The sequence below is a fragment of the Alteromonas halophila genome (genome assembly GCF_014651815.1).
GTDB classification, from domain to species: Bacteria; Pseudomonadota; Gammaproteobacteria; order Enterobacterales; family Alteromonadaceae; genus Alteromonas; species Alteromonas halophila.
In genome coordinates this window covers 56,924-105,856 of the sequence record NZ_BMXP01000011.1, presented here as the reverse complement: position 1 = coordinate 105,856, position 48,933 = coordinate 56,924, and the positions used below count along the sequence as shown (strand labels likewise).

Sequence of the window (48,933 nt, the reverse complement as noted above, 5' to 3'; positions counted from 1 at the left end):
ATAGCGGGCGCCGAAGGCCCCAAAAAAGAGAGGACAATTGCTCATGATGCCTCTACTTCAGTAGGGGGTTTCTAAACGCACTTTATTGGGATCATTATTAAGCAAAGAGAACCGCCATGAATACCCACTGGTGGAACACTACCTACCTGTTTTACCTTGCCCAAACAGCTGGTCACACTAGCTTGGAAACTAGCCACAAGCGTAACGACTTTACTCCAGCCTACTTTTAACTTACATTATCAGTGTCAAAACAGGCGCTTTAACCGGCTGCCTATTAAACGAAGTGAGGATGAAGACGGGCCTGGCACAGGTCAGTCTTCAACGAAATGTTTAATAGAACTTAGCAATTACGGTTGGAGGGCTCATGTCCACATTCATCACTACGAAGCAAGCCGCGGAGTACTTAAATTGTACACGGCAACATCTCTATAATTTACGAACCAAACGAAAATCCGCCATGCTGTTAGGCGATAAAAACCTAGCAAACAAGCTAGCGCCTGAAGCGATCAAAATTGGCGGGAGGATACTCTACGAAGAGTCGGCGCTGGAAACCTGGCTTCGCACCTATGGCGAAGTTGCTTAGCCTGAAAATACGGCAGGCATAAGCGACCAAACTCTCTGCCTGCCGTGTTGAACTTAAATTCAACATAGGTATTTTATGACATCTGAAATGATTCAGCCAGTTCTGGCTGCGCCTTCTTGTGCCCAAACCATTCTTACAGAGCGACTTAAACGTACGACGCCGCCTCAATCTTCTTCGGCTAGTGAAGAGAAGAAAAAGAGTCGACGTCGCTTTAGAGATACAGCGCTAACCTACCTTCATGTACAAGTTAATCCTCCAGGAAATGTCTGTTGGTTAATCTTTGATCTCGATGATGTTCATCCCCTTGAGTGGCAAGAAAAATTGCTCCCCCCTCCGAATATTATTGTCAGTAAGCCGGTACCAGAAATTTTAAAGAAAGATGAGAAAGAGTACTCAGCACATCTTTTCTACGCCATTCAAAATGTTCCAACTACCAGGGCAGCAAACCGTGCCCCTATCGGTTTTGTGAATGATGTAAGAAGAAAAATGAGAATCACATTGGGAGCAGATCGTGATTACACGGGCCCACTCTAAAAAAATCTCTTCACTCTTATTGGAGAACAAGTTTTTGGCATACACACGAGTATAGTTTAAATGAACTCAATGATGCATTCGACACACCTGAGATACGTGTCCGGGGTGACTTCGACTGGAATGAGGTCCCTGACTCTAGAAACTGCACTTTATTTCATGAATTACGTTTTGAGGCTTATCGCCGTGTTGCCTATGCAAGACAACATTGGAGCTACAATGAATGGCATAAACATATTTATCAGTTAGCAGACTACCTTAATGACTTTTCGAATAAAGATTTAAGTAAGTCTCATCCGTTAAAGCCAAATGAGCTCTCATCAATCACTAAGAGTGTATCGCGCTGGACCTGGGATAAATATTACCCAAATCATAATAGAGGGATAACAGGCCTTTGGAACTTACCGTTCTCCAACTTAACTATAAAGCTTGCGCAGCAAGAAGGAGCTCGTTACACCCACCGCACTCGCAATGAGAAAACCCGACTCAAAATAAAGACAGCAATTTCCGACCTTAGACAACTCGGTGATAGGCCCACTCAGGTCAACATAGCGAAACAATCAGGATTAGCACGCCAGACTGTGGCAAGGCACAAAGATCTACTCAAATGTTAAGTATGCTGATCTTCAGGGTATTAGGGTTAAGGGGGGGGTAATCAGTCTGGAAAATAAGCTAAGCAACGATGAGTAAACCAAGCTACATATATGCTACATGGCTTAAATTTTCAGAAATTTATTTGCTACATATATTGGGGATGATATTTGTAACTTTCTGAATACTCAGGATATAGAATGGTCGGTGTGAGAGGATTTGAACCTCCGACCCCTGACACCCCATGACAGTGCGCTACCAGGCTGCGCTACACACCGACCGAAAGAGCCGCTAAGTTTACTCAAATTTTGAGGCAATGCAATCCATTCTTCACCGACTGCGGCTCAACTGCTGGTTTGCTAACCAGCTTTAGGTTTCAAACAGATAATACGGCGTGATCGCAAACAGATTGTTTGCACCATGAATAAGCCATATCACGAAAAATGCACGGATGCTCCCCTGCCTGCGCCAGAGAAGATAGGAGGCTGAGAGTACAGCAAAGGAAAAAAAGGCCGGAAAAAACCACGCTGGTGCCTGCATGCTGTGAAGTGTCGCCGCAATGAAGGCACAGCAAAAACACAACCACCTGGCGGAGTGAATGACGTTTTTAAGCATTTTCATCACACCGACAAGCACTGCGTTCTCAAAAAGTGGCAACACCAGCACAAGCAGTGCAACATGCCAGGGTATGAAAGGATCGCCCTGCCAGGGATCATCCCCCTCAATGGCTTCAGGCACGATTAAATATATCAGTAACGCCAGCAGCCAGCCGGTCAGGCACGTCAGCGCCCCCGCCAGCACCGCATATATAACAGGGTGGCATAGCCTAATCATTATCCTTTCTCTGATAATACGTTAAAAAAGCGTGAATGCGCTGCTTGTTAAACACAAGCGGCACTCACACCTTCAATGTACTAAACAGAAAAAATAACGATACTGGCTATAAGGCGGGAACTATTAGCTTTCGGCGCCGTCCTGACTGTCCTGATTAATACGGCTGGCATCGGCTCCGGCCTGCCCCTTATATTTAGCATCGCTGCGCGCCATATAGGGCTTTTCAGCGGGGCTGGAGAGCACTTCAAAACTCAATGCGCCAATTTTCATCATGGGCTTTAGGGCCAGTGGCAGTTTGCCGCTGTTGTAAAACTCCAGCACGATGTTGCCGGACCAGCCCGGATCAATACGGTGTGCAGTAACGTGCACCATCAGCTCCAGGCGGGCCAGTGATGAGCGCCCGTCCAGCCAGCCGACAATATTGTCCGGCAGGGTGACGGATTCATGGGTAATGGCCAGTGCCAGCTCGCCGGGGTGTAAGAAGAAGGCTTTGTGCTCTGGCAGAATAATTTCATCGCTCATTACCGAGTTCAGGGCTTCTTCTACCTGCGCTTTCGGCCCGCTTAAGTCGATGTACGGGGCCTGATGATCTTCAAACACCCGGAATTTGTTGCCCAGCCGGATATCCACGGTCACACCGCTGATTTGTTTGTAATCTGGCATCGGCGTAATCGCAATTTTGCCGGTTTGCAGATATTCATAAATGTCGCGGTCACACAAACGCATGGTACGGCTTCCTTCTTCTCAGTGGCCCGCTATTATGCGGTTGCACACCAGTCCAATCAATAGCTCAGCGCTGCTGAATGCCAATTGGGTTGCCGCGAATGTGGCCCTGCCCATCGCGCACGCTGGCACTTAACGCCAGATTCAGCGACAGTGCCCGCGCTGCGCTGCGGTACGTCTCGCTCAAAGCATCTTCCGGCTCGGCAATAAGCAGCGGCGACCCGGCATCGGCATGCTCACGAATTTTCATATCCAGCGGAAAGGCCCCAAGCAGTGGCAGGCCGTGGCGCTCTGCCAGTGACTCGCCGCCGCCGTGAGAAAAGATATAACTCTTTTCGCCACAGGCATTGCACTGAAAGTAGCTCATGTTCTCAATCAGGCCCAGCACCGGCACATTGACCTTTTCAAACATACTGATGCCCTTTCTGGCATCGGCCAGCGCCAGATCCTGTGGCGTCGAGACCACTACTGCCCCGGTCAGCGGCACCTGCTGGGCCATGGTCAGCTGAATATCGCCGGTTCCCGGTGGCATATCCACAATCAGGTAATCCAGCACCGGCCACAGGGTTTCATCCAAAATCTGCTTTACCGCGCGGCTCGCCATTGGTCCTCGCCACACGGCGGCATCCTCTTCCGGCACCAGATAGCCTATGGAGTTGGCCACCATGCCCCAGGCGTCAAGGGGCTGCATGTGCTTGTTGTCAGAGCTTGACGGGTGCGCGTCTTTATTGCCCAGCATAATGGGAATAGACGGCCCGTAGATATCGGCATCCAGAATACCCACCGATGCCCCTTCCTGCTGCAGTGCAAAGGCCAGGTTAATCGCGGTAGAAGACTTGCCTACCCCGCCTTTGCCAGACGCCACCGCAATAATATTGCGCACATTGGTCACAGGCTCAGCCTGCGCTTCATAAGAGGGGATCTGGTGCTCTATGGTGATGGGAGGCACATCATCGCCCTCCCAGTTATCCCGAAGGTAGCTAAGTAACGCCGGATGCTGGGTCTGGCAGCAAAATGGCAAAAGCAGTGTCAGGCCGTCTTCGCGCTCGCCACACCATGGCTCGGTCACACTGTGCTTAAGGCTGAAATACTCGGCAGTCAGCCGGCTTAGCTGGGCGCGGAGTTTATTCGATTTGCGCGAAAAAAACATAGGGCTCCTTTTTGGGTGCAATAAGCAATTACGTAATGCAAACGGCGCGCATTTCGGCTAGTATTTGCAGCCATTTCTAAACGCTTAATTACCAATAACCTCATTATGTCAGAAAACAGTAGCAATCGGTCAGCCACTGCCCCAGACGGCGATCGCCGAATTCTGGTAACCAGTGCCCTGCCTTACGCCAATGGCTCTATTCACCTTGGTCATTTACTCGAGCATATCCAGACAGATATCTGGACACGTTTCCAGCGCCTGCGCGGCAACGAATGCTACAGCGTGTGTGCCGATGATGCACACGGTACGCCGGTGATGCTTAAAGCCCAGGAACTGAATATTACGCCTGAGGAAATGGTAGCCCGGACCCGTGCTGAACATCATCAGGATCTGCTGGATTTTCATGTTGAGTACGACAACTACTATGTGACTCATTCGCCTGAAAACAAGGCGTTGTGCGAAGAAATCTACCACCGTCTGGATAACGCTGGTTACATCAGCAAACACACCATTAATCAGTTGTTTGATCCGCAAAAAGAGATGTTTTTGCCAGACCGCTTTGTCAAAGGTACCTGCCCTAGCTGTGGCGCGGAAGATCAGAACGGCGACAGTTGTGACGTATGTGGTGCCACCTATGCGCCCACTGAAGTGGTTAACCCGCGTAGTGTGGTATCCGGCGCGACACCAGTGCTGAAAGAATCGGAGCATTTCTTTTTCGACCTGCCAAAATTTGAAGGCATGCTGAAAAGCTGGATCCGCTCTGGTGCTCTGCAGGAAGAAATGGCCAACAAACTGGAAGAGTGGTTTGAGGAAGGTCTGCAACAGTGGGACATCAGTCGTGACTCGCCATACTTTGGCTTTGAGATCCCAGGCACAACGAATAAGTTTTTCTACGTGTGGGTGGACGCGCCGGTTGGTTACATGGCCAGCTTTCAGCATTACTGCAACGAGCACAACATTGATTTCGACAGCTTCTGGAAAGAAGGTTCCGAGACCGAGCTTTACCACTTTATCGGCAAGGACATTACTTACTTCCACTGCCTGTTCTGGCCCGCCATGCTGGAAGGCGCCGGTTACCGCAAGCCCACTGGCGTGAATATCCACGGTTTTGTAACCGTGAATGGAGCCAAAATGTCCAAGTCGCGCGGTACCTTTATTAAAGGCCGCACTTACCTGGATTACCTAAACCCTGAGTACCTTCGCTACTACTTCGCTGCAAAGCTGGGCGACGGGGTGAGCGACATTGACTTAAACTTCACCGACTTTGCTCAGAAAGTGAATTCCGATCTGGTGGGTAAGGTGGTGAATATTGCCAGCCGCTGCGCAGGCTTTATCACTAAGCGCTTTGACGGCACCCTCTCAGACAATGTTCTGGAGCCTGAGCTGGTGCGCGACTTTCAGAATGCCGCGCCACGTATTGCCGGGTTGTATGAGAAGCGCAAATACCATCAGGCCATCCGTGAAATTATGGCGCTGGCTGACCGCGCGAATCAGTTTATTGATGCCAACGCGCCCTGGGTCACCATTAAAGAAGAAGGCAAAGAGGCCTTTACCCATGATGTCTGCTCGCTGGGCATTAACCTGTTCCGCTTACTGGTTGTATACTTAAAACCGGTACTGCCGGTGCTGGCAGGCAAAGCCGAAGCCTTTCTTAACGACGAACTGACCTGGGCCTCCCTGGATACGGTACTGACCGGCCATGCCATCAACAAATTCAAGCCCATGATGCAGCGGGTAGAAATGGAGAAAATCGACGCCATGATTGACGCATCCAAAGAAAGTCTGGCAGCCCCCGAGCCAGCGGTCGATCCCAACAGCCCGCTGGGTCAGGATCCCATCAGCGATACCATCAGCTTTGATGAGTTTGCCAAGGTCGATTTACGCATCGCCAAAATCGCCCATGCCGAACATGTGGAAAAAGCCGATAAACTGCTGCGACTGGAGCTGGATTTAGGTGGCGAAACCCGTCAGGTCTTTGCTGGCATTAAGTCGGCCTACTCACCGGAAGCGCTAATTGGCAAGCATACGGTGATGGTGGCGAATCTGGCCCCGCGCAAGATGCGCTTTGGTCTGTCGGAAGGTATGGTGCTTGCGGCCGGTCCCGGCGGCGATGAGCTGTATATTATGGAGCCACACGAAGGCGCCAAACCCGGTATGCGGGTTAAGTAATAATGTAAGAATGGCAACGTGTTGCATAACAAACCTTCCGCAGCAGGGAGCTGCGGCAGCCCCTCCAGGGATGGATTTACGGCCTGTTTGTGATGCAATGCGTTGCCATGCCACTGCGATGACAACAACGCACACCGCTCTATTTTTTTGTCCGTCCTTCAGCCTGCACCCGCATGCTGGCACCGAGTGGTGAAAACTGCGGCTTTAACTTCATACGCGGACGAATGGTGCTCATCGGTATAACGCGCTTACGCGCCAGAATCACATACACCGAGCCACTACGTGGCAGATAGCGCTGCATCAGGTTTTGCATTCGGCTGGCCTCCATGGGCGGCTTAAACTGCAACATGGAAAACAGCACATGCTGCTGCTCGATAATTTCAAAGCCCAGTAGTTGCAGCCAGTCTTTGATACGCCCGGCCGTAAAAAAGCGGGCTTCGTACAGCACTTTTTTGCGTTTTACAGGCAGCCAGCTTACCAGCCCGGTCACACTAAACGGGTTAAAGCCGCTGATGATCACATAGCCGTTTTGCGTAATTACCCTGTCTACTTCACGCAGTACCTGATGGGGATCCTGCGCAAAATCCAGCTCGTTAGCCAGCAGTACACCATCAATACTGTTTTCAGAATACGGCAGGCAGTGCGACTGAGACACCACCGAAGAGTGTTCATGTGGCTGCTGTGTCTGATTAAAGATATGGCGTATGGGCGAGCCGGGTAATGCCACCTCACTGCTCAGCTCACCCAGCCGTAAGAAGTGATAACCAAAAATGCGCGGGGCAAAGTCATTACACACCCCTTCGATGGCGAGGCGAATTCGCTCGCCCTCATCAAACTGTGACCAGGACACGGGATACTGGGGTGGCCGTTTCTGAAATGCGGATCTCATTTGCTAATCAGTTGATCCATTTGGTTGTTTAAAACATTACAAGTTTTTATAGTATCGAATTATCACTCTTATACAAGCGGGTGCAACATGACCATGGATGCCCTCCCCGACACAATCCGCATTATCGCCATACCGGCATTTACTGATAACTACATCTGGTGCATGCACAATGACAGCCATGCCATTGTCGTTGATCCCGGTGATGCTGAGCCGGTGCTGACGTTTCTGCGCAAGCAGGGCCTCAGTCTGGCCGCTGTTTTAATTACCCATCACCACCACGATCATACCGGTGGCATTACCCGTCTGGTGTCTGCCAATCCGTCGGTGCCAGTGATAGGGCCGCGCGGCAACCATATTCGTGGCATTACTAAAAGTGTTGCCCAGGGCGATACCCTGCGTCTGCCTATCTTTGATATGGCATTCAGTATTATAGAAACGCCCGGCCACACGCTGGATCATATCGCCTTTTACGGCCATGGTCTGGTGTTTTGTGGTGATACGCTGTTCTCCTGCGGCTGTGGTCGGTTATTTGAAGGCTCGCCAGAGCAAATGGCACACTCACTGAATAAGCTTAAACGCCTGCCCGACGACACCCTAGTGTACTGCACGCACGAGTACACTCAGGCCAATGTGACGTTTTCACTGGCGGTCGATCCCGAAAATGCAGATCTGAACAACTATGCTGACTGGGTCAGCGCGCAGCGTGAGGCTGATAAAATCACACTGCCGAGCACCATTGCCAAAGAAAAAGCGGTGAACCCGTTTTTGCGCTGTCACACCGACAATGTACAGGCAGCGGTAGCGCAGTACACGGGCGACAGCCCGGCAGATGACACCGCCACCTTTGCCGGGTTACGGCGCTGGAAAGATGAGTTTTGATGCAATTAGCCCTGATACGCCGTACAATGACCGCTTTGTGGTTTAGTTAAACGAGGTCTGTTTACCATGAAGTCGTCTCTTACGTCACTTGCTATGATAGTAGCGGCAGCCATGCTATCTGGCTGTCAGTCCACGGATGACACTGTGTCTACCGAGCCTGTTAAGGCCGATAAGCAGACCTGCGAAGTGGCCCACACCGAAGTTAACGACGGTGAGGACTGCGGCGTTGCCAAAGAAGGGGTAATTGAGGTCATGCACCCCATCGAAGAAGTGGCCGTTGACATCGAACTGGAGAAGCCTGAAAAAACCGAGACGCAGCCGGTATCAGAGCCGGTTGAAGTGACTGATGTCTGGCAGTATATCGCCAACGGATTCGAGTTTACGGTACCGGATAACAGACGGGTTAACGTACAGCGCGACTGGTACCTGAAACACCCTGAATACATGGCACGCGTGGTAAAGCGGGCTAAGCCGTTTTTACACTACATTGTGGGCGAGCTGGAGCATAATAATATGCCAATGGAGCTGGCCCTGTTACCCATCGTTGAAAGCGCCTTTGATCCCTTCGCTTATTCCCACGGCCGCGCAGCCGGCATGTGGCAATTTATTCCCGGTACCGCCAAACGCTTTGGTATTCAGCAAACCTGGTGGTACGACGGCCGTCGTGATGTGATTGCCTCAACGCAGGGTGCCGTAGACTACCTGACCTACTTAGTTGAAATGTTTGACGGCAACTGGCTGCATGCACTGGCAGCCTATAACAGTGGTGAAGGTCGTGTAGCAAGAGCAATTCGCGCCAATGAAAAAGCCGGCAAACCCACTGACTTCTGGTCGCTGGATCTGCCTCGCGAGACCCGCGCGTACGTGCCAAAACTGCTGGCGCTGGCCGATATTCTGAAAAACCGTGATGAGTACGCCTTCGCCTGGCCCTCTGTAGACAATAATGAAGTCATCGCCGTGGTGGACATTGGCTCTCAGGTCGATTTAGCGTTTGCTGCCGAACTGGCAGAGATGCCATTAGAGGCGCTGCATGCTTTAAATCCTGGCTTTAACCGCTGGGCAACAGACCCGGACGGCCCGCATCGTCTGGTGTTGCCGATTGATAAAGCAGAGACATTCAGCAAGGCGCTTGACGGGATTGATCGCAATGAGCGCCTAAACTGGATAAGGCATAAAGTAAAACCCGGTGACAGCCTGCTAAAGCTGGCTTATCAGTATCACACCACCGCCGATATTATTAAGCGGGTCAACGAACTTGACTCTAACGTGATCCGTATTGGCGATCATGTGATGGTGCCGGTGGCGCTTAAGGAACTGGATCAGTACTCGTTATCACAGGATCAGCGTCTGGCATCGATGCAAAATGTGAAGCGTGGCGAACATAAACTCACGCATGAGGTAAAGTCTGGCGATACCTTGTGGGAACTGGCCAGAAAATACAAGGTGAGTACCCGCGATCTGGCTAAATGGAATGGCATGGCCCCGACGGACATGTTGCGGCCGGGTCAGGAGCTGGCTATCTGGCTGAATAAACTCAGTGAAGGTCAGCGCCCTGACAGCATTATGAAAACCCTGACCTATACGGTGCGCCGCGGTGATTCTCTGTCACGCATCGCCAGTAAGTTTAATGTCAGGATCAGCGACATTGCCAAATGGAACGATATTTCGGCAAAGCGCTACCTGCAGCCGGGTCAGAAACTCAAACTCGTTGTAGATGTCACACGCTTAAAAAACGTAGGATAAAACGCGTATGCTAAGGATTAACCGGGAAAATCTTCGAAAGAGTCATGAAACCCCCTGGTTAATCCTTGATCTGGTGATGCTGGGCATACTGCTGCTGAACCTCGCCTGGCTTATCTTCGACAGCCTGTATGCCACTGAATTTATCTTCGCGCAGCTTGCCACCTACTTTCCCGGCTTTGTTAACGCGTACGATCCTATCCACCGTAATTTTCTGTTCGTTGATCTGGTGTTTATCGCCATATTCTTTGTCGAATTTTGTTTTCGCTGGATAGTCTCTGTGGTGCGCAAAGAGCATCTGCGCTGGTATTTTTTCCCGTTTCTGCACTGGTATGACATTGTTGGCCTGATCCCACTCGGTGCCACCCGAATTTTCCGCTTCCTGCGGATTTTTTCTATCCTGCATCGCCTGCATAAATTCAATATTATCGACTTGAATGACACTGGCGTGTTTCGCTTTTTCCGGTTTTATTATGATGTGTTTGTGGAAGAGCTCAGTGACCGGATTGTGGTTAAAGTGTTAAGTGATGCACAAAAAGACATTTCTGCCGGCTCACCACTGATTGATGATATCAGCCAGAATGTGCTGGCCCCGCGCCGCCCTATTCTCACCGAGTGGCTGGCGGGCGTACTCAACCACCTGGGTCAGTCTATCAGCGATGACAATTACGGCGAATCAATCCGTAAGCATGTGCGCCAGAGTGTCGGCAAGGCCGTACGTCAGAATCCGCAGATCTCAACGCTGAATTACTTTCCGGTAATTGGCAAAACCATTGAAAAGACCCTCGAGGATTCTGTCACTGACATTGTGACCACCTCGCTGATCAATCTGCTTTCTGATTTAGATGCTGACAGTATTGATAACTTTGTCACGGCCGGTCTGCATGAATATACCCCTACGGCGGACGAGCTGGATAAAGAAGTACTACTGGTGGTGAATGAGTGTCTGGAGCTGGTTAAATCCCACGTGGCACAGCAGCGCTGGAAGTCTGAGCTGATGGAAAAAGAACAAACCATTCCGGTGCCGGATGAGCCGTCTTACAGTCCGGCATCAGACAACCCCAGAGGGGACTAGCCGTTGTCACACACACCAATTTGCTGCCAGTCTGACACTGCACTATCAATTATCCCCAGCCGCGTATAAAGCGCTTCAATCAGCCCTTTTTCACGCAGCACCGCCAGCCCTGCGTTAATATCGCGACGCAATGCCTGAGCGCTGTCCGTTTTGGTACTGATGGCATAATGGGTTGTGTCATCAAAAGCCAGTTTAAACCCTGGTACCGGGAACAGTGGAATACCAAACTGGTTTCGCTCCATGTCTGGCTTGTTGCTGAAGGTCAGCGGGATCACGTCCCCCCGCTGGGCACTTAACATGCGAAACATGTTTTCATACTTATCGACATGAACAGGCTTTAACGAACTGCAGTTCAGCATAGCCCAGTCGTGATACCAGTTTGAATTTACCAGCACTACGCTACCATGCAGTGACGCACGACGGCTCAGTACCGACAACTGTTCTTTGGTCGTGTACAGGCCTTTAACAAACTCGTTGCGGCGTAACAACGGCGCTGATGCAACATAATCGTGACTGTGCAGCTCGTTTTGCCAGATACCGATTACCGATGCATCCAGAAAGCCCGATTCAATATCATCCAGTATACGGGCGTTCAGCGGGTAGGAATAAAGCTGAATGTCATAGTCGCCATCAGACTGCTTCAGTGCGTTACAGAAAATAAGGTACTCGGCCAAGATCTGGTTTTCACCCACGCTTGCGGTGGCCAGTGACTCACAACCATTCTGGCCGAGAAACGACTTAATTGCCTGAGTATGATCCTGATAGGTGCCAACCCGAATGAGCGTTGTGGCATTAACACACAATGCCGACAACCCCACGATCAATGCTGAAATAGCAACTGCAATTACACGCATAGCCTGACTACAATTCGACAATTAAGACATTGTAGAGTGATAAGTATCACGCTCTGGACAGGTTGTCGAGACCTGCCCCGATTGTGATACCGCGGAAAGCCTTAAGCTTTGCGCCAGGTCGTTCCCTGCGGTCCGTCTTCCAGCACCACGCCCATGTCAGTGAGCGCGTCACGCGCCGCATCGGCAGCCGCCCAGTCTTTTTCCGCCCTGGCATCATTACGCTTTTTAATCAGCGCCTCGATGGTACTGACCTCATCAGTGTCACCACCCTGCAGGTACTCATCAGGTTCAGACTGCAGCAGCCCCAGCACACCACCAAGGCGTTTCAGCACACTGGCCAGTTTCGCTGCCTGGTTGGTATCGGCTTTCGCCTTGTTCAGATCGCGGGCAAGATCGAACAGCACCGACAAGGCTTCAGGCACATTCAGATCGTCGTTCATTGCTGTTTCAAACCGGGCCTGATAGCCGCCGAAGTCCAGCGGCGTGTCTGTGTCAGGCTCTACGCCGCGCAATGCGGTATATAAGCGCTCAAGCGCTGACTTAGCCTGCAGGATATTGTCCTGCGTATAACTTAACTGGCTGCGGTAGTGGGCCGACATTAGGAAGAAACGCAGGGTCTGTGCGTCATACTCCTGAAGCACATCGCGCAGCGTGAAAAAATTGCCCAGCGATTTGGACATCTTCTCATCATCAACCTGGACCATGCCTGTATGCATCCACACATTTACATAGGGGGTATCAAAGGCGCAGCAGGATTGCGCCACTTCGTTTTCGTGATGCGGGAAAATAAGATCAGAGCCACCGCCGTGAATATCAAAATGGGCGCCAAGGTGTTTGTGGTTCATGGCTGAGCACTCTATGTGCCAGCCAGGACGCCCTTCTCCCCACGGGGATGACCAGCTTGGCTCATCGAGTTTCGCTGATTTCCACAGCACAAAATCCAGCGGATCTGTCTTACCATCTGCCACACTGACTCGGGCACCGGCATTCAGTTGCTCCAGGTCCTGACGACTCAGGTTGCCGTAATCTTCAAAGCGACTGACATCAAACAGCACATCGCCACTGGTCGACTGATAAGCATACTGTTTGTCAATCAGGGTCTGAATAATGTCGATGATTTCCGGCATGTGCCCGGTAACCCGCGGCTCAATATCCGGCTCGGTCAGGTTAATGGCCGCAAAATCTTCGTGCATCATTGCTATGGTCCGTGCCGTCAGTTGCTCAACACTTTCGCCATTCTGTTTGGCACGTTCGATGATTTTATCATCAACATCGGTAATGTTGCGCACATAGTTGACATCGTACCCTAAGTGCCGAAGATAGCGCACCAGCACATCGAAGCTCAGGTATGTGCGGGCATGGCCCATGTGGCTGACGTCATATACCGTAATACCACACACATACAATCCGACCTTTCCTTCCTGAAGCGGAACGAAACGCGCTTTTTCGCGGGTACGGGTATTGTAAAGATGTAGCATGGGTGTATTTCCTGTCAGTCTTATTAGGGGCGCAAAGTTTAGCATTCATCGTGCACCAGTCACAGTCCTAAACACTCCGCCATCTGTAGCCTATGGATCATTTCCCTGATCAGATTTTTGCGATACCATGATAAGGTTGTTTAAAGCACTATGACTTCAGGAAACATCCATGTTAGTAACATTAAAAACCAACCACGGTGATATCACACTTGAACTGCTTGCCGACAAAGCGCCTAAAACCGTAGAGAACTTTGTCTCTTATGTGAAAGAAGGCTTCTACGACGGCACAGTTTTTCACCGTATTATTGATGGCTTTATGGTTCAGGGCGGTGGCTTTACCGCTGAAATGGAGCAAAAAGACACCAAAGCACCGATTGAGAACGAAGCGAACAATAAGGTGAGTAATGAGAAAGGGTCGGTCGCCATGGCGCGTACCCAGGACCCACATTCCGCCACTGCGCAGTTCTTTATCAACGTTAATGACAATGACTTTCTTAACCACACCAGTGAAACGGTAAATGGCTGGGGCTATTGCGTATTCGCCAAAGTTGTAGAAGGCATGGACGTAGTTGAAAACATCAAGAACGTCAAAACCAGTTCACACGGCTTCCATCAGGATGTGCCTGTTGAGCCGGTCGTCATCGAAAAAGCTGAACTGAACGACTAGTTCTGACCGGGTGGTGAATACCACCCTTTCTTCCCTTTTATGGCCTTTACCTATTTTATCGCTGATTTGCACTTAAGTGCCGATCGCAGCGACATCACTGCCTGCTTATTTTCGTTTCTGGAAAACGAGGCAAGTCATGCAGATGCGCTGTATGTGCTGGGCGATCTCTTCGAGGTGTGGCTGGGTGACGACGATGTGACCCCCTTCAGTGAATCGATCGCGGCTGCATTTAAGGCCGTGAGCAACCACTGTCCTGTGTATTTTATGCACGGCAACCGCGATTTTGCGATCCGGCAGGGCTGGCTGCACAAAGCCGGTATGCAACTGCTTGACGCGCAGACCGTCATCGACCTGTATGGCGAGCCCACGCTGCTCACACATGGCGATGAGCTGTGCACCCGCGATGTGGCGTACCAGAAATTCAGAAAAAAATCGCGTAGCTGGTGGTGGCCGCGCCTGATGCTGGCACTGCCGCTGTGGTACCGTCGGCGCGTTGCGCGCAAAGGCCGCCAGACCAGTAAATCGAACCAGAAAAACCTGCGCCCTGAAATTATGGATGTCACGCCGTCGGAAGTGGTCCGGGTTATGGAAGCGCACAATGTTCGCCAGCTCATTCATGGCCACACACACCGGCCCAACATTCACATGCTTACCGTTCACCAGTCTTCGGCTAAACGCATCGTGCTGGGTGACTGGTATGATCAGGGCAGCGTGTTACGGGTAAGCCCGGATGAGGTGGACTTACAAACCCGCTCCTTCGCCAGTAACTGATTCAACAGGCTAGCTCAACCCGACACTTTCTGTTTAGTCACAATTCTGTCATCCCAGCTTCATTTTTATGCCACGAGGCATTCACAGATCTGTCAATGATTCGTCATCAACGCGTCCTACTCTTTTAACCGGTATCGGCGTCACAGGCAGGGACGAACGCTTTGACGGACTCGCGCCATTAATCTTCATGCCCCTGATACAAAACCAAGCCGAACGCTAATTTATCCGGGTTGCAGTTTTTACCCACACTCGCAATGCATACAAGTAGGAACATCAACATGAAACCGATCTGGAAAACGGCATTAAGTGGCTTAGCCCTTGCCGTATCATTTGGCCTGCACGCCAGTGTATTACCCCAAGCACAGTCAGATAGCGACTGGTATACCGATGCACAAACCAGGCTCATGCAAAAACTCCAAACTAACAACCGCTTTAAAGCGAAAAACGTGATCCTGTTTGTCGGTGATGGTATGGGTGTCTCCACGCTGACCGCCTCACGCATTCATAAAGGACAACAGGCCGGCAACCCGGGTGAAGAAGGTTATCTGGTGTTTGAAGAGTTTCCGCATACCGCACTGGTAAAAACCTACAATGTAGACGCGCAGACACCGGACTCAGCGGGCACCATGACTGCCATGATGTCCGGCCTGAAGACGGATGTGGGTGTTATTGGTGTTGATGAAGATATTGAGCGTGGCAACTGCAGTTCGGTTGCTGGCAATGAAGTTATTACGGCACTGGAGCTGGCGGAAATCAAGGGGATGTCCACAGGCATTGTTTCGACTGCACGTATTACTCACGCCACTCCGGCAGCCACCTATGCCAAGTCCGCCGACCGCAATTGGGAAGATGTCTCTGATATGCCCGAAGACGCTGTATCAGCAGGTTGTAAAGATATTGCCGATCAGCTGGTTCACTTCGAGCAGTATCTGGAAGCGCGCTACTTGGGCATCGATGTGGATGGGATTGACGTGGTGATGGGCGGTGGCCGGCGTCACTTCCTGCCGAATGACGCAGCGGCGAACAGCCCGGATGCAGTGAGCGAGATTGAAGGCGATCGCACCGATGGGCGCAACCTGACGGACGAATGGCAGCAAATGTACGAAAACGGTGTCTATGTGTTTGATCAGGCGGGGTTTGATGCGCTTGATACCGAAAGTGTAGAGCGTGTGTTTGGGCTGTTCAATGAATCGCATATGCAGTACGAAGCTGACCGCGCCAACGACGTTGCGGGTGAACCGTCGGTGGCAGAAATGACAGAGGCCGCCGTCAGGGTGCTGGATAACAACGATAACGGCTTTTTTCTAATGGTGGAATCGGGCCGCATCGATCACGCCCATCATGCCGGAAACGCGGCAGGCGCCCTCAACGACACGCTGGCGTTTGAAGCCGCCGTTAAAGCAGCCTATGAAAATACCAATCCGGAGGACACGCTGATTCTGGTGACCGCCGATCATGGTCATGTGTTTACCATCGCCGGTTATCCGAAACGCGGTAACCCGATTCTGGGTAAGGTGGTAAATGTTGGCGCTGACACGCCTGCATCTGCAGCCGACGGCATGCCTTATACCACCCTGGGCTACACCAACGGTCTGGGCTTTCACAATCTGGGGGATGAAACCAACTCTGATGCCAGCTACGCCATAGGCATCAACGCCGGTCGTCAGGATCTGAGCGATGTCGATACCACCACCATGGGTTATCACCAGGAGGCGCTGATCCCACTGAGCTCCGAAACCCATTCCGGCGAAGATATTTCGCTGCACGCCACTGGCCCGGGCAGCCAGATTGTACAGGGTGTGGTTGAGCAGAATGTTGTATTTCACGTGATTAACCAAGCGCTTGGCCTGATTGAAGAATAAGGAAGAAAATCATGAACCTATTTAAATTAAGTATTGTTGCGCTTGCGGTTGCCGGTTTGTCGGGCTGTCTTGAAGGCGACGACGGTGAAAACGGTGCGCCGGGCACCGACGGACAGGACGGCGCGGCCGGTCTTACCAGCCTGACCACCCAGACCGACTTGCCGGTCGGCGACAGCAACTGCCCTAACAGCGGCGTACGCTTTGACTCAGGCCTGGACAGCGATGCCAGCGGTACGCTGGATGACAGTGAAATCACTGACACCAGCTACGTGTGTGTGCCAGGTAATACAGACGTTGCCGACAGTGAGCTGTTAAGTAGTTTAAACAATGAATGGTTTGTCGCTGCTCAGGCGGAAGTGGAAAATAATAAGCAGGTGTGGATGAACGCCACCGGCGCGTCTGCGGCAATGACCAGCGCGTCAGTGAATCATTACCAGGTAGGCTCAGAGCAGGAAATGCAGGCGCTGATGGCTAATGTTCGCGGTCAGGCAAAAAACGTGATTTTGTTTGTCGGTGACGGTATGGGCATTTCGACGGTAACGGCTGCACGCATCATGGAAGGCCAGCTCAATGGTATGGACGGCGAAGAGCATCAGCTAAGCTTTGATCGTTTCCCGTTTTCCGGTTTGTCCAAAACCTATAATGTCGATGCCCAGACACCTGACTCTGCCGGCACCATGACTGCCATGATGAGTGGTGTGAAAACCGATGTCGGCGTCATTGGTGTGGATGAAGATATTGAGCGCGGCAACTGTGCGACCGTCAGTGGCAACGAGCTGGTCACAGCACTGGAAATTGCCGAAATTGCCGGTAAGTCTACCGGTATTATCTCTACCGCCCGCATTACCCACGCTACGCCAGCCGCCACGTACGCAAAGTCGGCCGATCGCAACTGGGAAGACATTTCAGATATGCCGGAAGCAGCGATAAACGGCGACTGCACCGATATCGCCGATCAACTCGTACACTTTGAGGCTAATCTCGAAGCGCGGTATGACGGCATAGATGTAGATGGCATTGAAGTGGTTATGGGGGGCGGACGCCGGCATTTTCTGCCCAATGATGCCGCCTTTAACAGCCCGGATGCAGTGAGCGCTGTTGAAGGCGATCGTAGTGATGGCCGCGACCTCACTGCCGAATGGCAGCAGCTTTATCAGAACGGGGTTTACCTGTTCGACCAGGCAGGATTTGACGGTCTGGATACTGAAACCACCGAGCGTGTCTTTGCACTGTTCAATGAGTCGCACATGCAATACGAAGCCGACCGTGAGAATGATGTCGCCGGTGAACCTTCTGTGGCGGATATGACCCGCGCAGCCATCAATTTGCTGGATAATAACGACAAGGGCTTTTTCCTGATGGTCGAGTCTGGCCGAATCGATCATGCCCACCATGCGGGCAACGCGTACGGCGCACTGGTAGACACAATGGCCTTTGCTGATGCAGTACAGATCGCCGATGATCTCACGGCGGATGAAGACACGCTTATCATGGTCACAGCCGATCACGGCCATGTATTCACTATTGCCGGTTACCCGAAACGCGGCAACCCTATTCTGGGCAAAGTGGTGAACGTGGGAGCCAGTGAGCCTGCTATGGCCGCCGATGGCATGCCCTACACTACACTGGGGTACACTAACGGCCTGGGCTACCGCGACCTTGGCAGCGAAACCAATTCAGACGCAGGCTATGGCTTCGACATTGATGCAGGACGCAAAGACATCACCGACGTTGACACCACAACACCGGGCTATCACCAGGAAGCCCTCATTCCAATGAGTTCGGAAACCCACTCTGGTGAAGATGTCGGTATTTATGCCAAAGGGCCGGGTGCTTTCCTGGTCAACGGTACCAATGAGCAAAGCGTGATCTTCCATGTGATGGATTACGCAGGCGATTTGGTAAACCACGCCGACAACGCCCTTGAGTAACTACAGCTAGCAGCACCTGGGAGTACCGTTAACGGTGCTCCCTTTGCTTTTGGAGACAATTATGCTGACTTCCCTCTTTCTTACTGCGCTGCTTATTTCAACGGCATCTGATTTGCAGTGTGATAAAGACGCCCGACACCTGACCGCCAGTTACAGCGTCACTACCTCCCAGGCTAACAGCTCTCCCCGGACGTCACAGCTTGTATTGTGGCGAAACGGTGAGCGTGTTGCACATCAGTACCCGCAGACACAGGTAACCGAAGCCTGGACCCATGTGAAGCATCAGTGGCTTAAGCCCATGCGTTATTTTGATGCCCACCAGCGGGCCATTGAGTATCAGCCGGGTGAGCGTATTCATGGCAAAGTGGACAGTGACTGGTCGTACCGTTATCAGCTTGTCAGCAATGCCCTGCTTTCTCGAATGCACCTGCGCGACACAACCGGCACAGGTTGTCAGACAGTGCAGAGCTTTGAGCTTGAAGAAAACGGCCGGACGCTGACATTGTCATGGCTTCCGGCACTGCACCTGGTAAAAAGTTTTACCGCCAGCACCGCCAATACTCGCAGCCACTGGTCACTGGAGACGCTGCATCATAATGCGGATAACACAGCGGCTTTCTTTACCAAGCGAGCCCAGTATAAAAGTACCGACTTTGCTGATATCGGCGACGATCACACAGACCCGTTTCTGACCAACATGGTTAACCAGGGCTTTATTGAGGCAGGCGCCAGTGGCTTCTATGACAGTCATGGTCAGGCCATGTCTGGCAGTCACAGTCATTAGCGACCGTCAGTCAAAACGAAGGGGGCCGCCAGGCAAGCTGACGGACCAGAGCGTTTAGCTGGTCAGCCTTCAGCCGCTCCGCGATAAGCAAACCGGCCTGCCTCCCGGTCCTCTGTAATAACTTGGCTCAGCAAATCCGGGAAGAAACTCAGAAACACATTTTCCAGGGTGTCATAGTGCGTTTCAATGTCACGAATGCTGTGTTCAAACTGATTGGCAAAGCGTATTCTGCCCGCCAGAAAGTGCAGTGCCCCTGCCACGCCCGATAAATCGCGGTAACCGGCAAGCCCGTCATTCGCAGTCATGCGCGTTACCACCTGCTGCATGCGCGTCGGCATGGTGTCGAGTTTACTTTCAAGCATGCGATAGCTGCGCGCCCGGAAGTCGGCAAAGTCGTCTTCGGCGAAGGTGTGCCAGTGCCTGATAAGAAAGTGATCAAACAGCACATCCAGCGCCACCGGCGCGAAACGCCGTCGGGATGACTCAAAGCAGGCTTTGGCGGCTTTAACCTCGGGGTGAGAGTCGGTGAACCGGTCTACCAGATAGTGATTATCCAGGCCATGGAGTACCTCTTTGGAGTACAAAGACAAATCCGCCCCACGGCGGAAATCGCCTAACAGGTTTCCGAATTGTGAGTCTGGGCTCTGACGCGCCAGAAAAAGGTGTGCGAGATAATTCATCGTTTCCTTACAGACTTGAGTCAGTGCGATACGCTGAGGTAGTATTGCGGCCGCGATGTACAGGCAGAGTTTATCACATGAGCACACAGTACCGATCAGAAATAGCCACACTGCTGGCGCCCGTCCTGGGCTTTTTGCACAGCGAAACGCCTGAGGCGTGGATCTGTGAGGCAAGCAAACCAGAAAACCTGACCGTTGTACTGACCGACCATTTGATCTGCGAATTAAAAGCGGCACAATCTGCTATGTATTTGCTGCGCCGCTACATTGCCGATGAGCAGACCAGCGCTGTCCTGCTCGACTGGCTGAAACCCTATGAAGACTTCACCTACCGTCATACCGGCGACTGGCGGGCACTGCATACCAAAAACCTGTCGAAGTCGCTGTTTGACACCTCCGGTATGACCGAGTTTCAGAAAAGCCTGCTGGACAAAATGGTGATGCTGATAAAAGAAGAACTGCATCATTTCTTTCAGGTGCTGGAAATAATGCATTCACTGGGTATCAAGTATAAGTCGGTCACCTCAAGCCGCTATGCGAATGGTCTGCTGCGCCATGTGCGTACCTATGAGCCGGAAAAGCTTATCGATAAGCTGATTTGTGGCGCGTATATTGAAGCACGCTCCTGTGAACGGTTTGCCGCGCTGGCCCCGCATGTGGATGAAAAGCTGGGCGAATTTTACATTTCACTGCTTCGCTCGGAGGCCCGGCACTACCAGGATTATCTGACCCTGGCCGAAGAGATAGCCGGGCATGATATTAGCGCACGCATCCACCACTTTGGTGAAGTAGAGGCGCAGCTTATTTGCTCACCGGATACTGACTTTAAGTTTCATAGTGGGGTGCCAGCCAATAGCGCCGCCTAGGGATCTTGCAAGCGAGATGAGTGCGCAGCGCTGGCAACAGAGCTGCGCATCTGATTAGTTGCTTACAGCGCAATGCGTGGTTCAGCGCCCAGTCCTGGCCCGTAAACAATAGCGTTCAATAACAGCCGGTTAGTACCGCGCGCCGAGCCGCGGAAGTTTGGCTGTCCGGAAAACAGGATCACCTGGCCATTGCCGATCTGTTCACGAGTAAGGTACGCCGTATTGGCGATACGCTGAGAGGCTTCAGGCCAAATCAGTCCGCTCATTCGCACATGCAACGCCTGATCCTCAGGTAGCGTAAACCACCAGTTCGCCTGCTTTTTATTACCCCCGTCTGAACTTCCTTCGTCCCGGTTCACGCGCTTATTTCCGCCCCTAGCAGGCTGATAAACACCCGCACGAATTACGGCCTGAGAGTCACTGCCAGACATCAGCAGTGGCTGATCGGTGTACAACAATGGCAGTTCCGCGGGCGTTCCTGCTGTCAGCCAGTGCTGCTGGTCAGTACGGCCGGATACCATAGCGCCACTTGGCATGAACATGCTAAGCCATTTATCGCGCCGTTTTAGCTCATCTTCTTTCAATGGTTTCAGGGTATCTTCCCACGGGAAACTAAATTGCGTATTCAGTGTGTGAGACATCACCTTGTCGGTATTCAGTGACTCCGAGGTGGCAAGCCATTCCCGCTGAAGCGCAATATTGTAATCAACGGCGCTGTCAAAACTGTTTTGCAGCGCCCGGACGTTACCTATTCCGTCTTTGCTGGCCAGCTGGCCGGCAGTGTTACCATGTGCAATCAGCGTACCGCCGTTTTCGACCCACTGGGTAAGCGCTTCTCGTGTCGCTTTATCTGGCTCCCATCTGCCGCTGGGCAGGACCAGTACGTTGTAGCGGCGAAGATCGGTATACGCCAGTGCGTTACTGTCCAGCTTGCTATGGCGGATCCCCAAACTGGCATCCACGCCCCACCATGTTGCCCCTGTATCGTAGCTGGAGAAGTCGCCGTGGCTAATAATACCCAGTTGCGGCTTCTCAAGCAGCCGGAAATGCTCACCGCCCCAGTCGGGCAGCTCCCCTTCCCCGAAGCCACTGTTTGTTGCAACCAGTGCTATATCGAGTTCACTGGCTGTGGTGCTGGCCAGTTGCGCCAGCTTGTCATTGTGCGGATTATCGGTCACAGTCACCATCACCGACCCGCGGTTAAAAGCTTTACCGGCAAATTCTGAAGGTTTATCGATAAACCGCACCGCTGCGCCCCGCTCCATCATTCGTGCAGCGAATGCGACAGAACGGTCATCCCCGCCATCGACCATCCATGCCACCGCATCGGTTTGAGGTGTACTGGTAACCACGGGCTTTTTGTAGGGCTTCAGATTGCGGGTCAGGTGCTCTGGCACAGTAAGGCTCTTGAGCCCATACATCATGGTCAGGTTCCACGCGGTAGTGTCATACATGATGGACGATCCATCACGCAGCGTTTTTTGTCGTTCTTCCAGCAGCACCGCGTCCTTGACACCGGCGTCAAACTCAAGAATGGCAGCAATCAGCGGTGCCTCAGGCTGACGGTTGGGGACCACGATACTGCCTGCAGGAATGATCACGTCTTCTAACGTACTACCTAAATGATTGGTCGCTTCATCCACGTCGAAATCCGCCTCTGCGGTATAAACGTCAATGTCCTGAGCAAGCAGCCGGTCGACCAGCGCCTGCGTGCGGCCGTGGTTGTCATTGGCCAGGATCACGTAGCTGCGGTTAGCAAATTTACCTTTCGACGAAACATTGTTTTTTCGTCCCAGCCAGAAATCCTGATACATGGCCTGGCTATGTTTTGCCAGTGTTTGCAGGTTGGCGAAGGTAGATACAAACTGGTGATGTACCGACTCAAGGTATGTCTGCACGGTGCCCTCCGGACGCCGTACGCCATCTTCCGCCATGCGCGATTGCTCGTACAAAATATGCATCGAGCCGCGGTATTCGGCATAGTTAGAATAACCAGGATACCAGTTTTCAAACCATTCACCGGTATAGTAGCGCCAGCCCCGCTGATCAAACGCCGCTGATTGCTCCCGGGCAAAGGTTTTTGCCCACTTCTGCAGATTAGGATCGATGTTATCGTTCAGTGGCTGTCGCGGCGGTCCCATAAGATAGGTGTCCTGTGGCCCCATTTCGTGACCATCTATCATCAGCTGAGGACGCCACTGATTAATCAGTTCGACACGCCCGACTGTCTCAGGCTGAGTGAGATAGAAAAAGTCCCGGTTTAGGTCGAAAAAGTAGTGGTTGGTTCTTCCGTAAGGCCAGTCGCCAATGTGCAGCAGTGACTGGTCATCGACATTGGGCGCGGTACCACGATACTGCTCAAGCGACTTGGCAAACCGGGCACGGCCATCCGGATTCATCATGGGATCGATTATTACCACCATATCATCAATTAAGTCTGTTACCGATTTGTCCTGACTAGCAATCAGATGGTAAATAGCGGCCATCGCCGCATCCGCCCCCGATGTCTCATTGCCATGAATTGAATAGGCCATCCAGGCAACAGCGGGTAGTTCTTCGATTATTTCGCTGGCCTCGCGATCGGTGGTACTGCGCGGATCGGCAAGCTTGCCAAGATTTGCTTTAATTTCATCAAGGCGCGCAAGGTTGTCAGGACGACCGACAAACGCGGCAATCAGCGGACGATCTTCGTGACTGCGTGCGTACTCTACCACGTGCAGTCGCTCAGATTGTTCTGCCCAGTGCATCACCGCAGCATGGATCTGTGCCGGGGTTGCCACGCGCGTCCCCACTTTAAACCCGAGCAGCTCGTCGGGATGCGTGATAGTGCTGTCATAGGTACCGTCGAGCAATATGCCGTCATACTGCAAATCTGCGTCTTTGACAGGCGACATTAATACTGCGGCTTGGGCAGGCAGCGTTATCAGGCTGAACACGATAGCCAGCCATGTTGAGCGTGTTCCCATATCTGTTCCTTTTTATTTTTTATTTTTTACTTTTTGAGTCTTCCCTAATGATAGTGTGACTTGCTTACACTTTCGTCAAATTTATCACGTTGAGACAACCTAACCTGGCGATTTAATGCGTTTACGCTGCCTGACGTCGTGATGAGCGCAGGGATAACTGGCTGAGCTACATCAGTACACCGGGGTCACCAGGACGCGTGCCCGGTTACGGCGCAAAGTGGTGGCGCTATAATGAACGCTTTTAGCACTAGCCGGGCTGAACCGCCTGCGCATTTTCTTTAAACCTTACGCCTGACGGTCCTAGCCGTTACTGGCCGTCATTGTCAGAAAAGTCGTCGCCGAGAGGATGTCACGTCGCGAAACTGGCTGGTTTTTCCCCATATCGCTGATTTTTTACACATATCTGTTGATCTCATACCCAACCTGTTGCAGACTCGATGTAAACAAGTTGTGAATTTTGTAAACATTTCACAGCATGCGGCATTAATCTGTTCAGAGGGTGAACCACTATGATACTAAACCACCTTGTCGGCATTTATACACACCCGAAAGAAGAGTGGCAGACAATTGATAAACGCCACGAAAGCTATTTTTACGCCCTTAGTCATATTGCTGTAATTGCACTTATACCCGCCCTCGTTGCCTATTATTCGTCGGTACATACCGGCTGGAGCATTGGTGCTGGTGAGCTGATCACACTAACGCAGCAAAGTGCCATGATGATGGCGATCGGTATGTATGCAGGTCTGGTAGTGGGTGTCGTCGCACTGGCTATACTTATTCGCGAACTTGCCAAGTCGTTTGACGCTGAGCCGAGCCTGACCCAGTCTCTGGAACTGGCTGCGTATACGGCAACGCCACTGTTTATGGTCGGATTTGCAGGTTTGTATCCTGAGCTGTGGTTCGTGATGACCGCCATGCTGGTCGGTATCAGTTATTCCGTTTATTTGCTTTACTCTGGCGTACCTATCTTATTGCATATGCCAGAAGAAAAAGGCTTTATCTACTCCAGCTCTGTGGTGACCTGCGGCCTGGTGCTGCTGGTGATCCTGATGGCACTGTCAGTCATTTTATGGAGCTCGGGTATGGGACCGGTTTACGTACACAATTAAAAAAAGCCGCGAAAGCGGCTTTTTTTATGGCTTAGTCCTGTGAAATATGGCTTAGTCCTGTGAATCCATATTGTACAGATCCAGATTACTCAGCTCGGCCTGCAGAACCGGCGCATTGCGGGTCTTTTCCCCACGCGCCATATCTACCCGTTCAAGGTATTCCTGATCGATATCAGCCGTAATGTAATTGCCATCAAATACCGAGGTTTCGAAACGCTGAATATTGTCGTTCTCTTCTTTAACTGCATCTACCAGGTCTGTTAAGTCCTGAAATACCAGCCCATCAGCCTGAATCAGATCGGCAATCTGATCAATTTCACGGCCGTACGCAATCAGCTCGTTCGCTGATGGCATGTCAATGCCGTAAACATTGGGAAAACGAATCTCTGGCGCGGCAGAAGCAAAGTATACTTTTTTCGCCCCAGACTCACGGGCCATTTCAATAATTTGTCCCGACGTCGTACCGCGTACGATGGAATCGTCAACCAACAGCACGTTCTTGCCTTTAAATTCTGAAGAAATGGCGTTGAGCTTCTTGCGAACTGACTTTTTACGCATTGTCTGGCCCGGCATAATGAACGTGCGGCCAATGTAACGGTTTTTCACGAAGCCCTGACGGTAAGGCAGTTTCAGCGTATTCGCGATCTGCAGGGCAACGTCCATGGACGTCTCGGGAATCGGGATCACGACATCAATGTCCATGTCGGCCCATTCACGTGCAATTTTCTCACCCAGCTTACGGCCCATATTCACCCGCGATGCGTACACAGACACCCCGTCGATAAAGCTGTCAGGGCGGGCAAAATAAACAAATTCAAAAATACAGGGGGCAGTTACCGGGTTCTCAGCGCACTGTTTAGTGTGCAACTCGCCAGCTTCAGTAATAAATACAGCCTCACCAGGCGCAACGTCACGAATAAACGTAAAGCCGACTGCATCAAGCGCCACACTTTCTGAGGCGACCATGTATTCTTCACCCATTTCGGTCACGCGTTTGCCCAGTGCCAGCGGACGAATACCATGCGGGTCGCGAAATGCCACCACGCCCTGCCCGATGATGGCAGCCACCACAGCATAGGCACCACGAATTTTCTTATGAACTTTCGTTACGACTTCGAAAATATCGTCTGCCGTAACCGTAAAGTCGGTCGCTTCCTGTAGTTCATGCGCCAGAATGTTCAGCAACAATTCTGAATCTGATGTGGTATTGATATGACGGCGGGCAATACGAAACACTTCTTCCTGCAACTCGTGCGCATTAGTCAGGTTACCGTTATGCGCAAACGCAATGCCAAAAGGCGAATTCACATAAAATGGCTGCGCCTCGGCAGAGCTTGATGATCCAGCGGTAGGATAACGCACGTGACCAATGCCCATATTACCGGTCAGGCGCTTCATATGACGGGTATGAAAAACGTCCCGAACAAGTCCGTTGGCCTTGCGCAGATTGAACATATTCTGATCAATTGTCATGATCCCTGCGGCATCCTGGCCCCGGTGCTGTAAAACCGTTAAGCCGTCGTACAATGACTGCGCGACCGGTGTTTTTCCAACAATTCCGACAATACCACACATAGTTGCGTTACCTATTTCAAGCGGATTTTAAGAAACTGGAGCTGTCTTTTACAAACGTAAAAAACCACTCAATGATGACTGCAAATTCCGGGATCAGAATGGACTGTTGCCACCAGTCTGACCCAGCAGAGGGCGTGAAGGTATCCATAAAGAATAGCAGCGCGCTGACGATAAGCACCCCTCTTAATGCACCAAAGACGATGCCAAGCGCCCTGTCTGTGCCGGATAAGCCGGTTGCCACAACCAACTGGCTGATTGAATAGTTTAATAATCCGCCAATGATGAGCGTGGCTATAAATAACACAGCGATGGCAGCGCCATTGCGCAAATAGACGTCAGTGATGCCTGTAAAATAGACGGCAAGATCGGCATAAAAGTGACTGGCAATGAAAAGCGCACCGAACCATACAACCAGTGAAATGGCCTCCTTCACAAAGCCCCTGATAAGGCTTATTAAGGTAGATACCGCAATGATACCCAGTATGGAAAAGTCTACCCAGTTCATGATCTCTCAGTCTGCGACCCGCAGGTCGACGTTCGTTGCTGGCCGATTTCTATCCCCCGGCAAGATGGCGCGCATTCTAACAGAAGGTAAGTAGATTACCAGTGTGCAATTGTAATTCTCTGTGCGTTTATACCAGAGACATTATGCGGGCTGCTGTAACGAAAACATGCCGGCTTACTGCACTTTAAACTCGGTTACCCGGCCTTTCAGCCCAGTGACTGTTTTTAGGTGAGGAAGCGCCGATTCCAGCTTCGCTTTGTCCAGATCAGGACCAACAAATACCTTGGTAAGCGGGCCAGAGCTGGTTTTAATAGGCCGGCTGAAGGCGCGATAACCGGCACTTTCCAGTTTCGCCAGCAGTTGTTTGACATTTTTTTGATGACGGAAACTGCCCAGTTGAATTACCCAACCGGCATCATCAGCTTCGCCGGGACTGTCCACAACGGTCTGACTGGCGAGGGTGTCCTCTGAAGGGGCCGGCGTGTCGTCAGCCGCCTTAGCGGTGTCACTGGCGTCAGGCGATGCATCGACAGCGACGTCGTCAACAATTTCCATAGGCCGTTCAGCGCCGCTGGCAACACGCTCACCAGGAAACGGCTCAGGGTTAACAATAGGCTTTTTTGCCGGACTGGCAGGCACGCTTTCAAACGCCGTTTTGTTGCTTTGTTTTTTGCCATCCAGGAAATCCGGCAGAAATATCACTGCTAACGCAACCACAATCACGGTTCCAATCAGCCGGTTCTGAAATCCCGACGCCACAGCTCTCTCCTATTGCTCACTACCGCTACTGTCAGAGTGCAACGCTAATACATCTGCCGCAGTAAGGAAAGAGCCAAATACTAAAATACGTGACGATTCGCTGGCATTACCACAGGCCGCTGTATACGCACTGCGCACGTTGGGATAAGCCTCGATGTGCCTGATCCCCGCGTCCTGCGCGGCTTTTATCAGTTCATCAGCCGTTAATCCCCGGCTACCTGCAATTCCCGCGGCATACCACTTAGCGTCCAGGTCGGTCAGCGGTAGCAGACTTTCTGTGATCGCTTTATCATTCAGCATTCCCACAACAATATGCAGCGGGGCCTGAGTCTGACGATCAACCCACTGACGAAGCGCACGCGTCGCCTGAGGATTATGCGCTACATCGACAATCACCTCTGGTTGCGTAGCAATGCGCTGACAACGCGCTGCCAGCGATGTCGAAGCAATACTGTTGCGCAGCCCCTCATCGTCCTGCAGCCAGCCAAGCCGGTATAGCACAGCGAGTGCGGTAGCCGCATTCTGTAACGGGATCTGCGGACGTGGTAAGTCGTCAAGCTGGGTATCACCAAACTGCCAGCGCCAGTGTGTGCCCTGTTCACTGACGATAAAGTCCTGTTGCGCCCAACTGGCCGACACATTCAGTTCATCAACCTTAGCTTTAAGACTGTCTGGCGCAGCTAACTCGCCAATGACCGCCTCACCGTCCCGGCGAAAAATGCCGGCTTTTTCACGGGCAATGGCGTCGCGTGTGTTACCTAACCAGGCCTGATGGTCAAGATCGATAGTCGTAATGACGGCCAGGTCCGGATCAAGAATATTGGTCGCATCAAGACGTCCTCCCAGTCCCACCTCCAACAGCACGACATCGGGTCGTTGCTGACTGAACATGTCCAGCGCGGCCAGCGTGCCAAACTCGAAATAGGTGAGAGTTGTATCGTCTCGCGCAGCCTCTACCCGCGCAAAGGCATCACAATAGGCCTGTTCGTCCAGCAGCTCACCATTGATACGCACCCGTTCACGGTAATCGGTTAAGTGGGGTGAGGAATAAACACCAACAGTTTTGCCCTGGCTTAACAGAATGGCTTCAATAAGACGGCAGGTTGTGCCTTTACCGTTAGTGCCGGCAACTGTGATAACGGTGCTCTGTGACAGTGATAGTGTCATCGCGTCAGCAACCTGGCGCACGCGCGCCAGGCCCATATCAATAGCACTGGGATGTATGGACTCTAAATAGCCTAACCACTCAGTTAATGTGGTGGGCAACGGCCTGTCGCCGTATAACGCTCCGCTCACGCGTGCGCGTGGTGCAGCTTGCTCAGCACCCCGTGCAGGCGGTCCCGCATCTCACGACGATCTACAATCATGTCGATCGCGCCCTTATCCAGCAAAAATTCACTGCGCTGAAACCCTTCTGGCAAAGTCTCCCGCACGGTTTGCTCGATCACGCGAGGTCCCGCAAAACCAATCAGTGCTTTTGGTTCAGCCACGTTAATGTCTCCCAGCATGGCCAAACTGGCTGATACACCGCCCATGGTCGGATCGGTCAGCACAGATATATAGGGAATGCCGCGTTCGCTGAGCTTGGCCAGCGCCGCCGAGGTTTTTGCCATCTGCATCAGCGACATGAGTGCTTCCTGCATGCGCGCGCCGCCACTGGCTGAAAAACACACCAGTGGCATGTTATGTTCAAGGCAGGTATTGACCGCTGCTACGAACCGGGCACCAACGACCGACGCCATTGAACCACCCATAAAGGCAAATTCGAAAGACGCTACGACAACAGGCATACCCTTTAGTTTGCCTTGCATCACAATCAATGCGTCTTTCTCTTTGGTACTTTTCTGTGCCGCGCTAATACGATCTTTATAACGCTTTGAGTCTTTAAACTTCAGGATGTCCTGAGGTTCAAGCTGTGCACCGATTTCGTGACGGTCACCCTCGTCTAAAAACGAATCTATGCGACGGCGGGCGCCAATGCGCATGTGGTGATCACATTTCGGGCAGACTTCCAGTTGTTTCTCCAGGTCGTTGCGATACAGCACCGCCTGACAGGATGAACACTTTGACCAGATGCCCTCGGGTACATTGCCCTTGGTAGAGGTTTGTGTGCGGGGGAGAATTTTTTGAATCCAGCTCATGGAAATCGAATCCTTTTATCACTGTCACAGACGCATGACTGATTTGATGTGATTGTTTGTATCAGACAGCGAACGTTGTTTGAATCTCGTAATATAGCGCGGTATTAGACCACATTACAGGAAAATGCAAAAAACAAAACTGGTCTAAGAAGTCATTCCCGTGCGTTTGCCTTACCAACTTCCTCTTCGCAGGCGGCTATATTGGTACGCTATGGTCGCTCAGACAAAAACAAAGGGCCCGCCGGGTGCCAGGGGATATCCCATTGTGAGGGATAGGTGACCTCAACCAGATACAGACCATGAGGTTTTGCGGTAGCAGCGGCCTGCGTACGATCTTTAAGTGCCAGCAACTGGGCTATCCAATTTACCGGCTGTTCACCGGCACCAATTTCCATCAGTGAGCCGGCTATATTACGTACCATATGATGCAAAAAGGCATTGGCCCGGATATCGATAATAACATAACGGCCCTGCCGGGACACCTCCACATGTGTGACATTGCGAAAAGGCGTATGAGACTGACAGTGTGCAGCGCGAAACGAGGTAAAGTCCTGCTCGCCTACCAGCGCCTGCGCTGCGTCGTGCATTTTGTGTGTATCAAGCTCCCGGTATTCATGCGTGACCCCCTTCCCCAGAATCGCGGGACGCAGTTTTGCATTGTAAATAACGTACCGGTAACGACGGTGGGTGGCAGAGAAACGCGCGTGAAATTCATCGCTTACGCTTTTACACCAGGTAACGGCGACCGAGTCTGGCAGGTTCGCGTTAACACCGAGTGTCCAGGCCCGTTCCGGCCGGTGGTGTTCACAGTCGAAGTGTATTACCTGCCCTGTGGCATGCACACCTGCATCGGTGCGACCAGCGCACTGAACATTGATGGGCGTATTGGCGACCCGGGTTAAGGCCTGCTCGAGGTATTGCTGAACACTGGGCACCTCCCGCTGGCGCTGCCAGCCATTGAGCGCCGCGCCATCATATTCAATACCAAGTGCTATACGAGCCATGTTCCCTGAATCTCCACAACCATTAAAAAACGGCTAAGTGTAAAGACTTATCCCTGCGCTGTGAAGTCGCTTCAGGACAAAGCGTCCAGTATTGTCTGTGCTTCCTGCTTTTGCGCGTTATCACCGTGCTTGAGCACTTCATCCAGCAATTCCCTGGCACTGTCGGTATCGTCCATCTCAATGTATGCTCTGGCCAGATCCAGATTGGCGTTCTGGCCGGCATCTTTGTCGATATCAATGACGTCGTCATCATCGCCGACACCGGAAAACTCTGACAGACTCACATCAAGATCCAGCGGCGTGTCATCCAGATCTTCGTCGTCTTCATCCAGACTGTCATCCATCAGCGCTTCAACATCCAGAAAGTCGTCTTCGCGGGCATTACGTTGAGTCTTGTTATCTTCCTCATCCGGCTCTGATTCGTTTAACAGTGAATCGAGATCTAAATCGGGATTATCCAGCGTTGGCTTACGTGCCTCTTCATCCCGCTCTGATTCAATCGAACTGAGCAGGTCGTCAAACTCTGCATTTTCCAGCTCATTGAAGATTTCTTCATCTTCACTGTCGCTGTCATTGTCGGTTAACCAGTCATCCAGTCCCGGCACATCCTCAAGCTCATTGATCTCAGGGTCTGCGGCCTTGCTCGCCGGCTCTACTCCGTCCTGCTCCTGTTCAAGCTCAAATGTATCCGCATCGTCATAAGCCGCATTAAGAATACTGTCGTCGAAGTCTTCGCTGTCACTCTCACCGTCTTGTTTTTCCGACGCCGTGTAGTCTTCGTCAGTCATTGATGGCAGGTCATCCATTATCTGCCGATCAAAGTCTTCCAGTGCATCGTCCAGCGCGTCTGTCGCGTCCTGATCTTTCTCAGGTTGTGCCTCTGCCTTATCCTGTCCGTCTTCTTCAGGCTGTGCGGCAGGCTCGTCCTGCATTTCTTCCTGCTCTGGTACATCACTTACTGTGTCATCGGCGTCGTCTTCTGCGTCGACAGCCACATCCGGTTCAGCGTCTTCATCAGGCTGTACGGCAGGCTCGTCCTGCATTTCTTCCTGCGCCGGTTCCTCGCTTACGGTGTCATCGGCGTCGTCTTCTGCGTCGGCAACCACATCCGGTTCAGCGTCTTCATTAGGCTGTGCGGCAGGCTCGTCCTGCATTTCTTCCTGCGCCGGTTCCTCGCTTACGGTGTCATCGGCGTTGTCTTCTGCGTCGGCAATCACATCCGGCTCAGCGTCTTCATCAGGCTGTGTGGCAGGCTCGTCCTGCGCATCAGCCTGCTCTGGTACATCACTTACTGTGTCATCATCTGCGTCATCTTTTGCGTCTGCAGCGGCATCGGGTTGCCAGTCGTCGGCAAGCGGATCATCAAGCGTTACTGTCTCATCTGTTTGAGTGTCTGCATCGGTTTCTTGTGACGCATCATCAGCCTCAAGTTCAGACAGCAGCTCATCGGTCAGAGGATCATCAAACGAATCGGCGTCCACCTCTGCGTTACCGCCAGCATCATCATCCGGCTCGGTTTCTGCTTCCAGTTCCGACAGTAGTTCGTCGGTAAGCGGGTCCTCAAGTTCGACGTTATCATCACCGTCAGATTCATCCTGCCCACCGAAATCAGCCTGAGCGTCCTCAACATCGCTGTCATCGCCGACTCCCAGCTCAGCCAGCAGCTCATCGGCCAGGGCGTCCTGCGCCGCATCAGACTTTTCGTCTTCTGCCTGTAACTCTTCGATCAGCTCATCTGAAATTGGATCGCTGAACTCATCAGCGTTTTCCATTTCATCAATATCGATATCATCCGTAATCGAATCCAGATCCTGAATAGACTGTGATGACGACTTGTCCGTGTCACCGAATTCTTCATCATCTTCGATGTCTGTCTCGTCATCGGCTGCTGACAGACCACCCATCATTTCAAGCTGTTCGATCTCGCCAATGATATTATCCGCCAGACGATCGATTTCCTGGTTTTTCTGGTTAATTTCCTCGTCCAGTTTCTCCAGCGTATCCTCATTAATCTCGGTATCTTCGCTCAGACGTGAGGGATCGGTGTCCTGCTCTTCATCTTCCAGCAGTTCATCAATACTGATTTCTGGCTTGTCATCACTGTCATCGACATCGGGTTTACTCAGCGAGGCGTCATCCGACGCTACTCCCACCTGTTCCTGAGACATGGCCAGGCTGTCTTCTTCGGCCACTGAATCTTCCGTCAGCTTCGCTTCAAACTCGTCCTCTTCGTCCAGATCGACCGGCGCGTCCTCCGGCTCGTCTGCCTCATCATCATCCTCTTCTGGAAGGACAGGCTCCTCGTCGTCGTCCTGCTGTGCGTGCTCAGCCGCGTCGTTGTCCTCATCAACCCCTTGCAAAGCGTCATCGTCATCATCGTCTGAAGAGAGGTCAATGCCTTCCAGATCATCGTCGTCATCAGGCTCCAGCGTTGTTTCAGACAAATCATCTTCATCGAAAAGGCTGTCCAGTTCATTCTGATCCAGTTCGCTGTCGCCAGACTCAAACTCATCCTTGTCGTCTTCTTCAGGCACCAGCATGTCATCGTCCAGTTCGGCGAAGTTTTCAAGCTCGTCATCCAGCGCGTCTTCCAGTTCGCTGGAAAGTACATCATCAAGAAGATCATCGTCATTAAACAAATCATCATCACTGAACTCAGATTTCTCTTCCAGCTCGCTGGACAGCTCGGTGGTCAAATCGTCAATGTCATCGTCGGTATCTACACGATCTGCAGCGGCAGACACAGGTTGTGGCGAGTCGTCGGGCTGGGGCTGAGACTTCCGGCCAAGCAACCACGCTGCCACCCCACCGAGCAATGCCAGCGTCAGCACGCCCGAACCAATAATAAGCGCCATCGGACTGCTTAGCGCCGCCATCAGACCACTCGATTGCTCTGTCTTGCGCTGCGCCTGCTCTTCTTTGATCATAGCCAGCAATTCCTGCTGCAGCGCTACCTGCGTGTCTATCTGACTTTTAACATCGCCCTCAACCTGGCCTTTGAGGTTTTGCAGATCTTCGTTAACGTTTTCAACCCGCTCATACAGCTTGCGGTTTTCATCGAGAATGGCCTGGACATTTTCCAGCGACATAGCAAATTGTTGACGCAGTTCGTCGAACTGGCGGGCCTGTTCTTCATCCAGCCGCGTAATTTTTTGCTCTATATCGTTTTTTGTTTGAGAGAGATCCTGCTGATTAACAAGGGGGACGGTGGGTTTAAGGTTTTTAAGGCTGTCGCCGGGCTGATTTTGCGCTGATGAGAAATTACGATCATCCTGCTCAGATCGCTGTCGCGCCTGTTCACTGTCAATGCGGGAAATATAGCGTTCTGACGGGAGCTTGAGGGTCGCGCCATCAACCAGCAGATTAAGGTTTTCATTTTCGAAGGCATCAGGGTTGAGCTCATAGATGGCGACCATGACCTGATAAATACTCAGGTTCTTGTTTTGCCGGTAACGCTCAGCGATACGCCACAGCGTATCCTGCGAGTCTATGGGCCCGTATTCCAGCCCGGAGTATTGGCTGGTAGCAGTTTTAGGCCCTTTGAGTTGCGTGGCAACATCCTGTGCAGAGGCCATAAGCGGAGTGATACTCAGTACCCATGCCAGAAGCAGTGTGCCCGTCAAATGCAATTTCATAGCGTCTCTGTTGCCCTCAAGCGTCATTACCACCACGCCGAAATGGCGGTCAATCGCAGCAGTGCGGGTCTCATAAGACCCCGTCCCTCTGCTATTATTCTTTTGTTCGTGTCCCCGGTGCGACGATGTCGCTTACTTCTCCCGCAACTGGACTGTCAGGATCCCGTCACAGGACTACATTCCTGAATCCTATGCAAAAAATACTCCAGAATGCTTAGGGCGGTCGGTGACTATGTCGAAACTATAAACCACTTACTGCACCTGATCTAGGAAAGATGCGAATAAGTCTATGGCCATTCAGCAAGTTCTGACATGCCTATCGGCAAGACAGGTTTCGCTGGCAATGACCGGCGCACCTGGCAAGTTGCCTGACACAACAAACGCGTCTTTCAGAACGTGCCCCCGGCGCTTCCCAGCAGGCACTCACAGCCGCTGAACGACGGGCCATTATGCCGACGTGCAGCACGCCAGGTGACCGGAGCGAATGTCTTAAATTTGATATCGGCAGGCTGGCGGGAAAATTTACAGCCAGCTCATCCAGGACTGGATTACCGCCTGTGTGCGGTAACCCAGTCTTGCCATAAGGCCTTTGCTGCCACACAGGGGTGGCAGCAGCGTAAAGCCACTATCAGAGGTAGTCGCGGATAAGTACTTCTGCAATTTGCACACTGTTAGTGGCCGCGCCTTTACGGATATTATCAGACACGACCCACATGTTCAGGCCGGTCGGATGCGTTATGTCGTTGCGGATACGTCCTACATGCACCAGATCGTTGCCGCTAGCGCTACTGACCTGCGTGGGGAACGCATCTCTTTCTTCATAAACCCGCACCCCAGGTGAATCCATCAGTAGCTGTTTAACCTGCTCTGCATCAATGGGCTGCTGTGTTTCCAGGTGGACCGCTTCGCCATGGCCATAGAACACCGGGACACGCACGGCAGTGGCGTTGACCCGAATATTGTCGTCGCCCATGATTTTCTGTGTTTCCCACACCATTTTCATTTCTTCTTTGGTGTAATCGTTGTCCATGAACACATCAATTTGCGGAATCGCATTAAACGCAATCTGGCGACTGAAGGCATCAATTGTGATTTCTTTTGCATTTAACAATTGCGCCGTCTGTTTGGCCAGCTCTTCCATGGCCTCTTTACCCGCGCCAGACACAGACTGGTAGGTGCTGACATTTATCCGGTCAATCCCCACAGCGTCCTGAATTGGCTTAAGTGCCACCAGCATCTGAATGGTGGAGCAGTTTGGGTTAGCAATGATATTGCGATTTCTGAAGTCAGCCAGCGCATGACTATTCACTTCCGGCACGACCAGCGGGATTTCCGGGTCATAGCGAAAGTGCGAGGTATTGTCGATGACAATGCAACCGGCCTCTGCAGCTTTTGGTGCAATCTCAGCAGAAATGCTGCCACCGGCTGAGAAAAAGCCAAACTGCACACGGCTCCAGTCAAACGTATCGGCATCCAGTACTTCGACGTCTTCGCCCTTGAAAGTCACCGTGGTGCCGGCCGAGCGTTTACTGGCAAGTGGGTACAGGGTGTTAACCGGAAAACCGCGGGCTTCCAGAATTTCAATCATGGTCTGACCAACCAGACCGGTTGCACCGAGTACGGCAACGTCGAAGGCTTGTGACATAGTGGGAGTATCTCCTGCGTTAACACGACACCAGCAGGTATCGTTTAAAATTTACATTGGAGGATGGGTACTAAAACGAAACCCCAACCCATTGAGCTGCCGTCTGATACCGGCAGACAGCGTATGCGGGAACATCAGTGTGAACGCCGCACATTCGCGCCTGACCCGGTAATGCTTACGCAGCGACGCGAACTGATCTGATTCTGCCATGCCTTTTCTAAAATGCCTATCATCATATTGAATATCATAAACCCTATGCCAAATGCTGGTGAGATCCGGCAATGTAAGGCTGCTCGCGTCAGGGGATGAGAGTTGAATATGAACCGGTTCGACAGCGGTTAGAAAGTCATCCAGTTCCAGTGTGGGTGTCAGCCCCATTGCCTGACACACCTGTTCGTACACCAATTGAGTGCCTCGCACTTTACCTTCGATGGAGTGCCCTGCGATATGCGGGGTCGCCAACCAGGCAAGATCCATGGTAATGAGATCAATGGCAGGCTCATTTTCAAATACATCGAGGATCACGGTTGGTGGGGCGTCTGCCTGACAGCGCTCAACCAGCGCCGCTTCGTCCACCACTTCACCGCGGCAGGCATTTATAAGCGCCTGAGAAGCTGTTAACTGAGCAAGTACCGTCGCATTCACCATGCCTTGCGTCGCATGTTTACCGCTCTTTATGAGAGGAACATGCAGCGATATGGCGTCACAGTTCAGCACCTCAGACAGGCTGACAAACTCACGGGGGTCGCCGGCTTCCTGTCTGGGGGGATCGCACAGTTTGTAATTGATGCCCAGCACCGTCAGTACGCGTGCCAGCGCTGTGCCGACATTGCCCGCGCCGACAATACCTACTGTACACTGCGGCCAGCGCAGCCGGTTATCCCGGGCTGCATGCAAAAGTGCGCTAATCACATATTCGGCAACGGCGAGGGCATTGCAGCCTGCGGCAGAATTCCAGGCAATACCCGCTTTATCTAAAAAGTGGGTGTCCATATGATTAGTACCGGCGGTGGCAGTGGTGACAAGTTTCAGCTTGCTGGCCTTTGCCAGCAACGCCGGGGTCACCTTTGTTGTGGAGCGAACCACCAGATAGTCGACATCGGACAACTCGGCGGGCGTAAGGGACTGCCATGCATATCGCCGAACGTGTCCGAGTGTGGAAAAGTACTCATCGCCAAAAGGAATGGTGTCTTCTACTAGTATGGTCATGGCGTACGGGGCTGTCAGCGTATTATGGTGCGTACGCTAACTGATTATTCCTCCGTTCGCCAGTATCAGCGAGTTATTTATCGTACCCCGGCAACTGACGGTCCAGACGGCGTCGAATACCCGGCCAGGCCAGTGAGCCGCCGGCCTGTCGGGTCACTTCCGCGGCCTGAGCACGGATACCCGCCACAATCCGTGCATCAATTTTCGTCAGCGACTGGCCGCTGGCCTGTGCTTTTAGCTGAATTTCGCAGGCACGCTGTAAAATAAACATAAACAGAAATGCATCTGCCACGCTCTCTGCACAGGTCAGCAGGCCATGATTGCGCAGGATCATAAACTGTGTGTCCCCCAAATCGCTAACCAGCCTGGCTTTTTCCTCTGGGTTCAGCGCAACGCCTTCATAATCATGATAAGACAGCGATGCAAGCGGAAACAGCGATTGCTGGGAATAGGGCTGGAGTCCGTCATCCTGCACAGATACTGCCACCCCATCCACCGTGTGCAAGTGGATCACACACTTTGCGTCGTCTCTTGCTTCATGCACGGCGCTGTGAATAGTAAATCCTGCCGGGTTAATATCGTAGTCGCTGTCCATTACCTTATCGCCGTTAAGGTCAACTTTAACCAGGCTGGACGCCGTCACCTCATCAAACATCATGCCGTAGGGATTGATGAGAAAATGATGCTCCGGCCCCGGCACCCGTGCAGAAATATGTGTAAAAATCAAATCGTCCCAGCCGTACAGCGCGATAGCGCGGTAACAGGCCGCTAAATCAACCCGCATCTGCCACTCCTGCTCACTTACACTATTTTTTACCGATTGCATTGTTTTCCCCTGCTGTCTCTTTGGTTCAGGCCAAGCAGGTCTTTACACAACCGCTTTGTATAAACGGCACAGCTCGACAGACCTCTTGGCGCGTTAATGAAGTATTTTCTACTGTACGGCCTTCCGTTAGACTAAACTGTCGTATAAACGACAATGTAACAAAAATGTTAAACCAATATCGAGAATTACTCTCCCGCCCGGACTGGTTTTCAGCGATGCCTGCCGAACTTCAGGACTGCCTGTTTAACGCAGTCCGGCTGCGTACGGTCAAACAGGGCCAGACAGTACATGAAAAACACGACAAAGCAGACGGATTGTATGGGATCTGTGAGGGTCGTTTGCGGGTGGTACAACACTCTGAAGGAGGCCGGGAAATGCTGCTAACGCTGCTGGAACCGGGCAACTGGTTTGGCGAAATTGCAATGTTTGATGACGCGCCGCGCACCCATACCGTCTATTGCGAGCAGGACACAGTGCTGGCGATGATCCCGCGCGCACGGTTTCAGCATCTGCTTAGCGCCAAGCCGGCACTCTACCCGCACTTTACCCGGCTGCTCTGTTCCCGGGTACGCAGTGCGTTTCAGTTTATTGATGCCAGCGCCAGTCTGAGTCTGCGTGAACAGCTAATCAGACGTCTGCTGATGCTGCTGGGCAGCTATGGGCAGATCCTGCCAGATGCGACACCTATTACCCTTAACCTGTCTCAGGAGTCGCTTGCTCAAATGCTGAACAGCTCCAGACAGACGGTAAATCAGATGCTGCAATCCTTACAGGATGAGGGGTTGATAGAGGTGAGATACCGGCGCATTACGATTTTGTCGCCTGCCGCGCTGGCGGCAGGCAATTAGGGAAGGTTTAAACAGGTCCGGGTGCAGGCCTGTCAGGCCTGCACCAAATCCGTCAGGCTACTGAGAGAAACGCTTAAATACCAGCGTTGCATTGGTACCACCAAAGCCGAAGCTGTTCGACATGATAGTATTTAAGGTGGCGTCCCGAGGCGAGGTAACAATATCCAGGCCAGAGGCCTCTTCGTCCAGATTATCGATGTTGATTGACGGTGAAATAAAGCTATTTTCCATCATCAGCAAGCTGTAAATCGCTTCATTCACGCCTGCTGCACCCAGTGCATGACCGGTTTGCGACTTGGTCGCACTGATCGGTACTTTGCTGCTACCAAACACTTCCCGGATTGCAGTAAGCTCCTTAACGTCGCCTACCGGGGTCGAGGTGCCGTGGGTATTCAGATAATCGATAGGCTCATCGATGCCCTGCATCGCCATTTTCATACAGCGGATCGCCCCTTCACCCGATGGCGCAACCATGTCGAAACCGTCCGACGTGGCGCCATAACCGACCACTTCACCGTAAATTTTGGCGCCGCGGGCAAGCGCGTGTTCCAGTTCCTCGACGATAACCATGCCGCCCCCACCGGAGCTGACAAAGCCATCACGGCCGCTGTCGTAGGTGCGCGAAGCTGCTTCTGGCGTGTCATTATATTTAGAAGATAATGCACCCATGGCATCGAACTGGCTCGACAGTGTCCAGTGCAGTTCTTCACCACCGCCAGCAAAGACCACATCCTGCTTACCCAGTTGAATAAGCTCAAGCGCATTACCAATACAATGAGCACTGGTCGCACATGCTGACGCGATGGAGTAGTTAATCCCTTTAATTTTAAACGGTGTGGCCAGACAGGCCGAGACGGTCGATGCCATGCATCGCGGGACCATGTACGGCCCCATGCGCTTTACGCCTTTCTCTCGTAAAATGTCTGCAGACAGCACCTGGTTTTCGCTGGAAGCACCACCGGAACCGGCGATAATACCGGTACGCTCGTTAGAAATATCATCTTCGCTCAGACCACCGTCTTCAATGGCCTGCTGCATGGCAATATAGGCATAGGCTGCGGCATCGCCCATGAAGCGCAGGGTTTTGCGGTCGATATGTTCTTTCACGTCCAGATCTATGTTACCCCACACCTGGCTGCGCAATTTCATTTCGGCAAACTGTTCAGAAAAAGTGATGCCGGACTTGCCGGATTTTAGCGACGCAAGTACGTCGTCTTTATTGACGCCGATACTGGATACAATACCCATACCGGTAATTACTGCTCTTTTCATAATCTACCCTTTGCGTTTGTGCGGCCTATGGTAACGATTTTACAGAACAAAGTGGTCTGCTCTTTTACGATAATTTTCATGGCCCAGTTGCTGTCAGCAACATGCCGCGTCTGTGCACGATTTGCAAGCCTGCAGGCTGTGAGACTCACTATACCCCCATTCGCTATACGCTTGTACTTGGGCATGAAACGTTCACAAAAGTTTCACTCAGTATGCCGCCAGATAACCCACAAGGGGTGCGATACGCTTGGCGCTGCGTGCGTGCACCTGTAAACTTAGCGCCATTCTCCACTGATATGAAATGCCGGTGAAATCTAAAACAGCAACCGTCCACTTTAATGCAGCCGGAACCCCGGTCGCCAACGACTATGACGATGTCTATTTTTCCAATGACAGCGGAATCGACGAAACGCGGCATGTGTTTATCGCAGGCAATGATCTGCCAGCGCGCTGGCAGGCGTGTGAACAACGAAGCTTTGTCATAGCCGAAACCGGTTTTGGCACCGGCCTTAATTTTCTGGTCGCGATGCAAGCATTTCAGACGTTTCGCCACGCGAATCCAGACCACCCACTTCAGCACCTTTATTTTATTTCGCTGGAAAAGTTTCCGCTTTGCCGGGACGATATGTCGCGGGCGCTTTCGGCCTTTCCCGCTCTGCAGGAGCAGGCACGAACGCTTGATGCGCAATACCCGGTCGCCATGCATGGCTGCCACCGGCTTGAATTTGCCGACGCATCAGTAACCCTGGATCTGTGGATGGGCGATGCGCACGAACTGCTGCCCAGCTGGGCCTGTCCGTCAGCGGGGCTCATTGATGCATGGTTTCTGGATGGTTTTGCGCCCAGTAAAAACCCGGATATGTGGACGGATGCCTTATTTGATCAGATGGCCAGACTGACTAAAGTCGGGGGCAGCTTCGCAACATTTACAGCGGCCGGTGTGGTTAAGCGCGGTCTGGCCGCGTCAGGGTTCACCATTACTAAACGCAAAGGGTTTGGCCGCAAGCGCGATATGCTGACCGGCCAGTTTACGCCGGAAACAGAGCCCGTCAGAGAGCCACAGCCGCCCTATTCACCTTATACGCTGCCAACGCTGGACACCGGCGATCATGTGGTAATTGTCGGTGCCGGGCTTGCCGGCGCCTGTTGCGCTCAGATGCTCTGTGAAAAGGGCATAAAGGTGACGCTGCTGGAACAGGGACAGGCACCTGCAGGCGGAGCATCGGGAAATCCGCAGGGGGGCTTTTATCCGCAGCTTCATGGTGAGGCGAGTCACGCCAGTCAGTTGCAGGCGCACAGCTTTCTGTATGCCCGGCGTCACTACGATACACTTACCGATGCGTACCCTGTCGCCCACGACTTTTGCGGGGTGTTGCAACTTGGTTTTAACGCCGCAAGCCAAAACCGTCATGAGAAGCTGATTGCCGCGCAACTGTGGCCCGAAACACTGGTGACACTGACTGATGCCGAAAGCACGTCGGCGCTTGCCGGTGTACCGCTGCCCTTTCCAGCCTTATCGATAGCACTGGGGGGCTGGCTGTCACCGCCTGATTTAATAGCCGCCATGCTGCAAAGCGCCAACAAAACCGGCCTTCTTACCTGCCTGTATGACACGCAAGTGCGAGAAGTCACGGAAACACAACATAACGTAGAACTGGTGTGTACCAATGGGCGTCATTTTCGCGGTGATCACCTGATTCTGGCACCGGGCCATCAGGCCATCAGCCTGCCCGCCTTCGCCCCTGTGCCGCTCAGGCCGGTCCGTGGGCAGGTAGAGGCGGTGCCCACGACGCCAGTGCTTGGCAAGCTGAAACAGGTACTGTGTCACAAAGGGTACCTGACACCCGCACTGAACGGCCGCCATGCCCTGGGCTCTACTTATGTTAAGCAAGATACCGATACCTCTCCCCGTCAGCAGGAATCGGCTGCAAACCTGACGACTCACCAGCAGGCTTTGTCGGGGTGTGACTGGATAACGTCGCTACAGCACGATGGCCAGGCGCGCGCTGCGGTGCGTCTGGGTGTACCTGATCATCAGCCACTGTGTGGCGCACTCGGAGAGATTGATAAACAGCGCCGGCTATACAGTGAGTTGCAGAAAGGTAAACCGCTATCGATGATGCCGCTGCCAACGGCTACGCGCATCAGTACCCTGACGGCGCTGGGCTCACGGGGCTTAACCACTGCCCCATTAATGGCGCAGACGCTGACAAGCGCACTACTTGGCGCGCCACTGCCGTTACCCGCACATTTGTTACATGCCATTAACCCAAACCGCTTTATTATTCGCGACTGTATTCGTGGCAGGCAGGACACGCGTTAAGCTGCAACTCCAGGGAAGATGCGACTTAAAAGCGCGTGTGTTGCTGGCTAGCGGCCGGTGGTGGTGGCGGGGATCACACTTTGCACCATAAAGCCGGGAATATAGAGGCTGGCGCTGGCCATCAGCTGCTGATTCTCCACTGAGACAATACGGGCATTGACGCGTACCCCGCGGGGATCTTCAATCATGGTGCCGGTGACAATATGATCCATCGCCAGTGAGGATGCCAGCGCTTTCCCGTCACGACTCAGTGCCAAGTCGCCATGCGGGGTTACCGCAATGTTATTTGCCAGCTTAAAGTCGACAACTGAAACACCGTAGCTCTGCAGTTCACCCATCAGATATTCCGCAAGTTGATTGCCAACCACGGTCGTGTCTTGTAGCGAACGGTTAAACCGGACAAAGCTGGCCACGCCGATTAAATCTTCGCGCGTGAGCCCCTGTGCATTGTCCATCAGCCCCATGGCCAGTTGCTCGGCATAATCATTAAGTCGCTTGTGGGTCACCGAGGGTGAAAACCCCTGATGTAACGGATCACGCTGAGCGTGCGTCTGTCTGGCATGTCTTGCATGCTTGCGATCACGGGAGTCAGGCCGGTACGCCAGACCAGACCCTTCCGGTACACGCGGCGTGTCGGCATCAGCAGCGGTGGCCGGCTCGGCTTCATCATTTAACCAGTAATCACGCGCTGCCTGCTCAACGCTGCTGCACGCTGCCAGTGAGAGACAGCCGCACAGAACAAGCGCACACGGTAACAGTCTGCTCATTGGGTTTATCCTTTGCTCAGGGTTACACCATCACGGGTGCCATCGCGCTGACTGCCATCACTGGGTATGAGCGCATCGACCACATAAAAGGGAACCAGCGTCTGAGCACTGGCAACCACGGCGCGGGATTCCATGCCCAGAATGCGGGCGTTCACCAGTACCCCGCCCTGATGTTTGGTCATCGTGCCCGTCAGCACATACTCAATGGGCAGGCTGCTGTTTAATTCCAGATAATCACGGGACAGCACATAGTCGCCCTGTTCAGTGATACGAATATAGTCAGTGGCTTTAAAGTCGATCACCGGAATACGGAACTTATGCAGCTCATGCATAAATGATTCAGCCATCTGGCGTCCCAGCAGATTGGTTTGCTGCAGGTCAGAGTCAAGCAGTGCGAAGTGGGTGACACCCACCGGCGTTTTATCCGACACGTATTCCATGTTGGCAATGAGATCCTGGGCCAGGTTTTTCACATAGTCGCCCACGTGCTTATTCAGCGGCTTACCTTTATAGGCGCCCTGCACACTGCTGTAAAGCTGTGGCCGGCCAATAGCACCAAAGCTGTCTACACGGTCAGCTTCGTCGCGGGATATCTGGGCTGGCGCGCGATCACTGGCTTTAATATCCACCACGTTCATACGTGAGCGCGTGTCCTGCTGCGCCTGATTGTCCGACTCCATGGAAGAGCAGGCAGTCAGAGACAGACTTCCCACTACCAGGACCAGCATTGACTGGCGAATATTCATAACCATTACCTCTTACCTTCTGTTCGGTATAACTGTCCGTTGCGGTGAGTGACCTGTTCATTTTCCCAGAACAGCTCACCAGGGAAAAATCGTGTCGCCGCCGCAACGACTTCTTTACTGCGCACGTTAATGATGCGTGCGTTGACCATCGCCCCTGACTGCTGATAAACCAGGGTACCAGTAACATAAAAATCGACGCGCTCAACACTGGAGAGCTGAGCGATATCCCGGGACAGCACCCGATCGTTGTCATCCCCTATAATAATATCGTTCGTAAGTTTGAACTCTTGAGTGGTAAATCCGCGTTTTGTGGCTTCGGTAATCAGTCCCTGCTCAAGCTGATGGCCCAGCATCATTAAAGGATGCTGGTTGTTGCCGTTGTAGGCCATTGTATCGGCAGGGACAAAGCCTGTTACTGCATAACGTGACTGACCGTTTGGCCGTAATCCGTCGAACAACTCGTTGGCCAGCACATAGGTGTGATACTCAACATTGCCCAGCGGCGACTGACTGACCAACTCTGCCTGTGCCCGCTGCTGATCACTTACCGTATCACTCTGACAACCAAAGAGGCCTGCCACAATCAGGAACAACACAGCCCACATACAATGTGGTCGATGACACTTGCCATCGCTTGACAGGAGGTAACGCATGTAATCACCCTTATAGATAAATCGTTTCCGGGGACCTGACGGAAAACATCAGCCCTGCAGTTCTGACAGAGCCTTCTGCAATAAACACACCAACGCTACAACGCCCGTTTATTGACGCGCGTACTGCGCAAACCGGCAATGCTCTGCCGGGCAACCTATCGGATTTTGCCGTTTTCGCGACATAATTTGGTAGTGGAGATGCAAATAAGATAACCGTCGCTGAGGCGCTCAGCCAGGTGCCTGATCAAGGCGGTCCCTGGCAAACCTGACGGGGTAAGTCAAAAATCCATCGTTGAGCAGGTGTCTGGCTGACAGCCTGCCTGAAGGCAATTTGCGCTCAGATGATAATTCTGCGCGTCTGGGAGGCCACGTGGTTGCGAATTCTGCGGGCGATAGTGTTGGCGCGCTGCGATTCACGCCTGCGCACTAGCCGCGCAGCCGCTGCCACAGTGCCAGCACCTTGTCCTGATCGGCTTCCTCCAGTTCCCGGTTTCTGAACGCCGTCGTAAAGCTTTTGCGCATACCTTCATCTAAATCCTCAACACTGGCGTCAGTCTCGACTTCCAGGGGGCGCGCGACAACCATAAAATGCCCCTGCAGATAACTGGCAATAAATAAATCATCGTCACTGCCATGATTAACGACGTCGTCCAGTTGCGCTTCGATTTTTGTGATTTCGTCAATCAGCGACTGAGGTGCTGCGTGCACAATGCTCTCCTATCTTGTTGTTGGTTAACGGGCCGGGTATAGCACCCGGTCGCGGTATCCGGTGATCACAGAAACGGTACCGGCAAGTTCAGCATCCAGTTCAGCATCACCGGTATCAATAATCAGTGGCCGCGAGGACAATGCCTGAAGCTTTTGCTTGGTGGCAATAATAATGAGGTTCTGCCTGCCAACCTGACGGATGACAGCCGGGCTGAGTTGCTGATTGCCACGCCCGAAGATATGGCCCTGTCCGCCAATGACCGTGACCACAATTTTTGCCGGCTGACCGTCAATCAGCGATTGTAACTGCCTGGCAGTAACATCGGTGGCAATCACTTCGCCGTTTTTCACGACATCGACACCTAACAGCGTGTTAGCCAGGTCCTGGTGCGCCATAACCGTATTAACGGTGGAGCCTGATCCCATAACGAACAGTGTATCTGGCTCATCATCCATCATTTCGGTGAGATACGCGGCAATGTCTTCCTGAACCAGTTGATCATCTTCCCGGCCGCCCATTTTTACTGCCTGAATATAATTCAGCGCTTCGGGCACCCGCATTTCACCGAACTGACGGGCAATGACCTTACCGTCACGAAATGCCGCTTCATCAATATCCCGCACTTCGGCGTCAACCTCGCTGACCAGTTCGCCTTTGATCATCATCGCCAGCACCTCACCGGCTGCCGACGGCGTAACTGCATAAACGCCAGAATGAATTTTACAACCGGCCGGAACACCCAGCACCGGGACCTGCTCTGCCACCACCTCACACAGGTTTCGGGCGGTGCCATCGCCCCCGGCAAATAGCAATAAATCAACGCCCTCTTCCAGCATCGCACTGGCGGCAGCCTGAGTATGGGTTGCTTCGGTCTGGCCGCTGGTCTGATAGACCTCGGTATACGGCAGTGCCAATTGCGCGCACACACTGCTGCCCATGTCACCACTGGCGGTATAAATATGAAACGGCGCCGAGACCGACTGCAAACTGGCCAGCGCCCGGGCCATTTTCTGATTGGCCTGCTTTTCTGCGCCCATAGCCAGGGCTTTTTCACGAATATCGGCACCGTCGCTGCCTTTCAAAGCCAGCGCGCCGCCGATACCGGCGAACGGATTAACAATCAGCCCCAGCCTGAATACTTTTTGCTGCACTTTTTCCAGCATTATGCGACCTGCTTTTGCGCCTGAGCGGCGGCATCCTCGCCACCAAACGTCTGCGCCAGTACGTTAATGAGCTGCGCGGCCCGCGCCGGAAAGCCCTTTTCACAGTAGTGATAGTACTGCCTGTCAACTGCCTGAGTAAACGCCGCTCTGTCAGGCTCAGCACCATGAAGGTTATCGGTACTGACCTGAAACGCACGCTGACAGGCAATACTGAATGCTTTCTCTAGTGCCTGAGGCTTTACCTCTACTTTCTCAAACATGCGCTGTGCCTGTTCATCGCGACCGTCCGGGCAATACCAGTAACCATAATCTTCCTGGAGACGCCGCGCTTTACCGGCAATACACCAGTGTGCCAGTTCATGCAAAGCACTGGCGAAAAAGCCATGGGCAAACACAATCTTATGAAAAGCGCAGACATCGTTTGCAGGCAGATAGACAGGTTCATCATCGCCCCGCACCAGGCGCGTGTTGTAACGTGGGAAAAATGCCTGTTCAAACGCGTCGATGAGGGTATCGACCTGCTTAGCTTCCCGCAGGTTGTCGTCAAGCCTGTTCACGTGTGCCTTACTTACTCTTACCGCTTAAAAGTCGCGAAGTTTAGCAAATTCCCCGCGCCGGTGCGAATGGCACAGCCCTGCTTGAAACTGCGCGTCGCTTAGGTCAAGCTGCTAAAAAATGCGAACACACGCTACGGCGTGCACCGGAGACAACGTGTCAGACGCTATTATAAAACATCTCCATCAGGTCAATGCGTACCGCGACCTTGTCGAACGCATGGGATTATCTGGTGCCATTGCACAGTTGCAGGAATGGCAATGTCAGCGACTGCTGGCCAGCCATCATGACCTGGCAAGCCAGCCGCATTATCAGCAGGCTATGGCGTTTTTCGTCGATGAGCTTTACGGGCCCAAAGACTTTTCTCAACGGGACGCTGATTTAGCCAGGGTCATTCCTAAGCTAGCCAAAGTATTACCTGACAAAGCCCTGCGCGCACTTGACGATGCACTGGCACTTAACGCGTTATCCTACGATCTGGATATGAAGGTGTGCCAGTCTCTGGCAGCTGCACAGCCTGGCGAAAACCAACCGGTCATTAACCGCGAAACCTATGCCTGCGCCTACCGTGAGGTCGGTGAGCGGGATAAACGTGAACAGCAGATCGCCCTTATCGAACACCTGGGTGGGGAGCTGGCCGATGTCATTAATATCCGTGGCATTGGTATGCTGATAAAATTTGCCCGGCGACCTGCCAAACTGGCCGGCTTGCTGACGTTGCACGAATTTCTCGAGCGTGGCTATAATGCATTTCACGCAATCGGCGATGTGCACAGCTTTATCGATCCGGTCATGCGCCGGGAGCGCGTGCTGATGGAAGCGCTGCTTGATCCGCGCCGCGATATCACTAAGGACAATCCTCTGCCCCATGTCTGACTCGTTACCCTGGCGACGCCCTGCTCCTTTTACCCAGACGTGGCAAATCACGCAGGCGCACCTGGATCACTATAACCATGTGAACAACGTGGCTTACCTGAGCCAGCTTGAAAAGCTGGCCTGGGCCCATTCCAATGCACTGGGGCTGCGTTTTGAAGATTATCAGGCCTGTGACCGTGCTATGGTAATTCGCCGCCACGAACTGGAGTACCTGCAGCCTGCACACCTCGATGACACGCTGATTTGTGCAACCTGGATCATTGACTGCGATAACAAGCTCTCACTGACCCGGCAGTTTCAGTTTATTTGCACACGCCGCGAAAAAACCGTGTTCGAAGCGCAGACCCGGTTTATCTGTGTCAGTCTGTCTACCGGTGTGCCGAAACGGATGCCGCAGGCATTTAAAACCTGTTATGGGGCTGCCTGTGTCTCTGAGCAGGCGTGAACGCAAATCGGAGGCCGCATGCGAGGCCTGCTAAGTGTATTGCTGTTACTCTCCGTTGCGCTGAATGTTTATCTGTGGCAAAAGCAGGCATCCGCGCCGGTCGAAACACGGACCGATGGCCACTCTTACATCAGACAGGAAA

44 protein-coding genes and 1 tRNA gene (1 of these 45 running past the window's edge) are annotated in these 48,933 nt (G+C 52.5%); 19 read left to right on the top strand and 26 right to left on the bottom strand.

The window, feature by feature from the left end:
• The first annotated feature begins 364 nt into the window (after window positions 1-364).
• The 3 genes from IE054_RS16155 (at window position 365) to IE054_RS17990 (ending at window position 1,728) form a co-directional block, all read left to right on the top strand.
• Window positions 365-583 carry a helix-turn-helix transcriptional regulator gene (locus IE054_RS16155; protein ID WP_189408139.1) on the top strand — a complete coding sequence of 73 codons (219 nt, stop codon included), beginning with the start codon at window positions 365-367 and terminating at the stop codon, window positions 581-583.
• Window positions 584-658: 75 nt separating this feature from the next.
• Window positions 659-1,117 (top strand): replication initiation protein, encoded by a 459-nt coding sequence (locus tag IE054_RS16150; protein WP_189408138.1) that lies wholly within the window; start codon window positions 659-661, stop codon window positions 1,115-1,117.
• Window positions 1,118-1,209: 92 nt separating this feature from the next.
• Window positions 1,210-1,728, top strand: coding sequence for a primase C-terminal domain-containing protein (locus IE054_RS17990; protein ID WP_189408150.1), 519 nt, complete (start codon window positions 1,210-1,212; stop codon window positions 1,726-1,728).
• A 178-nt stretch (window positions 1,729-1,906) separates the two neighbouring features.
• On the opposite strand, the gene IE054_RS16140 is transcribed toward IE054_RS17990, so the two are convergent.
• The 4 genes from IE054_RS16140 to apbC form a co-directional block, all read right to left on the bottom strand.
• Window positions 1,907-1,983 (bottom strand) — tRNA-Pro (locus IE054_RS16140).
• A gap of 91 nt (window positions 1,984-2,074) precedes the next feature.
• The gene (locus tag IE054_RS16135) at window positions 2,075-2,539 is read right to left on the bottom strand and encodes a hypothetical protein (protein WP_189408137.1); all 465 of its coding nucleotides are present in this window, start codon (window positions 2,537-2,539) and stop codon (window positions 2,075-2,077) included.
• Between the two features lie 123 nt (window positions 2,540-2,662).
• Complete coding sequence (gene dcd, locus IE054_RS16130) at window positions 2,663-3,265, bottom strand: dCTP deaminase (protein WP_189408136.1); 603 nt, start codon at window positions 3,263-3,265, stop codon at window positions 2,663-2,665.
• A 64-nt stretch (window positions 3,266-3,329) separates the two neighbouring features.
• Entirely contained in the window at window positions 3,330-4,412 is a 1,083-nt protein-coding gene (apbC, locus tag IE054_RS16125; protein WP_189408135.1) for an iron-sulfur cluster carrier protein ApbC, read from the bottom strand.
• Window positions 4,413-4,517: 105 nt separating this feature from the next.
• Between apbC and metG the strand changes: the two genes are divergently transcribed.
• Window positions 4,518-6,581 (top strand): methionine--tRNA ligase, encoded by a 2,064-nt coding sequence (metG, locus tag IE054_RS16120; protein ID WP_189408134.1) that lies wholly within the window; start codon window positions 4,518-4,520, stop codon window positions 6,579-6,581.
• Between the two features lie 139 nt (window positions 6,582-6,720).
• Here the strand turns inward: metG and IE054_RS16115 are convergent, their stop codons facing one another.
• Window positions 6,721-7,470 carry a class I SAM-dependent methyltransferase gene (locus IE054_RS16115; RefSeq protein ID WP_189408132.1) on the bottom strand — a complete coding sequence of 250 codons (750 nt, stop codon included), beginning with the start codon at window positions 7,468-7,470 and terminating at the stop codon, window positions 6,721-6,723.
• Window positions 7,471-7,557: 87 nt separating this feature from the next.
• Here IE054_RS16115 and gloB point away from each other — a divergent pair, with 87 nt between their 5' ends.
• The 3 genes from gloB (at window position 7,558) to IE054_RS16100 (ending at window position 11,164) form a co-directional block, all read left to right on the top strand.
• Complete coding sequence (gene gloB / locus IE054_RS16110; RefSeq protein ID WP_189408131.1) at window positions 7,558-8,349, top strand: hydroxyacylglutathione hydrolase; 792 nt, start codon at window positions 7,558-7,560, stop codon at window positions 8,347-8,349.
• A 66-nt stretch (window positions 8,350-8,415) separates the two neighbouring features.
• Window positions 8,416-10,092 (top strand): LysM peptidoglycan-binding domain-containing protein, encoded by a 1,677-nt coding sequence (locus IE054_RS16105; RefSeq protein WP_189408129.1) that lies wholly within the window; start codon window positions 8,416-8,418, stop codon window positions 10,090-10,092.
• Between the two features lie 7 nt (window positions 10,093-10,099).
• Window positions 10,100-11,164: an ion transporter gene (locus IE054_RS16100; RefSeq protein WP_189408128.1), complete on the top strand. Its 1,065-nt coding sequence runs from the start codon at window positions 10,100-10,102 to the stop codon at window positions 11,162-11,164.
• Here the strand turns inward: IE054_RS16100 and IE054_RS16095 are convergent.
• Together IE054_RS16095 and cysS are read right to left on the bottom strand one after the other, a co-directional pair.
• Window positions 11,161-12,018, bottom strand: a complete 858-nt coding sequence (locus tag IE054_RS16095) for a type 2 periplasmic-binding domain-containing protein (RefSeq protein WP_189408127.1) — start codon at window positions 12,016-12,018, stop codon at window positions 11,161-11,163. The genes IE054_RS16100 and IE054_RS16095 overlap by 4 nt on opposite strands.
• A gap of 101 nt (window positions 12,019-12,119) precedes the next feature.
• Entirely contained in the window at window positions 12,120-13,496 is a 1,377-nt protein-coding gene (gene cysS / locus IE054_RS16090; RefSeq protein ID WP_189408126.1) for a cysteine--tRNA ligase, read from the bottom strand.
• A gap of 169 nt (window positions 13,497-13,665) precedes the next feature.
• Here cysS and IE054_RS16085 point away from each other — a divergent pair, with 169 nt between their 5' ends.
• The 5 genes from IE054_RS16085 (at window position 13,666) to IE054_RS16065 (ending at window position 19,511) form a co-directional block, all read left to right on the top strand.
• On the top strand, window positions 13,666-14,163 hold the full coding sequence (locus tag IE054_RS16085) for a peptidylprolyl isomerase (protein WP_189408125.1): 498 nt from the start codon (window positions 13,666-13,668) through the stop codon (window positions 14,161-14,163).
• A 39-nt stretch (window positions 14,164-14,202) separates the two neighbouring features.
• A complete protein-coding gene (locus IE054_RS16080; protein ID WP_189408123.1) occupies window positions 14,203-14,934 on the top strand; it encodes a UDP-2,3-diacylglucosamine diphosphatase in 732 nt (243 codons plus the stop codon).
• A 278-nt stretch (window positions 14,935-15,212) separates the two neighbouring features.
• A complete protein-coding gene (locus IE054_RS16075; RefSeq protein WP_189408122.1) occupies window positions 15,213-16,796 on the top strand; it encodes an alkaline phosphatase in 1,584 nt (527 codons plus the stop codon).
• Between the two features lie 11 nt (window positions 16,797-16,807).
• Window positions 16,808-18,727, top strand: a complete 1,920-nt coding sequence (locus IE054_RS16070; RefSeq protein ID WP_189408121.1) for an alkaline phosphatase — start codon at window positions 16,808-16,810, stop codon at window positions 18,725-18,727.
• A gap of 61 nt (window positions 18,728-18,788) precedes the next feature.
• Window positions 18,789-19,511: a hypothetical protein gene (locus IE054_RS16065; RefSeq protein ID WP_189408120.1), complete on the top strand. Its 723-nt coding sequence runs from the start codon at window positions 18,789-18,791 to the stop codon at window positions 19,509-19,511.
• Window positions 19,512-19,573: 62 nt separating this feature from the next.
• On the opposite strand, the gene IE054_RS16060 is transcribed toward IE054_RS16065, so the two are convergent.
• Window positions 19,574-20,191 carry an acyl carrier protein phosphodiesterase gene (locus IE054_RS16060; RefSeq protein WP_189408119.1) on the bottom strand — a complete coding sequence of 206 codons (618 nt, stop codon included), beginning with the start codon at window positions 20,189-20,191 and terminating at the stop codon, window positions 19,574-19,576.
• 77 nt (window positions 20,192-20,268) lie between these two features.
• Here IE054_RS16060 and miaE point away from each other — a divergent pair, with 77 nt between their 5' ends.
• Window positions 20,269-21,057, top strand: coding sequence for a tRNA isopentenyl-2-thiomethyl-A-37 hydroxylase MiaE (gene miaE / locus IE054_RS16055; protein WP_189408117.1), 789 nt, complete (start codon window positions 20,269-20,271; stop codon window positions 21,055-21,057).
• Between the two features lie 62 nt (window positions 21,058-21,119).
• On the opposite strand, the gene IE054_RS16050 is transcribed toward miaE, so the two are convergent.
• The gene (locus IE054_RS16050) at window positions 21,120-24,023 is read right to left on the bottom strand and encodes a M14 family metallopeptidase (protein ID WP_189408116.1); all 2,904 of its coding nucleotides are present in this window, start codon (window positions 24,021-24,023) and stop codon (window positions 21,120-21,122) included.
• A 509-nt stretch (window positions 24,024-24,532) separates the two neighbouring features.
• Between IE054_RS16050 and IE054_RS16045 the strand changes: the two genes are divergently transcribed.
• Window positions 24,533-25,135 (top strand): Yip1 family protein, encoded by a 603-nt coding sequence (locus tag IE054_RS16045; protein ID WP_189408114.1) that lies wholly within the window; start codon window positions 24,533-24,535, stop codon window positions 25,133-25,135.
• Between the two features lie 51 nt (window positions 25,136-25,186).
• On the opposite strand, the gene purF is transcribed toward IE054_RS16045, so the two are convergent.
• The 10 genes from purF to IE054_RS15995 all read right to left on the bottom strand — a co-directional run bounded on the left by purF (window position 25,187) and on the right by IE054_RS15995 (window position 38,434).
• The gene (gene purF / locus IE054_RS16040) at window positions 25,187-26,710 is read right to left on the bottom strand and encodes an amidophosphoribosyltransferase (protein WP_189408113.1); all 1,524 of its coding nucleotides are present in this window, start codon (window positions 26,708-26,710) and stop codon (window positions 25,187-25,189) included.
• Window positions 26,711-26,726: 16 nt separating this feature from the next.
• Window positions 26,727-27,215, bottom strand: a complete 489-nt coding sequence (locus tag IE054_RS16035) for a CvpA family protein (RefSeq protein ID WP_189408112.1) — start codon at window positions 27,213-27,215, stop codon at window positions 26,727-26,729.
• Between the two features lie 174 nt (window positions 27,216-27,389).
• A complete protein-coding gene (locus tag IE054_RS16030; RefSeq protein ID WP_189408111.1) occupies window positions 27,390-27,974 on the bottom strand; it encodes an SPOR domain-containing protein in 585 nt (194 codons plus the stop codon).
• A gap of 9 nt (window positions 27,975-27,983) precedes the next feature.
• A complete protein-coding gene (gene folC / locus IE054_RS16025; RefSeq protein ID WP_229805213.1) occupies window positions 27,984-29,270 on the bottom strand; it encodes a bifunctional tetrahydrofolate synthase/dihydrofolate synthase in 1,287 nt (428 codons plus the stop codon).
• Entirely contained in the window at window positions 29,267-30,115 is an 849-nt protein-coding gene (gene accD, locus IE054_RS16020) for an acetyl-CoA carboxylase, carboxyltransferase subunit beta (protein ID WP_189408110.1), read from the bottom strand. Before accD ends, folC begins: the two co-directional genes overlap by 4 nt.
• A gap of 209 nt (window positions 30,116-30,324) precedes the next feature.
• Window positions 30,325-31,119, bottom strand: a complete 795-nt coding sequence (gene truA, locus IE054_RS16015) for a tRNA pseudouridine(38-40) synthase TruA (protein ID WP_189408109.1) — start codon at window positions 31,117-31,119, stop codon at window positions 30,325-30,327.
• A 71-nt stretch (window positions 31,120-31,190) separates the two neighbouring features.
• Window positions 31,191-34,754, bottom strand: coding sequence for a FimV/HubP family polar landmark protein (locus IE054_RS16010; RefSeq protein WP_189408108.1), 3,564 nt, complete (start codon window positions 34,752-34,754; stop codon window positions 31,191-31,193).
• Window positions 34,755-35,382: 628 nt separating this feature from the next.
• Window positions 35,383-36,399 carry an aspartate-semialdehyde dehydrogenase gene (locus tag IE054_RS16005; RefSeq protein WP_189408107.1) on the bottom strand — a complete coding sequence of 339 codons (1,017 nt, stop codon included), beginning with the start codon at window positions 36,397-36,399 and terminating at the stop codon, window positions 35,383-35,385.
• 51 nt (window positions 36,400-36,450) lie between these two features.
• The gene (locus IE054_RS16000; RefSeq protein ID WP_189408106.1) at window positions 36,451-37,608 is read right to left on the bottom strand and encodes a 4-phosphoerythronate dehydrogenase; all 1,158 of its coding nucleotides are present in this window, start codon (window positions 37,606-37,608) and stop codon (window positions 36,451-36,453) included.
• Window positions 37,609-37,681: 73 nt separating this feature from the next.
• Entirely contained in the window at window positions 37,682-38,434 is a 753-nt protein-coding gene (locus tag IE054_RS15995) for a class II aldolase/adducin family protein (protein ID WP_189408105.1), read from the bottom strand.
• Between the two features lie 164 nt (window positions 38,435-38,598).
• Here IE054_RS15995 and IE054_RS15990 point away from each other — a divergent pair, with 164 nt between their 5' ends.
• Window positions 38,599-39,282, top strand: coding sequence for a Crp/Fnr family transcriptional regulator (locus tag IE054_RS15990; RefSeq protein ID WP_189408104.1), 684 nt, complete (start codon window positions 38,599-38,601; stop codon window positions 39,280-39,282).
• 57 nt (window positions 39,283-39,339) lie between these two features.
• Here the strand turns inward: IE054_RS15990 and fabB are convergent, their stop codons facing one another.
• The gene (fabB, locus tag IE054_RS15985; protein ID WP_189408103.1) at window positions 39,340-40,554 is read right to left on the bottom strand and encodes a beta-ketoacyl-ACP synthase I; all 1,215 of its coding nucleotides are present in this window, start codon (window positions 40,552-40,554) and stop codon (window positions 39,340-39,342) included.
• Between the two features lie 301 nt (window positions 40,555-40,855).
• Between fabB and mnmC the strand changes: the two genes are divergently transcribed.
• A complete protein-coding gene (mnmC, locus tag IE054_RS15980; protein WP_229805211.1) occupies window positions 40,856-42,877 on the top strand; it encodes a bifunctional tRNA (5-methylaminomethyl-2-thiouridine)(34)-methyltransferase MnmC2/FAD-dependent 5-carboxymethylaminomethyl-2-thiouridine(34) oxidoreductase MnmC1 in 2,022 nt (673 codons plus the stop codon).
• 47 nt (window positions 42,878-42,924) lie between these two features.
• On the opposite strand, the gene IE054_RS15975 is transcribed toward mnmC, so the two are convergent.
• The 6 genes from IE054_RS15975 to IE054_RS15950 form a co-directional block, all read right to left on the bottom strand.
• Complete coding sequence (locus IE054_RS15975) at window positions 42,925-43,644, bottom strand: FlgO family outer membrane protein (protein WP_189408101.1); 720 nt, start codon at window positions 43,642-43,644, stop codon at window positions 42,925-42,927.
• 5 nt (window positions 43,645-43,649) lie between these two features.
• A complete protein-coding gene (locus IE054_RS15970; RefSeq protein ID WP_189408100.1) occupies window positions 43,650-44,396 on the bottom strand; it encodes a FlgO family outer membrane protein in 747 nt (248 codons plus the stop codon).
• Window positions 44,396-44,995: a FlgO family outer membrane protein gene (locus IE054_RS15965; protein WP_373293935.1), complete on the bottom strand. Its 600-nt coding sequence runs from the start codon at window positions 44,993-44,995 to the stop codon at window positions 44,396-44,398. The genes IE054_RS15970 and IE054_RS15965 overlap by 1 nt, the downstream gene beginning before the upstream one ends.
• Window positions 44,996-45,469: 474 nt before the next feature.
• Window positions 45,470-45,751 carry a YfcL family protein gene (locus IE054_RS15960; protein WP_229805209.1) on the bottom strand — a complete coding sequence of 94 codons (282 nt, stop codon included), beginning with the start codon at window positions 45,749-45,751 and terminating at the stop codon, window positions 45,470-45,472.
• 24 nt (window positions 45,752-45,775) lie between these two features.
• Window positions 45,776-46,915 carry an ATP-NAD kinase family protein gene (locus IE054_RS15955; protein ID WP_189408098.1) on the bottom strand — a complete coding sequence of 380 codons (1,140 nt, stop codon included), beginning with the start codon at window positions 46,913-46,915 and terminating at the stop codon, window positions 45,776-45,778.
• The gene (locus IE054_RS15950; protein ID WP_373293930.1) at window positions 46,915-47,472 is read right to left on the bottom strand and encodes an elongation factor P hydroxylase; all 558 of its coding nucleotides are present in this window, start codon (window positions 47,470-47,472) and stop codon (window positions 46,915-46,917) included. Before IE054_RS15950 ends, IE054_RS15955 begins: the two co-directional genes overlap by 1 nt.
• A 154-nt stretch (window positions 47,473-47,626) precedes the next feature.
• Between IE054_RS15950 and IE054_RS15945 the strand changes: the two genes are divergently transcribed.
• The 3 genes in view from IE054_RS15945 to IE054_RS15935 are tightly spaced (at most 18 nt apart) and all read left to right on the top strand, a layout consistent with a single transcriptional unit that may run on beyond the window.
• Window positions 47,627-48,346: an FFLEELY motif protein gene (locus IE054_RS15945; RefSeq protein ID WP_189408097.1), complete on the top strand. Its 720-nt coding sequence runs from the start codon at window positions 47,627-47,629 to the stop codon at window positions 48,344-48,346.
• On the top strand, window positions 48,339-48,791 hold the full coding sequence (locus IE054_RS15940) for an acyl-CoA thioesterase (protein ID WP_189408096.1): 453 nt from the start codon (window positions 48,339-48,341) through the stop codon (window positions 48,789-48,791). Before IE054_RS15945 ends, IE054_RS15940 begins: the two co-directional genes overlap by 8 nt.
• Window positions 48,792-48,809: 18 nt before the next feature.
• Window positions 48,810-48,933, top strand: partial view of a retropepsin-like aspartic protease gene (locus tag IE054_RS15935; protein ID WP_189408095.1) — the start only. It continues 965 nt past the right edge of the window; only the first 124 of its 1,089 coding nucleotides appear in the window; the start codon lies at window positions 48,810-48,812; its stop codon lies off the right edge, out of view.

What these genes read in the sequence shown, in the direction of transcription:
- accD (WP_189408110.1), bottom strand. Translation starts at nt 30,115, where the DNA reads ATGAGCTGGATTCAAAAAATTCTCCCCCGCACACAAACCTCTACCAAG.
- IE054_RS16100 (WP_189408128.1), top strand. Translation starts at nt 10,100, where the DNA reads ATGCTAAGGATTAACCGGGAAAATCTTCGAAAGAGTCATGAAACCCCC.
- miaE (WP_189408117.1), top strand. Translation starts at nt 20,269, where the DNA reads ATGAGCACACAGTACCGATCAGAAATAGCCACACTGCTGGCGCCCGTC.
- IE054_RS16135 (WP_189408137.1), bottom strand. Translation starts at nt 2,539, where the DNA reads ATGATTAGGCTATGCCACCCTGTTATATATGCGGTGCTGGCGGGGGCG.
- metG (WP_189408134.1), top strand. Translation starts at nt 4,518, where the DNA reads ATGTCAGAAAACAGTAGCAATCGGTCAGCCACTGCCCCAGACGGCGAT.
- IE054_RS16045 (WP_189408114.1), top strand. Translation starts at nt 24,533, where the DNA reads ATGATACTAAACCACCTTGTCGGCATTTATACACACCCGAAAGAAGAG.
- apbC (WP_189408135.1), bottom strand. Translation starts at nt 4,412, where the DNA reads ATGTTTTTTTCGCGCAAATCGAATAAACTCCGCGCCCAGCTAAGCCGG.
- IE054_RS16010 (WP_189408108.1), bottom strand. Translation starts at nt 34,754, where the DNA reads ATGAAATTGCATTTGACGGGCACACTGCTTCTGGCATGGGTACTGAGT.
- IE054_RS16105 (WP_189408129.1), top strand. Translation starts at nt 8,416, where the DNA reads ATGAAGTCGTCTCTTACGTCACTTGCTATGATAGTAGCGGCAGCCATG.
- IE054_RS16035 (WP_189408112.1), bottom strand. Translation starts at nt 27,215, where the DNA reads ATGAACTGGGTAGACTTTTCCATACTGGGTATCATTGCGGTATCTACC.
- mnmC (WP_229805211.1), top strand. Translation starts at nt 40,856, where the DNA reads ATGCCGGTGAAATCTAAAACAGCAACCGTCCACTTTAATGCAGCCGGA.
- IE054_RS16060 (WP_189408119.1), bottom strand. Translation starts at nt 20,191, where the DNA reads ATGAATTATCTCGCACACCTTTTTCTGGCGCGTCAGAGCCCAGACTCA.
- IE054_RS16065 (WP_189408120.1), top strand. Translation starts at nt 18,789, where the DNA reads ATGCTGACTTCCCTCTTTCTTACTGCGCTGCTTATTTCAACGGCATCT.
- gloB (WP_189408131.1), top strand. Translation starts at nt 7,558, where the DNA reads ATGACCATGGATGCCCTCCCCGACACAATCCGCATTATCGCCATACCG.
- fabB (WP_189408103.1), bottom strand. Translation starts at nt 40,554, where the DNA reads ATGAAAAGAGCAGTAATTACCGGTATGGGTATTGTATCCAGTATCGGC.
- IE054_RS16085 (WP_189408125.1), top strand. Translation starts at nt 13,666, where the DNA reads ATGTTAGTAACATTAAAAACCAACCACGGTGATATCACACTTGAACTG.
- purF (WP_189408113.1), bottom strand. Translation starts at nt 26,710, where the DNA reads ATGTGTGGTATTGTCGGAATTGTTGGAAAAACACCGGTCGCGCAGTCA.
- IE054_RS16080 (WP_189408123.1), top strand. Translation starts at nt 14,203, where the DNA reads ATGGCCTTTACCTATTTTATCGCTGATTTGCACTTAAGTGCCGATCGC.
- IE054_RS15975 (WP_189408101.1), bottom strand. Translation starts at nt 43,644, where the DNA reads ATGAGCAGACTGTTACCGTGTGCGCTTGTTCTGTGCGGCTGTCTCTCA.
- IE054_RS16075 (WP_189408122.1), top strand. Translation starts at nt 15,213, where the DNA reads ATGAAACCGATCTGGAAAACGGCATTAAGTGGCTTAGCCCTTGCCGTA.
- cysS (WP_189408126.1), bottom strand. Translation starts at nt 13,496, where the DNA reads ATGCTACATCTTTACAATACCCGTACCCGCGAAAAAGCGCGTTTCGTT.
- IE054_RS15970 (WP_189408100.1), bottom strand. Translation starts at nt 44,396, where the DNA reads ATGGTTATGAATATTCGCCAGTCAATGCTGGTCCTGGTAGTGGGAAGT.
- IE054_RS16050 (WP_189408116.1), bottom strand. Translation starts at nt 24,023, where the DNA reads ATGGGAACACGCTCAACATGGCTGGCTATCGTGTTCAGCCTGATAACG.
- IE054_RS16070 (WP_189408121.1), top strand. Translation starts at nt 16,808, where the DNA reads ATGAACCTATTTAAATTAAGTATTGTTGCGCTTGCGGTTGCCGGTTTG.
- IE054_RS16150 (WP_189408138.1), top strand. Translation starts at nt 659, where the DNA reads ATGACATCTGAAATGATTCAGCCAGTTCTGGCTGCGCCTTCTTGTGCC.
- IE054_RS15990 (WP_189408104.1), top strand. Translation starts at nt 38,599, where the DNA reads ATGTTAAACCAATATCGAGAATTACTCTCCCGCCCGGACTGGTTTTCA.
- IE054_RS15965 (WP_373293935.1), bottom strand. Translation starts at nt 44,995, where the DNA reads ATGTGGGCTGTGTTGTTCCTGATTGTGGCAGGCCTCTTTGGTTGTCAG.
- truA (WP_189408109.1), bottom strand. Translation starts at nt 31,119, where the DNA reads ATGGCTCGTATAGCACTTGGTATTGAATATGATGGCGCGGCGCTCAAT.
- IE054_RS16005 (WP_189408107.1), bottom strand. Translation starts at nt 36,399, where the DNA reads ATGTCACAAGCCTTCGACGTTGCCGTACTCGGTGCAACCGGTCTGGTT.
- IE054_RS15955 (WP_189408098.1), bottom strand. Translation starts at nt 46,915, where the DNA reads ATGCTGGAAAAAGTGCAGCAAAAAGTATTCAGGCTGGGGCTGATTGTT.
- IE054_RS16155 (WP_189408139.1), top strand. Translation starts at nt 365, where the DNA reads ATGTCCACATTCATCACTACGAAGCAAGCCGCGGAGTACTTAAATTGT.
- IE054_RS16095 (WP_189408127.1), bottom strand. Translation starts at nt 12,018, where the DNA reads ATGCGTGTAATTGCAGTTGCTATTTCAGCATTGATCGTGGGGTTGTCG.
- IE054_RS16000 (WP_189408106.1), bottom strand. Translation starts at nt 37,608, where the DNA reads ATGACCATACTAGTAGAAGACACCATTCCTTTTGGCGATGAGTACTTT.
- IE054_RS15940 (WP_189408096.1), top strand. Translation starts at nt 48,339, where the DNA reads ATGTCTGACTCGTTACCCTGGCGACGCCCTGCTCCTTTTACCCAGACG.
- dcd (WP_189408136.1), bottom strand. Translation starts at nt 3,265, where the DNA reads ATGCGTTTGTGTGACCGCGACATTTATGAATATCTGCAAACCGGCAAA.
- IE054_RS15995 (WP_189408105.1), bottom strand. Translation starts at nt 38,434, where the DNA reads ATGCAATCGGTAAAAAATAGTGTAAGTGAGCAGGAGTGGCAGATGCGG.
- IE054_RS16115 (WP_189408132.1), bottom strand. Translation starts at nt 7,470, where the DNA reads ATGAGATCCGCATTTCAGAAACGGCCACCCCAGTATCCCGTGTCCTGG.